This is a genomic window from Halorubrum coriense DSM 10284, assembly GCF_000337035.1.
GTDB classification, from domain to species: Archaea; Halobacteriota; Halobacteria; order Halobacteriales; family Haloferacaceae; genus Halorubrum; species Halorubrum coriense.
This window is the reverse complement of record NZ_AOJL01000049.1, coordinates 1-56383: the sequence shown is the minus strand read 5'-3', so window position 1 is coordinate 56383 and position 56383 is coordinate 1. Positions and strand designations below refer to the sequence as shown.

Sequence of the window (56383 nt, the reverse complement as noted above, 5' to 3'; positions counted from 1 at the left end):
GTCACCGAGCGGCGAGCGGCTTGACCCGGCGTTCGTCGCGGCCGACGAGGCGCTCGTCGCCTTGGAGCTCCGGATGGACGTGTTCAACGTCGACCGCGGCGAACACGCCAGTCGCGTCGCGCGCAAGGAGATCGGCAAGCGGCTCCAGAACATCCCGCTCAAGGTGCTCTCCGTTACGGAGATCGATCCCGACGAGAGCGGCCGCGGCGAGGAGTCCGCGTCGAGCGGCGACGAGTAACGGGCTCGCGCGACCCGGCGAACCCTACCGAGCGCCGCCGCTACCGCGGTGACGGTGGACGGAGAACGGTCGCGACGCTCTCGGTGTTCGGTGTGGTCGGCGAGGAGCGGCGCGCGATAGACGTCTCAGTCGGCCGTCGGGGCCAGCGGCTCCGATTCGGACGACTCCATCGGCTCAGTGATTCCCTCGGTCAGCTTGAAAACGGCCGCTTTGTGGTCGGTCTTCGACTTGTGAATCGATGTCGGTTTCACGCCCAGTTCCTCGTAGGCTTCGAGGTCGACGTCGTCGTCCCAGAACTCGCACTGTTTTCGTACCTCCGCGAGGAGACCGTGAAGATGGATGAGCTCCTGCTTCTTCATGAGTACCAGTCCTTTGCTACCGGAGGTTTATATTATTATCTTGAGTAACGTTACCACACTGTCCGCGTATTTCGCGAGTAGCGGGACCGAGAAGTCGTTTCTCGATAGATCGTTCGGGATCGTTTTCGCGTGTCAGCGGCTACGCGGCGGCTAACGGCCGCGGGCGACGGCCGTCTCTCCGCGGTCAGCGCGCGCGGTCGAAGAGTCGATCCGGTGGGGCGGTCGGTTCGACGCTCCCCGCGGGAGTCACTGGAACTGCTTGACCGCCTCGAGGTCGCGTTCCGTCCGCATGAACTCGGTCAGGCGTCGCGTCGCGTGACACGTCGGACAGCTGAAGTTCGACCGAAGATCCTGAAGGTCTGCGGGATTGTCCTGCCACTCCTTGCCGCACTCCGGACAGACGAGTCTGACGAACGCATCAACCATGTCACCGTGTACAGCCGGCCCCGTTAAAAACGTAGGTGGCGACCCGAGGCGGGGGAGAAGCGGACTGATTTCGGTCGGGTGCGGCGCGTCAGGCGCTCACCGACGCGCTCGCGTCGAGCAACTCCTTGTACCGGTTCCGGATCGTGACCTCCGAGACGTCGGCGACGCCGGAGACCTGACTCTGGGTCACCTTCTCGTTGGACAGCAGCGCCGCGGCGTAGACGGCCGCGGCGGCGAGTCCAACCGGGGACTTGCCGCTCGTGATCCCCTCGCTCGCGGCGTCGTCGAGCAGTTCGCGGGCGCGCCGTTCGGTCTCCTCCGAGAGGTCGAGCCGCGAGGCGAACCGCGGGACGTAGCTCGTCGGGTCCGCGGGCTGGACGCGCAGGCCCAACTCCCGGATGACGTAGCGGTACGTCCGGGTCAGTTCCATCTTCTCGACGCGGGAGACCGCGGTGAACTCGTCGAGGCTCCGGGGGTTCCCCACCTGGCGGGCGGCGGCGTACAGCGAGGCCGTCGCGACGCCCTCGATGGAGCGCCCCGGCAGGAGGTTCTCGCTCAGGGCGCGGCGGTAGATGACCGAGGCGGTCTCGCGGACGTTGTCGGGGAGGCCGAGGGCGCTCGCCATGCGGTCGATCTCGCCGAGGGCCTGCTTGAGGTTGCGCTCTTTGGAGTCGCGGGTGCGGAAGCGCTCGTTCCACGTCCGCAGCCGCTGCATGCGGCGTCGCTGGCGGCCGGACAGCGACTTGCCGTAGGCGTCTTTATCCTGCCAGCCGATGTTCGTCGAGAGCCCCTTGTCGTGCATCATGTTCGTCGTCGGGGCCCCGACCCGCGACTTGCTGTCGCGCTCGCCCGAGTTGAACGCGCGCCACTCCGGCCCGCGGTCGACGGAGTCCTCCTCGACGACGAGCCCGCAGTCCTCACAGACGGTCTCGCCGTGTTCCGTGTCGGTCGCGAGCCGTCCGTCGCACTCAGGACAGGTCGTGGTCCGCTCGGCCTCTGCGCGGGAGCACTCCTCGCTCGCCGACTCCTCCTCGTCTCGGCCTTGTACTCGCTCTCGTTCCGTCTCTGCGCCGCCGTAGGTGCGTGTCTCTGTCATTTGTTCCCCCGACGACTCTCGACGAAAAACACGAGATCGGTGTCGCCAGTTATTAACGTATAGTAATCGACGCAACTATATAAATATATCGCTCCTAATTACACTCTCTGAGAATGAAAACGGCCACAGAGCCGGACAATCGCCCGGCAGGCGGCCGAAGCGGATACGGCGCTCTCGCCTCGGTTCGCGGCGACGGAGCTTCGAGAAGGTATATACCTTTCTTTCACGAAACCGGCGTCGAGCGAGCCGACGCTCCGCCGGCTATCGGTCGCCGGTCGGGAGTGTCGCGCCGACGACGGGCCGAGGGCGGAGCGTTCGCGGTCGAGCGTGAACGACTCGCAGCGTCGGGAGCGGTTCCGAGTTGATCGTCGAGAACGCCGAGGCGGCCCCTCTCAGGGCCCGATCCGTGCGACGGTGACGCTACCGCGTCACGGGCGCGGCGACCGAGCCGATCGACTCCACCGTCGCGCGCACCTCGTCGCCCGGCTCGATCGCCGCCGCCCCGGGCGTCCCGGTGCTGAACAGGTCGCCGGGCGCGAGCGTCGCCACCTCGGAGTGGAACGACACGATCTCGGCGGGCGAGAACAGCATGTTCCGCACCTCGTTCTCGGCGGCGACCTCACCGTTCACCCGTGTCGCCACCGTCGCGTCCGCGAGGTCGGCCGGCCCGTCGGGGACCGCGATCGCCGGGCCGACGACGAGGAACGTGTCGTAGCTCTTCGCCCGCGTGAGGAAGCGGGGGTTCCGGCGGAGCACGTCCTCTGCGGTCATGTCGATCACCGGCAGGTAGCCCGCGACGACGTCGCTCGCCTCTTCGACCCCGACGGACCGACACTCCCGACCCATCACGACGGCCAGCTCCGCCTCCGCGGTCACGCGCTCGCTCTGCTCGGGCGGCGGGAGCCGGATCGGCCCGCCCGGACCGGTGAGCGCCGTCGCCGGCTTCATGAAGCTCGCCGGCTCCTCCGGACGCCGCTCGTCGAGGTCGCCGGCGTGGTCGGCGTAGTTGAGCCCGATCCCCCACAGCTTGCCGAACCGCTCCAGCGGCGGCCCGAAAGCGAGGTCCCCCGCCGGGACGCGATCGGCCGGAGCGTCGCCGACCGCCGGGAGGTCGCCGGCGGCGGCCGCGCCGAGCGCGTCGCGTACCGTCGCCGCCCCGGGGAGGGCGGCCCCCAGCGGGACGAAGCCGTCCTCGTCGCCGAGCAGCGGTCGCCCCGTCGCCGTGCGCGCGAGATATCTCATCCGGTCGGTCCTCCGTTCACGCTCCGGTCACTCATCGCGGTCGGTCCAGAAGTCGAACGACCGGCCGGGCGCGAACACGTCGAGCCCGACCGCCCGCTCGTCGCCGGTGTTCTCGACGCGATGCGGCTCGTTCGCCTCCAAGAGGACGGAGTCGTTCGGCTCCAGCGTGACTTCCTCCTCGTCGGTGACGACCGTCAGTTCCCCTTCGAGGCAGAGACACACCTGTTCGTTCTCGTGGTCGTGGAGCGGCGAGGAGTGGTCCGGCGGCTTCTCGAACCACTCGAACGAGAGGCGGTCGCTGCCCGCCATCGACACGCGTCGCCACCCGTCTTCGGGCTCGTACGTCTCCGCCTCGTCGAACGCGACCGCCCTCATAGGTTCGACCCGGTCGCGCCGCCGTCGATCGGCAGCGCGGTACCGTTGATGAACCCGGACTTCGGCGAGGAGAGGAACGCGACGGTGTCGCCGAGCTCCATCGGGTCGCCGATACGTTCGAGGGGGTTGCCGGCCCACTCCGCGAGTCCCTCCTCGTACGTGTCGTACTCGCCGCGGTCGACGGCGTCGTTCACGAGCTCCCGGATCCGGGACGTCTCGTGTGGCCCCGGCAACACGGCGTTCGCTCGGATCTCCGGCGCGAACTCCTTCGAGAGCGTCTTCTCCAGCCCGATGACGCTCATCCGGACCGAGTTGGACAACACGAGGCTGTCGAGCGCCTCCTTCACGCTCCGCGAGGTGATGTTCACGATGGTGCCGCCGTCGCCCTCGCGGAGGTGCGGCTCGGCCTCGCGCGCGAGGCGAACGACGCTCATCACGAGCAGTTCGTAGGCCGCCGCCCAGTCCTCGTCGTCGGTCTCCAGGAACGCCCCCGACGGCGGCCCACCGGCGCTCGTGACGAGGTGGTCGAGGCCGCCGAACTCTTCGACGGTCCGCTCGACGAGGGCCGTGATGTCGTCCGGCTCGGTGAGGTCGCCGGGCTGGGCGACGACCTCGCCCGCCGCGACCGCCCCGACCTCGGTCTTCGCCTCCGCCAGTCGGTCTTCGTCGCGGCCGTTGATCACCACGTCGACGCCCTCCCGGGCGAGCGCCTTCGCCGATGCCTTTCCGAGCCCGCTCGACGACGCCGTGACGAGCGCCGCGTTCCCGGCTATTTCGAGGTCCATGTGCGCAGGGTACACGGTTCGGACCGAAAACGTTTCCCTGGAGGCAAGGGCCCCGGCGTCCCGCCCCCGCGGTCCGCGGCGCGCGCGCGACGATGAGAACAGCCGGTCGCCCGGTCAGGCCTCGTCGAACGCCGCCGTCCCGTCGTCGAAGTCGAGCGTCGCCCGCCCGACGACCGTCGCGTCCGCGGGGAGGTCGGGGACGACGGTCTCCGACGCCCACAGCTCGTCGAGCTCCTGCGTGTTGCGGATCCAGAGCACCCGCGCCTCGTCGGAGTCGTCGCCCCCGAGCGCGGCGAGCGCGGTCCGGAGCGCGAACTCGTCGTCGGGGGCGACGACCGGGAGCTTCCCCTTCGCGAGCGAGCCGCTCGTGAGGACGTTCGCGTACGTCTTCGTCGCGTCCAACTGCTCGACCGCCGCGGTTCTGGTGAGGTCCGCCAGCCCGATCCCGGTGCCGTTCCCGTGCGTCGCGTCCGTGAGTCCGCGGACGTAGATCAGCTTCACCTTCGGCGTCTCCGGGTCCGGCGCGTTCAGCACCCGGTAGCGCCCGACGACGTTGGTGTCCATCCCGGCCCCGGATATCTCCTTACCGATCTCGTCGACGACGAGCAGGTCGACGTCGTCGACCGGCAGCGTCGGCATCTCCGCGTTCGCCCGGTCTAACAGTGCCGGCTCGCGGTCGAGAAACGCGTCGCCGGGGACGCCATCGACCGCGCAGAGCCGCTCGTCGGCGTTCTCGACGAGCGCGACCCCGCCAACCAGCCCCGCGGCCGCCGCGACGGGCTCCAGCGCCGCGGTGAGCGCCTCCACGTACCCCTCGGGTATCGCCGTCGAGTGGAACGCCTTCGCGCCGCGCTGTTTCCCCAACCCGACGACGGCCATCTTCGTCAGCCCGCTCTCTATCGGCCCGGTGAAGTTCGTGTGCGCCTTCACCCGGTTGACGACGAGCGTCGCGTCCGCCTCCAGCGCGGCCTCCGCCACGTGGACCGTCAGCTCGCCGTCGCCGACCGCCACGGCCTCCACCGGGCTCGTCGCCATCCGGGCGTCGACCGGCGCGCCGACGCGCTCCGCCGTGACGCCGAGTTCTTCGAGCACTTCCAGCTGGCCCGCCGGCGTCGCGCCCCCGTGACTCCCCATCGCCGGCACGACGACCGGGTCGAACCCGCGGTCGTCGAGCCCCGCGACGACGGCCGCGACGACCGAGCCGTACGCGTGGATCCCCCGCGACCCCGCCCCGACGGCGACGGTCGCGCCCGGGGGCAGCCCGTCGAAGTCGAGCCGGTCCAGTTCGTCGCGCGCGACCGCCGCCGGGTCGTCGAGCGCGTCGGTCGCGGGCTCCCGGCGGACCCGAACGAACTCCGGCATCGGGCGGGGGTCGATCAGCCCGTCGACGTCCTCGCGGTCCGGAAACTCCATGCCGGGCGGGTGGCGCGCCCGATACAAATACGTGCGCCCCGGAGCGTCACTCGTCGACCGCGACGCGCGCGAGCGCCCCCGCGAGCACCTCGGTCGCGGCCGCGCAGTCGTCCCAGTCGGTCCACTCGCGAGGGTTGTGCGAGATTCCGTCCCGAGACGGGGCGAACAGCAGCGACGCGTCCGTGGCGCGCGCGACCCGCATGGCGTCGTGGGCCGCCCCGGAGTGGAGGTCGATCGCCTCGCGCCCGACCGCGTCGGCCGCCTTGTGTGCGGCCCCACGGAGGCGGTCGCTCATCGGCGTCGGCGCGACGTCGAACGGCCGCTCGAACTCGGTCTCGACGCCCCGCTCGCGCTCCAGCCGCGCGAGCGAGTCGCGGGCGGCGTCGACGATCGCCTCCATCGACGCGGCCTCGACGTCGCGGACGTCCACCGCGGCCTCGACCCGACCGGGGACCACGTTCGTCGCGTTCGGCTCGACCGACAGCGACCCGACGGTGCCCACGGCCGAGGGCGACGACGACGCCACGACCTCGTTCGCGGCGGCCTCGACGTCCAACACGAACTCGCTCGCGGCCGCGAGCGCGTCGGTCCGCTCGTCCATCGGGGTCGCGCCCGCGTGGTTCGCCTCGCCCGCGATCGCCGCCTCGCAGTGGGTGATGCCGGTGATCGTCGTCACGACGCCGACCGCCGCGCCCGCCGCTTCGAGGACCGTGTCCTGCTCGATGTGGAGCTCGTAGAACGCCGCCCACGACGCGGGGTCGAGCGTCGTCGGCTCGCCGGCCTCGCCGGTCGGCGTGGCGGCGTCGACCGCGCTCCCCCCGCGGTAGCCGATCCGGTCGAGGGCCTCGCCGAGCGGATCGCCGTCCGCGTTCGACAGCCCGAGCGCGTCGTCGAGCGCCAGTTCGCCGGTCGCGACCGACGACCCCAACAGCCCGTTGCCGAAGGTGCCGCCCTCCTCCTCGGTGAAGCTGACGACGCCGACCGGCCGGTCCGGCTCGACCCCGGCGTCGCGCATCGCGCGGACCCCCTCCAGCGCGGCGTACACCCCGAGCGGGCCGTCGAAGATCCCGCCCTCCGGGACGCTGTCGAGGTGGCTCCCCGAGACGACCGGGGCCGCCCCGGGGTCGGCGCTCGCCGGCGTCCACGTCCCGAGGACGTTGCCGACGGCGTCGACGGTCACGTCGAGGCCGGCGTCGCGGAGGCGCTCGACCAGCCGGTCTCTGGCTCGACGGTTCGCCTCCGTCCCCGTTCGATTCGTTCGCGCGTGCGCGTCCGGGTCGTCAGTCTCGACGCGGCCGAACGCCGCGTTCGCCTCGATGTCCGCGCGGAGCCGGTCCGCGTCGACTGGGAGCGTCATACCTGAGCCGGGCGCTCCGCGATCAAAACGGTTCGGGCTCCGGCGGTCGCGTCGGCCCGGTCACCCGCCGCGCCGCGCGAGCCAGTAGCCGGCCGACCCCAGCCCGATTCCGGCCGCGAACGCGCGGCTCGCCGCCCTCCCGTCGATCGACCGCCCGGCCGCGACGCCGAGCGCCGACCACGCCAACGCGATCCCGAGGCTTCGCCCGGGGCCGCCGCGGAACCGCCGACAGCCCGCGGTCGCCCGCGCGTGCCGGTAGAGGTAGCCGACCGCGAACCCGGTCGCGAACGGTGCCGCCGGAACCCCCTCGCCGCCGGCCCGCGACAACGCGAGCAGCCCGACGCCCCAGAGACACTCGGTCGCGACACCGACCGCGCGCACGACGCCAACCATGCATACTGTTCGCATTCGTCACGAATAGCCGTTTCGCCGCGAGCGCACCCCGACCCCGAAGACACTTTGCGCGCGGCGTCGTGGTGTCAGCCGACATGTCCCCGTTGCTCCTCCAAGGCGCGGCGGCCGGTATCGCCCTCCTGATCAGCCTCGGCCTCCTCGTCGTCCACCTCGCGATGATCGTGTGGACGTACTCGGACGCGCAGAGCCGCAGCGACCACCCGCCGATCCTGTGGGCGCTCGTCGTGTTCTTCGCGCCGCTGCTCGGGATCCTGCTGTACCTCATCATCGGCCGCGACTCCTACTGAACCGCCGTCTCGCGCACCGTCGGTGACGGTCCTCCGGGACTGTTCCCGTCGGATCGCTCAGACGCCCCGCAGAACGCTCGTCGCCCCGACGCTCTCGGCGACGACCCACGCGACGAACAGCCCGTACGCCGCGAGCAGCGCGTACGACTCGCGCGCGTCGAGCGTGAGGCTCGTCCGGAGCGTCACGAAGAGGAGGACGGTCGCGGCAGTCAACACGCCGAGCATCGGCACCGCCGTCGAGAAGTTGACGGCGACCTCGCCGACGATCAGCACGCCGAGCGGGATCGCGACGAGCAGGTCGAAGGTGTTCGACCCCAGCACGTTCCCGAGGCTCGTCGCGCCGCGGTCCTCCCGCGCCGTCCGAACGCTGACGAGGGTGTCCGGCAGGCTCGTCGCGGCCGCGACGACGGTGACCCCGGCGAGGAACTCGGGGATCCCGAAGGTGACGCCGAGCGACTCCACCGACGCCACGAGGCGCTCGACGGTGACGACGATGATCGCGAGCCCGCCGCCGAGCCTCGCCCACTCGCGGCGGACGTCGACTCCGTCGCGCACGGGGTCGATCCGCGCGTCGTCGACGTCCTGGTACTGGATGAAGAGGTACAGGCCGTACAGCGCGAGCGGGATGACCGCGAGCGAGCGCGGCATGGTCCCGACGATCGGGTCCGTCGACACGGGGAAGTAGATCACCGCCAGCGCGAACGTCACGACCAGCGCGGAGACGGCGAGCATGTAGAACTGCGCCTCCTTGTACACGATCGCTCGGCTGGCCTCGAGGTCCTCGTCGCTCCCGAGCCCGGACGCCGCGGGGATCACGAGGACGTTGAAGATGGCCGACCCGACGAGCGCGCCCACGCCCATGTCGAAGACGCCCGTGACGGCGGTGACGAGGACGCTCACGAGTTCCGGGAAGCTCGACCCGACCGCGACGACGACCGACCCCTGAACCACCGCCGGGAGTCCGTAGTACCCGGAGAGGGTCTCGGCGGCCTCCTCCAACCAGCCGCTCCCGATCCAGATGAAGGCCGTCGCCGCGGCGATCACGAGGACGTGGAGGAGCGGCGAGTCGGGGAGGGCTCCCGTCACGGGGCTAGCGCACGTGTTTCCCGCCGAGTTCCCACAGCCGGTCCGCGACCGCGTCGTCGAGGTCGTCTCGGGCGACGCGCCACTCCCAGTTGCCGTCCAGCGTCCCGGGCTCGTTGAACCGCGACTCGGAGCCGAGCCCGAGCAGGTCTTGGACCGTCGTCACGGCGAGGATCGCGTCCGAACCCCACACCTCGTCGATGATCGCCCACTCGGACGGCTCGTCGGGGTCGCTCCCGACGTTGTACCGGAAGCAGTCGCGCTGCTCGGCCGGGAGGTCGGCGAAGTAGCCGGCCCACGTGTCGGTGTCGTGCGTCGAGGTGTAGCCGACGACGCCCTCGTCGTAGTGCATCGGCTGGTACTCGTTCCCCTCCGCGCACCAGTCGGCGTACTGCGGGACGCGCATCCCCGGGAAGCCGAACTCGGCCATCAGCCCGTCCATCGCGGGCTCCTCGAAGCCGAGGTCCTCGGCGATGAACGGGGTCTCACCGAGCTCGCGCTCGACCGCCTCGAACAGGTCGCGCCCCGGGCCGTCGCGCCACTCGCCGTCCGCGGGGTCGTCGCTGTCGGCGGGGATCGCCCAGTACTTCACGAACCCGAGGAAGTGGTCGAGCCGCGCCACGTCCGCGAGGTCGAACAGCCGGCGGAACCGATCGAGCCACCAGTCGTACCCCGACTCGGCGAGCCGCTCCCAGTCGTACAGCGGGTTCCCCCACCGCTGGCCGTCGTCGCCCGCGTTCGGCGGGACGCCCGCGACCGCGGTCGGGCGGTTCCCCTCGTCGAGCCGGAACGCCTCCGGGCTCGCCCACACGTCCGCGGAGTCGAGCGCGACGTATATCGGCACGTCGCCGACGATCGAGACGCCTTCGTCGGCCGCGACCGCGCGGAGGTCGCGCCACTGGCGGTCGAACGTCCACTGGACGAACGCGCGGAACCGGACCTCCGCGGCGTGCTCCTCGCGCGCCTCGGCCAGCGCGTCCGGGTCGCGCGTCCGCAGCGGCGCGGGCCACTCCGTCCACACGTCCTCCGGCCGGGCGTCCGAGAGCGCTCGGAACAGCGCGTAGTCGCCGAGCCACGGCTCGCGCTCGCGGAACGCGTCGAGCGCCGCGCGGTCGTCCTCGGTCGCCCGCTCCTCGAACCGCTCGAAGGCGGTCCGCAACAGCGGGAGCTTGTACTCCCGCACCGCGTCGTAGTCGACCCGGCCCGTTGGGAACTCGGGGACCGGACGCAGGTCGTCGGCGTCGAGCCAGCCGTCGTCGACGAGCCCCTCGGGGTCGACGAACAGCGGGTTGCCGGCGAACGCGGACGGCGACTGATACGGTGACTCCCCGGCCACGGAGAGCGTCGGCCCGATCGGACAGATCTGCCAGTGGTCGACGCCGGCGTCGCCGAGGAACGAGAGGAACTCGCGCGCGCCCTCGCCGAGGTCGCCGATCCCGTACGCCCCCGGCAGCGAGGTGACGTGACAGAAGACGGCGTCGGAGCGGTCGAATCGCATACGCCACCCTGTGCCCCCCACCGACTTCAAACGTTGCGTACGCCCCGGCCGCGTCCGGAGGGTCGAGGCCGTACGAGCCCCGGTCCGCCGACTCGCCGAGCGCGCCCGCGGGGCCGCTACTCTTCCGCGACCGACACCACCGCAACCTCGTCGACGCGGATCCGCTCGGTCCCGTCGGCGTCCTCGACGATACATCGTTCGCCGGTGACCAAGTCGCGCTCGCCGTGGTCGGCCTCGACCGCGACGCTCGCGTCCGCGGGCGCGAAGTTGAGGACGACGACGAGTTCCTCGTCGCCGTCGCGCCGCCGGAACGCGACCACGTCGTCGGGGTGGACGTCGCCGCTCGCGACGATCGGTCGCTCCGAGAGGTCGCCGCTCGCGACGTGGTAGTCGACCCGCGAGACGTCGCCGGCCGGCCCGAGCGCCGGGTGCTCCCGCCGCGTCGCGAGCAGGCGCTCGTAGCGGTCGCGGACGTCTCCGCGCGCGTGATCCCACGCGATCGCGTCCCGCCGGCCGCGCTGACCGATCTCCTGGCCGGCGTACACCATCGGCACGCCCGGCAGGGTCATGATCGCCGCGCCCGCGGCGGCCGCGGCGGCGTCGCCGCACTCGACGCGGTAGCGCGTCTCGTCGTGGTTCTCGATGTACTGGAGGAACTCCGCGTGGTCCGGGAACCCGATCTCGGCGCGCTGGTCGATCGCGTCGAGGACGCTCGCCGCCGGCTCCGCCCCGCGGCCGACCTGCCGGAGCTGGAAGTACAGCGTCGCGTCGAAGTGGACGTCGAACATCCCCTCGTGGAAGCCGGGGATGTACGGGATCGTCTCGTCCATCAGGAGGAACTCGCGGTCGATGTCCTTCACGCGGTCGCGCAGCTCGCGCCAGAACGAGTCCGGGACCGCCCACGCCATGTCGCAGCGGAACCCGTCGACCAGCGGCGCCCACTCGTCGACCACGTCGAGCAGGAACCGCCGCACGTCGAGGTTCGCGTGGTTCAGGTTCGCGATGAGCTCCCAGTCGAAGTAGGTGCCCGGCTCGCCCGACGCCTGCCACTCGTACCGGTCGCGGTACGGGGAGTCGGGGTTCCGGTAGGCGTCGCGGAACCACTCGTGGTCGCGCGCGGTGTGGTTGGCGACGAAGTCGAACAGCACGCGCATCCCGTGGTCGTGAGCGGTCTCGACGAGCGCCTCGAAGTCGGCGCGGTCGCCGAGGTCGTCGGCCGTGTCGAAGAAGTCGACGATGTTGTAGCCGTGCGGCTTCCCGTCGTGCCCGAGCACCGGCGTGAGCCAGAGCGTGTCGACGCCGAGGTCCGCGATCCGGGGGATCCGCTCCGCGATCGCGTCGAACGCCGCGCCCTCGTCGGCGTCCGCGAAGGTCCGGACGAATATCTCGTAGACGGAGGCCTCACGCGTCCACGCCGGCGGCTGGTTGAGTCGCACCGTCTCGAAGTCGGGCGCGCCCGGCGTCAGCGCGGCCTCGCCGCCGGCGTCGTCGGCCGCGGACGGGCCCCGCACGACGGCGGCCGCGTCCGCGACGCTCACTCGCGGGTCGCCGTCCGGGTCGTGCGCGACGGCGACGGCGTGAACCCGGAGGCGGTCCGGGACCGCGTCGAGCGGCACGCGGAGCTCGCGGCCGTCCTCGCTCACGCGCAGCGCGTCCCGCGGATTAGTGCGTCCCGTCTCGACGGCGCTGGCGACGTCGCGGTCGTCGACGACGAACGTCACCGAGAGGTCGTCGGCGTCGAGCGCGGACTCCGGGTTCGGCGTCGCGACCGCGGAGAACACCGCCGATCCGGTGCGCTCGCTCTCCGACTCGCCGCGCTCTTCGAACGCGACGCCCGCGTCCACTTCGACCCGCGGGCGAGCCACGCCCTCGCGTCGCTCTTGCGCGGCGTAGTCGATCGGCCCGTCGTCCGCGTCGCGGTCGCGTATCGCGGTTCCGCTCCCGCCGGACACGTCGATGCCCTCGTAGCTCGCGGGGAACGCGCGGACCGTGAGCAGGTGGTCGCCGTCCGGCGCGTCGAGTCCGAGCAGGTAGCGGCCGGGTACGTCGGGCGTGAACTCGGTCACGGCGTCGTCGCCGACGGTCGCCTCGCTGCCGGGCGGGGCGTCGGCGACGCGCCAGGCGTACGTCGCGTCCGGGTTCGGGTCTCTCGGCGCCAGTTCCGTCCGCTCGCCGGTCGCGAGGAAGCGTGGGGGTCCGGGGTGGTGCATGTGACGCCCATCGACGCCCGGGGCCTTCGTTGTTGCTCTTGTTTCGGCGGTCTTCGCCCCGCGAAGCGCCCGTTCGGATACCGGCCGCGGTCGTCAAGGCTTTTACTCCGGCAGGCGCAGACCGGGTATGCGATTGCGTACCGCCCTTACGGAGCACGAACGTCGGCGCGGGGAGCGCTACCCGGCGGAACACTCGATGACCGCCGGCGCGTTCACCGGCGACGACGGCCGACTGGTCCACGTGGGGCCGGACGGGACCGTCCACGACTGTTCGTACTCCCTCTCCGAAGTCGGCGGCGCGGACCGGCTCCGGATGGGGATCACCGCCGGGCGCGGCGTCCGCTGGTTCGACGACCTCGAGACGACCCGCCAACACTACGACGGCGACACACCGCTCGTCGAGACCGAGTACGACGCCGGCCGCTACACCATCCACCAGTTCGACCTCGTCGTGAGCGACACCCACCTGACCCACGTCGAACTCCGCGGGTCGCCCCCCGCCGACGCCGAACTCGTGGCCGCCTACGCGTTCTCGCCCGACATGGTCGAGGGCCGCGTCGGCAACATGGTCCACGACGGGGCCGGTCCCGACGACGGCGGCGTCGTCGAGGTGTACCACCGGACCGAACACGACTTCCTCACCGCCTCGACCGGCCTCTCGAACGCCCACGGCCAGCGGCTGCGGACGATCCCGGAACTGCTCGGCGAGGAGGACGACGGCTTCCCGCACCGCGGCGAGATCGACCGCCGCGAGGACTCGCGGCTCACCCCGGACGTCGTCGTCCGCGCCCCCTTCGAGCGCGACGGGCGCACGGAGCGCGTCACGCTCGCCGGGCGCGCCGTCGTCGACCGCCGCGCGGCCCGCGACACCGGCGACGACGCGAAGGACGCCCTCACGGACGGGACCGACCGCCAGCGCCGGATCGAGGCGGTGTCGAACATCGCCACCGCGTACCCCGACGCCGGCGACCTCCGCGAGGCCGCGGACGGGCGGGGTCCGAACGTCCCGACCGACGCCCCGCGCCGGTCGGTGATCGCGAGCGACCTCCGCGCGCTCGACCTGCTCACCGCGGAGTCCGGAGGTCGGATCGCCGCCCCAGAGTTCGACCCGTTCTACTCCACCTCCGGCGGCTACGGCTACACGTGGTTCCGGGACGAGGCGACCGTCTCGACGGCGCTGCTCGGCGCGAGCGACGAGCTCGGCCTCGACGCCGACGAGGAACTGCTCGCGGCAGCGAGCTTCTTCTGTCGGACGCAGGACGCCGACGGCTCGTGGCCCCACCGCGTGTGGGCCGACTCCGGGAAGGTCGCGCCCGGCTGGGCGAACGCCCGGATCGAGGGCGCGAACGCGACTCCGGGCCCGAACGACCAGCTCGACCAGCCCGCCACGGTCGTCGCGTTCCTCGCCGGCCTCCGCCGCGAGGCCGACCTCCCGGCGGAGTGGCGCGACCGGATCGACGAGACGATCGCCGACGCCGTCGACTTCCTCTTAGAGACCACCGAGGACGACGGGCTCCCCCGCCGCTGTCAGAACTGCTGGGAGAACGCGCTCGGCCGCTTCACCCACACCGGCGCGGAGTACCTCCGGGCGTTCGCCGCGGTGGCGCGCGCGCCGGTCGACGAGGCGCTCCGGGCCGACGCGGCGGCCGCCGCGGACGCGGCGCTCTCGGGGCTCGACGCCCGCTGGAACCCGGACACGGGGCGGTTCCTCCAGCGCGCGAGCGAGGAGGGCCGGGACGCCCGCGCCGACGCGAGCACCTTCGCGCTCGCGACCGCGACCGCCGAGTACGCGGCACTCCTCGACGACGCCGCCGACGACGGCGCGGCCGAGGGAGACGCAGCGGCCACCGACGGCTCCGGCTCCGCCGGCGTCGACCCCGTCGCGTCGAGCGAGTTCGACCGCTTCCTCGACCGCGTCAACACCCACGTCCGGCAGTCGATCGAGGCGCTCCGGCGCGAGACCGCCGCCGTGGAGGGGCTCGTCAGGTTCACCGGGGACGACTGGCGCACGGCCGAGCAGGGGGCCGCGAAGGTGTGGTCGATCGCGACCCTGTGGGGCGCGACCGCGGCGGCGACGCTCGCCGGCGTCGTCGAGGAGCGCGGCGGGGCGGCCGAGCCGCTGTTCGCCGACGCCCGCGACCTCTACGCGCTCTGCGGGCCGGACGGCCCCTTCGTCAACGAGGCGGGGCTGTTCGCGGAGCAGGTGTTCGACGACGGCGACCTCGACAGCGCGACCCCCATCGCGTGGTCCCACGCCCTCCGGATCGACGCCACGGTGACGCTCGCGAGCCACGGCGAGCTCCCCGTCCCGCACGACCGCGAGACCGGCCCCGAGGCGGCGCCGCACTGGACCACCGGCCGGAAGTTCGGCGTCGGCACGCCCGCCGACTACGAGGCCGACGAGCCCGTGCCGGTGTGGTTCACGCTCACCGAGGGGGCGCTCACCGAGGCGCGGTTCCCCCGGATCGACGTGATGAACGTCCGGACGGTCGACTTCCTCGTCGCCGACCCCGACTCCGACTACGCGATCCGGACCTTCGACGAGACGGGCCACGTCTCTACGACGGAGACGATCGAGCGGACGACGGAGCCGGCGGCCGACGACGCGCTCGCGTACGTCCAGACGATCCGCGAGACCGGCGACGGCCACGGCCACACGTGGACGCTCCGCGTCGAGTACGCGGTCGACACGGACGGCGCCGCGATCCTCGCCGACGTCCGGTTCGAGGGGAGCCGCGAGTACGACGTGTACGCCCTCGCCGACGTGACCATCGCCAACGTCGGCACGGACGACCGCGCCGAGCGGGCCGACGGCGACGCCGGGGCGCACCTGCTCGCGCGCAAGGACGACCCCGACCGCGAACCCGGCAAACTCGTCGACGCCGAGGGCGAGACGTTCGACACCGCGCTCGCCCTGGCGAGCGGCGGCGGGTTCGACTGGGCGAGCGCGCTCCCGGCCGGCGGCGAGGCGGCGGACGCGCTGTTCGGCGACGGCGAGCGCGTCGAGGAGTCGACCGAGGCGACCGGCAACGTCGTCCTCGCCGGCCTCGTCGGCAGCGGCGAGATCGTCATGGACACGGTCGCGCTCGGGTTCGCCGAGGCGTCGGACACCGCCGCCGCCCTCGGCGAGGCGGAGGGGGCGCTCTCGCGCGGCTTCGACGACGTCGCGGACGCGTACGCCGAGACGTGGCGCGCGTGGCTCGCGGACCGCGACCTCCCCGACTCGGTGACGGACGCGCCCGACCTCGCGTCGCAGTACCGGTTCGCGCTGATGACGTTGGCCGCCGTCGAGGACAAGGCCCAGGACGGTGCGGGGATAGCGAGCCCCTCCGTCCCTTGGGGCGAGACCGAGTACGCCGCGGAGAAGCGCGGCTACGGCTACAACTTCGTCTGGTCGCGCGACCTCTATCAGGTGTTCACGGCGCTGATCGAGATGGACGAACTCGAACGCGGCGCGGACGCGCTGGCGTACCTCTACAACACCCAGCAGGACGACGACGGGTTCCTCCCGCAGAACACCTACATCGACGGCCGGACCCGGTGGGGCGGCGAACAGATGGACAACATCGCGTTCCCCTCGGTGATGGCCTGGCAGCTGTACGAGCGCGGCGTGACGCTCGCCGACGCGGGCTACACCTACGACCAGGTCAGCCGCTCGCTCGACTACATCGCCGAGAACGGCCCCGAGACCGCCCAGGAGCGCTGGGAGGAGGAGGCCGGCTACTCCCCGTCGAGCATCGCCGCCGAGATCGCCGGGCTGGTCTGCGGCGCGGCGCTGGCGCTCGCGGAGGCCGACCGCCGCGAGGCGGACGGCTCGTCGACGGCCGCCGAGTCGCCCGACTCCCTCCGCGCCGACGCGCTCGCGTGGCTGGGGCTCGCGGACGACTGGACGGCGCGCGTCGAGGAGTGGACCGCCACCGCGACCGGGACGGACCGCCACGAGGAGACGCCGTACTACCTCCGGATCACGGCCGACGGCGACCCCGAGTCCGGGCGACCCCGGACCATCGCCAACGACGGGCCGACGTACGACGAGCGGGAGATCATCGACGGCGGGTTCCTCGAACTCGTCCGACTGGGGATCAAGCCGGCCGACGACCCCGTCGTCCGCAACTCCGTCTCCGTCGTCGACGACTCGATCCGAGTGGACACGCCGCACGGCGCGGCTTGGTACCGGTACGTCGGCGACGCGTACGGCGAGATCGCCGTCGGCGACCCCGGCGCGCCGTGGGCCGGCACCGGCGACGGCCGCGGCCGCCTCTGGCCCATCTTCACCGGCGAGCGCGGCGAGTACGAACTGCGCGCTCGCGCCGACGGCCCGGACGCCTTCGGCGGCACGGACGACGAGGCCCTCGAACCCGAGACTCTGCTGGAGACGATGGCCGGGTTCGGTAACTCCGGGCTGATGCTCCCGGAGCAGGTGTGGGACCGCGAACACCCGACGAAGTACGGCTGGGAGTTCGGCGAGGGTACCGGTGGGGCGACCCCCCTCGCGTGGTCGATGGCCGGCTTCGTCCGGCTGGCGCACGGCGTCGACGCGGGCGAACCCGTCGAGACGCCGACGGTCGTCCGCGACCGGTACGTCGAGCGCGACCGTCCCGCGGGACCGGAGCTGACCGCGACCGCCGAGTTCGTCGGGGATTCGGTCGCCGTCGCCGGCGAGACCGACGCCGCTCGCGTGGCCGTCCACACCCGGAAGACGTCGCGCCTCGTGACGCCCGACGCCGACGGCGCGTTCGAGGTCGACCTCGACGCCGCGACCGACGCCGACACCGTCGTGGTCGCGGCCGCGACCGACGAGGCGTTCGAGACCGCCGGCACGTCGGTCGAGCGGATCCGGCTGTAGCCCTCGCCAACTGAACTCCCGGCGGCCTCCCTCTTTTCGGGGGACTGGCCGTCTACCCGAGCGCGTTCACGTCGACGGTGCGGACCTCGCCGCCGACCTCGATATCGACCGTCGAGCGGACGCGCTCGCGCACGGTCTCGCGCCACGCCTCGACGTTCGCGGCGTGTCGCTCTCGGCGCGTCTCGAGGTCCGCGTCGGGGAGCTCGGCGGCCGTGTCGTCAACCTCGGGATACGGGGGGACCTCCGCGACGAGGTCCCGGGGGTCGACGTGGATCGGCCCGGGAGCGTCGGCGGGCGAACCGCCGCCGTCCTCGCCGGCCCCCCCGGCGTCGAGCGCGTGGAGGCGCGCCCGCATCCGCCCGGAGAACGGCGGCGTCGCGCGGAGGACGACCTCGCGGTCGCTCCGGAGCGTGGCTTCGAGCGCGTTCGCCACGTCCTCGCGGTGGACCGCGACCGACCGGATCCGGTCGGGGCCGGCCGCGTCGTCCGCCGGCTCCTCAGTCATCGTTCGCCGCCCACTCGGCGTCCGAGAGCGTTCGCTGGACCGCCTCCTCCCCGACCGCGCCGGCGAGGTGTTCGAAGCCGGCGCGGACCCCGCGGTCGCCGGCGTTCGCGACCAGCCGCGAGACGATGAACTCCGGCGTCGACTTCCCGACCGTCTCGAACCGCGGCTGGTAGTCGACGCGGAGCTCCAGGTCGTTCGTGAGCCCCTCCGCGAAGATCCCGTCGATCCGCGCGGCGTCCGGCAGCGGACTCAGGTCTTCGGCCAGGTGCGTGACGTAGACGCCCAGCGCGCCGCGGTCGACCGTGAGCGTCACCAGCCCGTTCAGCAGGTCGGCGGCGCGACCCGGCTCGGTGATCGCCTCGAACTCGTCGACGAGCATCAGCGTGCGGCCGTCCGCGACCAGCGGCGGGACGACCGACTTCAGCGTCGACTCCAGCACGCCGGCGTTGAACGAGGCGTGTCGGCGGTGGAAGACGATCCGATCGAACGTTCCGACCTCGGCCGCGTCGGCGGGCACGGGCAGCCCCATCGACGCGAGCAGCGCCACCGCGCAGAGCGTTTCGAGGAGGGTCGTCTTCCCGCCGGAGTTCGCCCCGGTAAGGACGCTCACGCGGTCGCCGGTCGGCGGCGCGTCAGCGCTCGCGACGCCGGACGCGTCCGCGAGCGAGTGCGAGCCGACGCCGTACGAGACCGGCTGGACGTCGCCGCCGAGGAAGGGATTCCGCGCGCCGCGCACCGCGATGCCGTCGTCGACGAGCGTCGGGCGGACGTGCCCGTTCTCGGCCGCGAACCGCCCGAGCGACAGCAGGAAGGCGGCGTCCGAGACCGCGGCCGCGGCGCGGGCGACGGTGGTGTCTCCGCCCCCGTTCGCTCCGTCCTCGTCGCCGTCGTCGTCACCGTTCGCGCCGCTCGGGTCGTCCCCCAAGCGCTCGCGGACGTCGGCCGCGACGGCGGCCTCGCGCTCGTCGACCGCCGATTCGAGTTCGACGACGAGGTCCCGCAGCGTCCCGGAGACGAAGTCCGCGGCGTCGAGCGCCTCGTCGGGCGCGGCAGACCGGACCGTGGCCGGCTCGACGCCCGTCTCGCGGGCGACGTGGTCGATCGTCGCCGACTCCAGCGCCTCGAAGTCGCGGAGGCTCCCGTCGCGGACCGATTCGAGCACGTCGAACGCGGAGTCCGCGAGGTCGCGCGCGGCCGACAGCCGCCCGCGAAGCCGGTCCAGGTCCGCGTCCGCGCCCGCGGCGATCTCGATGTCGTCGCCTTCGAGCCCGCCGGCGGGGTCGATCGACCCTCGCACGTCGGCGAGCGCGTCGGCCGCGTCGCGCAGTCGGCCCCCGTCCAGCGCGCCGACGTCGGCGAACGGTCCCGCCGTCAGCCCCGCCTCGCGGAGCGCGACGGCGGTCTCCACGGCGGCGAGATCGGATCCGTCCGCCTCGTCGTACGCGTCGAACGCCTCCGCGACGGCCTCCCGGTCCGATTCGTCGAGGTCGGCCCACGCGTCGCGGGCGGCGACGACCCGGTCCAGCCGCGCCTCGACGGCGTCGCGGTCGAGGAGCGGGGTCAACACCCGAATCCGGTCGGCCGCGTGCGCGGTCAGCGCCTCGCCCGCCGCCAGCGCGAGCAGGTCGTCGTACACGGAGCGCGCGTCGCTCGTCGCGAGGACGTCCATCCCGGCCTCCCCGCTCGCCCGGCGGAGGATGCGGGTCGCTCGGCCGCGGTGGAGCCCCGCGTCGACGAGCGCGCGGACGTCGGCCGACTCGATCGCCTCGACCGCCCGCTCGGTCCCGAGGGCCTCGGTGAGCCGCTCGCTCGTCTTCGGGCCGATCCCCCAGTAGTCCTCCAGTCGCATACCCCGTGGTGTCGCCCCGGCGTCTTGGCGCTTTCGTCGCCCGCGCCGCCGGCGGCGGCCGCGCGAGACGCCGCCGCGGGTCCGGTCCCCGCGTCTCCGTTTCCGCCACGACAGCGTTCATACCGTCCTGCCACCTACTCGCGGCCATGGGGACCGAGATCGCGGACGGCGTCTGGCGACTCGACTGCGGCGGAGTCAACGCGTACCTCGTCTCCGACGACGTGCCGACGCTCGTCGACGCCGGGACGCCGTGGGACGAGGACGCGATCCGCGACGGGCTCGACGACGCCGGCGTCGAGGTCTCGGAGATCGGTCGCGTCCTGCTCACCCACTACGACCTCGACCACGTCGGAACGCTGGCGGCGCTGGCCCCCGACCTCGACGCGCCGGTGTACGCGTACGGCTTCGACGCGCAACTGCTGCGGGGGGTGCGGTCGCCGCCGCTGCGGAACCACAAGGGGCTGATCCAGCGGCTCGGCGGCCTCGTCACCGACCTGCCCGACCTCGACGTCGTCGGCGTCCGCGACGGCGACGCGATCGGCTCGTTCGCGGCGTACCACACGCCCGGTCACACGCCGGGCCACCTCGCCTACGTCAGCGAGGAACTGGGCGTCGCGCTGCTGGGCGACCTCGTTTCGGAGTCGGACGGCGAGTTGAACGAGTCGGGCTGGATAATAAGCTACGACACGGCCGAGGTCGCCGCGAGCGTCCGGTCGCTCGCGGAGCGCGCCCCCGCGTTCGACGTCGCCTGCGTCGGGCACGGCGACCCGCTCACCGCCGACGGCGACGGCGAGCTTCGCCGACTGGCGGCGACGCTCTGAGGGGCTCCTAGCGCGACTGCCGGTAGATGAGGTTGCGCTGGATGTCGTTCGCGCCCTCGTAGATCACCGGGATGCGCACGTCGCGGTAGACGCGGGCGATCCGGCGGTCGGTGAGGTTCGACCGGCCGCCGTGGAGCTTCATCCCCTTCTCGGCGCAGTCGGTGGCGACCTCGGTGGACTTGGTCTTCGCCAGCGCGGCCCAGTAGCCGGCGTCCGTTCCGTTCGCGACCTTCTCGCAGGCGCGCCAGTTGAGCGCGCGCGCCGACTCGAAGCCGATCCGCATGTCCGAGACCGTGTGCTGGACGGCTTGAAAATCGTCGATGGTGCGGCCGAACGCCTCGCGCTCGTCGATGAACGCCTCCGCCTCCTCGATGGCCGCCGCCGCGAGGCCGAGCCCGTGGCCCCCGACGATGACGCGGCCGTGGTTGAAGAAGTCGGCGAGGGCGTAGAACCCGCCGCCCTCGCTGCCGACGACGTTCTCCTCGGGGACGAAGCAGTCCTCGAAGACGATGTGGCCCTGCTTGGACGCGCGCATCCCCATCTTCTCGGGGATGTGCTCGGCCTCGTAGCCGTCCGAGTCCGTCTCGACGATGAACAGCGTGTAGTTCGAGTAGCGGTCGTCGCCCTCGCCGGTCTTGGCGTAGACGGTGAGCCAGTCGGCCTCGACCGCGTTGCCGACCCAGTACTTCTCGCCGGTGAGCTCGTAGCCCCCCTCGACCTTCTCGGCCTTCGTCGTCATCCCTGCCAGGTCCGAGCCGGTCTGCGGCTCCGACACCGCGAGCCCCGAGAGCTGCTCGTTCTCGGCCACCGGCCGGAGGTACTTCTCCTTCTGCGCTTCCGTGCCGTAGTCTTCGACCATCTCGGCACCGAAGCTGGCGAGCTGGAGGGTGAGCGCGATGCCGGCGTCCGCGCGGTAGAACTCCTCCGCCATGGCGAGCACCTGCGCGAGGTCGAACCCCCTCCCGCCGTACTCCTCGCCGATGTCCTGGGCGACGAGGCCGGCGTCCATCCCCGCTTCGAGCACTTCCCACGGATACTCGCCGGTGTCGTAGTACGACTCGGCGTTCGGGGCGATGTACTCGTCGGCGAACTCGCGGGCCTCCTGTTTGACGTCTCGCGCGCGCTCCGGCACGATGCTGTCGTCGAACAACTCCATAACACCACTGTGGCCCCCGCCGACAAAACGTTCGTGGAACAACGAAGAACTTCGTGAGAGTTTACGAACCGTCGACCGCGTCCGCGCCGTTCCCACCGTCGCCGTCCGCGCCGTCCTCGTCGTCGGAACTCTCGGAGTCCGCGTCGCTCTCGGCGTCGACGACATCCGTGTCGGCCCCGGCGTCGGTGGAATTCGCGTCGCTCTCGGCGTCGCCGACATCCGTGTCGGACCCGGCGTCGGTGGAATTCGCGTCGCCCTCGGCGTCGACGGCGTCGGTGGTGGCGCTAACCGATTCCGACGCGACCTCGTCGGCGTCGGCGATCTCGACTTCGACGTCGCCGTCCTCGGCGGCGGCGCCGTTCGACTCCGACGGCGGCTCGGCCGGGTCGGCCGGCTCGAACCCGGCCGTCTCTAGGTCCGCGTCGAGGTTCTCGCGCGGGTCCGACCCGCGCTCGCGGAGGACGGCCCGCGCCGCCTCCCTGTCGACCGTCCCCGAGACCGTGCGCGGGAGTTCCGTCGCGTACGCGACCGTCTTCGGAATCTTGAACGCGGCCAGTCGCTCGCGAGCGAAGGCGACGAAGGCGGCCTCGTCGATGGGGGCGGGCCCGATGCCGCCGGACCCGACGACCGACGCTGCGGATTCGTCGACCGAGTTGCGCGCTCCGGGTTCGTCGTCTGCGGAGTCGGTCTCCGCGGAGCCGGCTTCCGGGACCGCGCCGTTTCCGGCTGGCCCGCCCGCCGACGGGAGCCGGTCGCCGACGGCGACGAGCGCCGCGACGCGCTCGCCCCACACGTCGTCGTCGAGCCCGACCACGGCCACGTCGTCGACCTCGGCGTACTCCCGGAGCACGTCCGCGACCTCTCCCGGTTCGACGTTCTCGCCGCCGCTGATGATCCGGTCGTCGACGCGGTTGAGCACGTGGAGGTAGCCGTCCTCGTCGAACCGCCCCACGTCGCCGGTGTGGAGTCCGTGCGGACCGAAGTCCGACCGGTCGAGCTCCGAAGCGTCGATCCCGTTCAGGTCGACGGCGTCGAGAGAAGACGCCTCGCCTTCGTCGACGGCGTCGCCGCCGTCGCCCGCCTCACCCGCCCCCGCGGCGAGGTATCCCGGCGTGATCGTCGGCCCGTCGACGACGATCTCGCCGGTCTCGTCCGGCGCTACCGGGTTGCCCCCGTCGTCGACGACCGTCACGTCGGTGCCGAACAGCGGCCGGCCGACCGTCCCGATCCGGTCCCTCGTCTGCCTCGGCGTCGCCGTCGTGATCTGCGAGGCGGCCTCGGTCATCCCGTAGGTCGGGTAGACGGGGATCGAGTAGTCGCGACACCGCTCCAGCAGCTCCGCCGGCGCCGGCGCGCCGCCGAGCAGCACCACCCGGAGCGAATCCGACAGCGTCCCGCGCCGGTCGAGCATCCGCTTGAGCATGGTCGGCACGAGCGAGACGCCGGTCACGTCGTACGCGTCGATGTCGTCGGCGGTGCCGCCCGCGTCGAACCCCTCGCGCAACACGAGCGTCGTCCCGTACAGCACCGAGCGGTACACCGGCGCGAGCCCGCCCATGTGGTGGAGCGACAGGGACACGAGCCATCGGTCGTCGGCCTCGACGCCGAGGCGGAACGCGGAGGCGACCGCCGAGCTGTACACGTTGCCCGCGGTCAGCGGGACGGGCTTGGGCTCGCCCGTCGTCCCCGAGGTGAACAGCACGCAGAGCGGGTCTTCGAACGACCACGCCGGGGGGTCGAGCGCCGCCGGGTCGACGTCGTGGACGCCGGTCACGTCCGCGCTCGTCGGGTCGTCGACGGAATAGACGGGGACGCCCTCGATCTGCGACGCCGCCTCGGTCGCGGTCGGCTCGGTCGGCTCCGCGCAGACGACGGCGTCGAGGTCGGTCCGGTCGATCCGCGCGGCGATCTCGCGCGCCGTCAGCTCCGTGCCGAGCGGCACGAACGTCGCCCCGATCCGCATCGTCGCGTGGACCAACCCGACGGTCCCCACGTACGGGGGCGTGAGCACGCCGATCCGGTCGCCCTCGCCGAGCCCGTGCGCCACGAGCCGCCCCGCCGTCTCGGCGACGAGGCGATCGAGGTCGGTGTAGCTCCACGCCTCGCCGTCCTCGGCGCGGACGAGGGCGGTCCCGTCCGGCGACGAGGCCACGCGGTGAGAGAGCCAGTCGCGCATCGGTGTCACCCGTGCCCGCCGAGGCCCGGCCGACTACTCATCCGTCGGCTGTCGCACGGTCAACACCGGCACGTCCGAGGTGCGGACGACGCGCTCCGTGACGCTCCCGAGCAGGTAGCGGTCGAGCCCCTTCCGGCCGTGGGTGCCCATCACGACGACGTCGATGTCGTGTTCGTCGACGTAGTTTTCGATCGAGCGGTACGCGGTACCGGACGTGACGCTGCCGACGCACTCGACGCCCGCGTCCGCGGCGGCGTCGGCCACGCGCCCCGTCGCCTCCTCGCCCTCGGATTCGAGCGCCTCGACCACGACCTCCGCGCCGGCCTCCAGCGTGGAGTACGCCGCGCCGTCGACCACGTAGAGCGCGTGGAGGCGGGCGTCGTACCGGTCGGCGAGGTCGATGGCGTGTTCGATCGCGGCGTCCGACGCCGGGCTGCCGTCGGTGGGAACGAGGATCTCTGAGTACATCTCACCCCGTGCTACAGCGGGTAGCGATTAAAAACCCGATCCAACCGCCCCGGGTCGCGGAACGGAACGCACTCCGGCGTCTCGACCGCGGAGCCGTCTAGCGGAACCCCATCGCTTCGATCTGCTCTTGATACCGGTTCCGGATGGTGACCTCGGTCACCTGTGCCACGTCGGCGACCTCGCGCTGTGTCTTCTTCTCGTTACAGAGCAGCGAGGCCGCGTAGATTGCGGCCGCCGCGAAGCCGGTGGGCGACTTCCCGGAGAGGAGCCCCTGCTCGGCGGAGACGTCGATGATCTCGGTCGCCTTCGACTGGACCTCCTCGGAGAGCTGGAGCGCCGACGCGAAGCGCGGGACGAACTGCTTGGGGTCGACCGGCTTCAGTTCCAGGCCGAGCTCCTGAGAGATGTACCGATACGTCCGGCCGATCTCCTTCTGCGGAACTCGCGACACGTCGGCAACCTCGTCAAGGCTGCGGGGGATCCCCTCCTGTCGACAGGCGGCGTACAGGGCGGCGGTGGAGACGCCCTCGATGGAGCGTCCGCGGATCAGATCCTCGTTGAGCGCGCGTCGATAGATCACCGACGCTACCTCTCGTACCGAGCGGGGAACGCCGAGCGCGCTCGCCATGCGGTCGATCTCCGAGAGCGCGAACTGGAGGTTGCGCTCGCCCGCGTCTTTCGTCCGGATCCGCTCTTGCCACTTGCGCAGACGGTGCATCTGCGACCGCTTCTCGGAGGAGAGCGACCGACCGTAGGCGTCCTTGTCCTTCCAGTCGATGGTCGTCGTCAGCCCCTTGTCGTGCATCGTCTCCGTGATCGGTGCGCCGACGCGCGACTTCGACTGCCGCTCGTTGTGGTTGAACGCGCGCCACTCCGGCCCGCGGTCGATGTTCCGCTCGTCCAAGACGAGCCCGCAGTCCTCACAAACCAGCTCTTGATCGGCGTCGGTGACGATGTTCTCCGAGTCACACTCCGGACAGGAGACCGTCGATTCGTCCGTTTCCTGCTCCGTGTCTCGCTCCTGTTGCCGTTGGCGACTCGGACGTTCCATTAAAAGGTTTGTGGTCAGTCGCACATTTAACTCTTGTCCACGCTAATCAATGACCCTGACAGAATCCCGGCCCTCCGAAGTACGGCACTACGGCGTACAGACCCGTTCTGCCGCCGCTTTGCGGATCGGCCCCGGGCCCCGGCGGTGGCCACTCGCGCGTCCACAGGCGACGCCGCGACGCACAAAACGTGACCGCGGTTCGAGGTCGGAATCTGTCGGCCGAACCGACGGATCCGCCGTCCGACAGGTCCCGCGGCGACGGGCGCGGTGGATCCCGTCGTTTTCGACGCGATTACCCAACGAACGCGCGTCTTCGCGATCCATGACCCGCGCGCTCGGCGATCCGGGTCCTTCCGTCGCGGCGGCCGCCCGACACGGTCCGGAGTTCGGAAGCGAGTCCGGCCCCGTATTACTACTAAACATCTATAAAGATTTTTGTATAACCTATACCAATAGGCGTGTATGAGCACGACCTCCTCGGCCGGCGTCGAACGCACGCTGCGCGGCTGTCGCCCCGCCGACGTCGAGCCCGTCGTCGTCGACGCGTCGGACCTCGAAAGCACCGCCCCCGACCACCTCCGCGACATCAAACAGGGGCTCGCGGCCCGCGGCTACCAGCCCGCGGCGGTCGCCGCCGAGGCGGCGTTCGACGCCGAGAGCACCCTCGAACGACAGCGCGAGGCCGACCGCCTGCGCGCGCTCGTCCGCGCCGCGTCGTTCCTCGGGGCCGGCCGGATCGAGGTCAGCGTCGACGGCGAGACGTCCGAGGCGGCCCGCACCGCGCTCGCGGCGCTCGCCGAGCGCGCCGACCGCGAGGGCGTCGAGTTCGTCCGCGTCGACGGCGCGGCCTGACCGATGGCGACGAAGCGGTCGCTCGCGACCAAGCTCGGCGTCGTCGCCGGTTTCGAGCGCCCGGATGCCGCCCTCGAACAGTACCCGACGCCGCCGGAGCTGGCCGCCCACGTCGTCCACCTCGCCGACCTCCACGGCGACGTCGACGGCCGGACCGTGATCGACCTCGGCACCGGCACCGGGATGCTCGCGCTGGCCGCCGCGCTGCGCGGCCCCGCCCGCGTCGTCGGCCTCGAACTCGACGACGACGCGCTGGCGACCGCCGGGGCCAACGAGCGCCGCGTCGCCGCCAGCGCGCCGGTCCACTGGGTCCGCGGCGACGCGACGCGCCCGCCGCTCGCCGTCGCCGAACCGGCGACCGTTGTGATGAACCCGCCGTTCGGCGCGCAGGACGGCAACCGGAACGCGGACCGCGCGTTCCTCGACGCCGCGAGTGACCTCGCCGACGTCTCCTACTCGATCCACAACGGTGGCAGCCGAGAGTTCGTCGAGGCGTTCGCCGCCGACGAGGACGGGGAAGTCACCCACGCCTTCGCGGCCGAGTTCCGGGTGGAGGCGCAGTTCGACCACCACACCGACGACGCGCGCGACATCGACACCGAAGTGTACCGGATCGAGTGGGCCTGAGCCCCGCCGTACCGCTCTCCCCTCCGCGATCCGGAGAACCCCGCACTACTGCCGCCCTTCGTACCGCTCCCGCTCCGCGACCCTGACACGCGTCTCGCCGCGCTCCGCGAACACGGTGTCCCCCTCGCGCACGAGCCTGAGCCCGCGGACCGTCACCGACTCGTTGGCGGCCGGGAGCGGTGCCGTGACGTTGTTGCCGCTCCCGCCGACCACCGTCAGCTCGAACCCGTCGGGCGTGGCCGCGACGACGACGTTGCGGCCGTCGATCCGCGGCTCGGCGCGCGCCGGGTCGCTGGTGAACAGCGTCCGCCTGCTCTCGTTGCGGATCGCGTCCACGCGGTACGCCGGGCCGCCGTTCGCGGCGACCCAGCCCACGCGCTGGACCCCGACGGTCTCCCGCCAGCCGGTCCCGCCAACGTCGACCGCGCGGTACCCCCAGAACGCGAGGTTCCCCTTCGAGACGGCGGTCGTCCATATCTCGCGGTCCGGGTTGCTGACGATCACCCCCGAGGTGTTGACCGACGTGGAGCGACCGAACGCCTCCACGTCGACCACGCTCACGAGCCGGTCCTCAACGTTCTCGGCGTATGTCACCTGATACCCCTCCACCTCTATCGGGTCGCCGGGGAGGTCCCCGTCGTCGACGGCGACGAGGTTCGGGACGATCCCCGGTCCGGCGACGGCCGCCAGCGCCGCGACGAGCAGGAGCGCCCCGACCGCCGCCGGCGTCGCGGACCGGATCCCGTCCCTGATCGTCTCGGGCTCCGGGACCGCCCGGCTCGGCCACAGGGGCTCGTCCCGCGAGACGGCGGCGACGGCGACGATCGCGGCCAGCAGGGCGAGCAGCCCGACGCCGACCGCGCGGTACAGCTCGTACCGCTCGTTCCCGAGGTACCAGTACACCGCCCACAGCCGGCGCGAGGCACCGAACAGCAGCAGCGCCCCGAAGACGACGAGCGCGGACCGCTCGGTCGGGGTCGCGGCGGACTCCCCCTTGTCCGCGGTCGCGACCGGGTGGCTGCTCCACCGCCCCCCGACTCCGTCCCCGTCGCGGCTCCCGTCGCTCCGCGCTCGGGCGCGACGCCGCAAGAGGCGGACGGCGACCAGCGCGCCGCCGATGAGCCCGAGCGCGTGCCCCTGGATCGCGATGTTCGCCCACCCCGGGACGCCGTAGGAGGGCGAGGCCTCCGCGAACGCCACCGGGACCCGGACGGCGTTGTAGAGGACGCCGACGAGCGTCGTCCCCGCCATGGCGACGAGCGCGGCGACGGGGCGCGAGACGAGCGCGAACCCCCAGTAGCCGAACACCACGAGCGAGAAGCCGACCACCGGCCCCAACGCGAACAGCGCCGAGAGGAGGCCGAACCCGACGGCGACCCCGGGGACGATCAGGAACGCCCGGACGTAGGGGTTCGCGCCCGGCGACTCGACTGCGGCGACGCGGCTCGGAATCCGCCCGACTCCTTCCGGGAGCCGCCGCAGACGAGCCGGGAGTCGCCGGAGGCGGACGGCGAGCCCCTTCCCGTCGTCGACGTCGCGCCCCTCGGGGAAGTGACCGTAGGCGTACTCCGCGAGGCCGCCCGCGACGAGCGCGGCGAGGAGGTTCCCCGTGACGTGCCCGCGGCTCGCGTGCGCGAAGCTGGACCAGAGGAGTCCCTCCGGATAGAAGTACGACCATGACCGGAACGGGATCACGACCGGCCGGTTCGGGTCGTCGACGCCGGACTGGACGAACAGGTACACCCCGATCACCCCGGCGATCACGAGGAGCGTTCCCCACGGGACGCCCCAGAGGAGCCGCGAGCGGAGCGCCCGCGTCCAGCCGCCCTCCCGGCGGTCGACGAGGGACACCGCGGCGAGCGCGAGAGCGACGCCGACGCCGCCGGCGGCGAGGTGAACGGCGTCGGACCCCAGCGCCTCCGCGATCATATCACACGGGACGGGGCCGCGCGCACATCAATACGGGGGTCAGGAGTAGCGGTGCGTCGGCGGCGGGGCCGCTCGGCGTCAGATCTTGTTCTCCGCGTCGTCGGCGAGCTCTTCCATCCGCTTGCCGACGCGGCCGGCGGGCGAGAACTCGTCCTCGCTCATCGCGTTCGCCAGCGCGTTGCCGAGGACGAACACCGCGTGCTTGTGCTCGCTCTTCGATTTGTGAACGTGCGAGGGGTCGACGTCGAGCTCGTCGTACGGATCGAACAGCGACCTGTCGACCGTCTCCTGCGCGCGGAAGTGCTCCATGATCGTCACCATCTGTTCGTGGAGTTCGAGCAGCTCGTCCTTGTGCATACCCACGGATACGGGATGTAGGCCCTTTAAGGGTTGTTGAGGGCGGTACGCACGGGTCCGCGCCGCGTCGGCCTCGCTCGGAGACGGTTTCGGTCAGAAGACGTACTCGTCTTCGTGGCCCATCATCCCCTCGTCTTCGAACCCGTTGGAGTCGTCGTCGTCTCGCGGGCCGCTCGTCTTGTACGCCTTGATGCCAGTAGATAGCAGCTCCTCGACCGCCTCCTCGCGGTTGAGGAACTCACCCTCCTCGACCATCTGGGCGATCTGCATCTCCAGATGCTCCGGCACGGTTATCTTCACTCGTGGCATTTGCTGTTCGGGTCTTGTGGGATGGCGTATATAAAATTGGCGTCGCGAATCCGCGTATATGAAAACTCGAGGCAATATCTCAAAATTTTATTTTTGTTTCACTGAACTCTCGTTGGAGTAATCAGAACGCCCTCGACACCGGTGCCCCGTCGCCGGCGCGGTCTCGGCCGAGGGCCTCTCGGCCGCGCGTGCCCTCCCCACCGGGAGCGACATTCATACGTCGGTCCGGGCCGAACGGCTGTCCATGAGCGAATCCGGCGTCGACGCGGCCGAGGACCTCACCGACCTCTACCGCGAGTACGGCGGCGACCGACTCCCTCCGGGCCAGCGCGAGACCGACGGCTTCCCCGTCCTCTCGAAGAGCGGGACGCCGTCGTGGGACCCGGAGGCGTTCGAGCTGGAGGTGTGGGGCGCTGTCGAGGAGCCGCTCTCCCTCTCGCTCGACGAGTTCCGCGACCTCCCGTCGGTCACCCAGCGACAGGACTTCCACTGCGTGACCGGCTGGAGCAAGTTCGACTGCGAGTTCACGGGCGTCGCGTTCGCCGACCTCGCCGAGCGCGCGGGCGTCCGCGCCGACGCGGAACACGTCATGTTCCACGCGCTCGACGGCTACACGACCGACCTCCCGCTTGACGAGTGTACGAAGCCGGGCGTCCAGCTCACCTACGGCTACGACGGCGAGGCCCTCCCGGCCGACCACGGCGGCCCGATCCGCGTCGTCACGCCGCACAAGTACGCGTACAAGGGCGCGAAGTGGGTCTCGGGCGTCGAGTTCCTCACCGAGTCGGAACTCGGCTACTGGGAGAAGCGGGGGTACAGCGACACGGCGAACCCCTGGAACGAGGAGCGCTACAGCTGACCGCCGCCCGCTCGCAGCCCGATTTCCCCCGCTCGCTCCGCCCCGATAGTCAGGATAAAGGGTCCCCGGCCCCGACTCGATACGTATGAAACGGGCGCGCTCCCGGTCGTCGCCGCCGCTGGTCAGCCGGACCACGGCGATCGACGAGCCGGCGTTCGCGGCGGCGTTCGACGCGCTTTCGGCCCCGCGCACGATCTGGAGCGCGCCCGACGACGCGCTGGTGATTGGCGGCGGCGCGGCGGCGACCCTGACCGCGTCGGGCGGCGACCGGTTCGCGTCGATCCGCCGCGCGACGACGGAGCTGTTCGAATCCGGCGACGTCCACGCGGGGACCGAGGCGGCGCGTCCCCGCGTCTTCGGCGGCTTCGCCTTCCACGAGGGGGCCTCCGACGGCGACCCGTGGGGGGCGTTCCCGGAGGCGCGGTTCGTCTTCCCCCGAGTCCAGCTGACGATCGCGGACAACGGCGCGTGGCTGACCGTCAACGCGGTGGGCCCGGACGCCGGCGTCGACGCCGTCGAGGACCGACTCGCTCGCGAGGTCGACCGGTTCGCCGACCTCGACGAGGGGACCGATAGCCGTTCCCCGCGCACCGCGGTCGACGGTCGGAGCGCCCGCCCGCCTCGGCCGGGGATCCGCGAGAGCCGCCGGACAACGAGCCGCGAGGCGTGGCGCGACAGCGTCGGTGCCGCGGTCGACAGGATCGCCGACGGCGACCTCCAGAAGGTCGTGTTGGCGCAGGCGCTGGAGGCGGACCTCGCGGCCGACTTCCCGCGGGCGGCCACGATCGAGCGCCTCGCGGAGAAGTACCCGGACTGCCACCGCTACTGGTTCGAGCCGGTCGCCGGGGAGGGCGCGTTCTTCGGAGCCACGCCCGAGCGACTGGTCTCGCTGCGGGGTCGAACGGTCGAGACCGACGCGCTCGCCGGGACGACCGGACGCGGCGAGACCCCGTCCGAGGACGAGTGGCTCGCGCAGGAGCTCCTCGACGACGAGAAGAACGTCCACGAACACGAGCTCGTCGCGGAGACGGTCCGCGACCAGCTGGAGCCGTTCGCGGCGTCCATCTCGGCGGGCGNCCGCCGCGTCCGGCGGCTCGCGACGGTCCAACACCTCCACACGCCGATTACCGCCGAGCTCGACGCGGACCGGCACGTCCTCGAACTCGTCGAGGCGCTCCACCCGACCCCCGCGGTCGGCGGCCTGCCGCCGGACCGCGCGCTGGCGACGATCCGAGAGACGGAGCCGTTCGACCGCGGCTGGTACGCCGCGCCGGTCGGCTGGATCGACGCCGCGGGTAACGGCGCGTTCGCGGTCGCCATCCGCTCGGCGGTCGCGACCCGCCGCCGCGCGACGCTGTTCGCGGGCGTCGGCATCGTCTCCGACTCCGACCCCGACCGCGAGTGGGACGAGGTCCAACTGAAGTACCGCCCGATCCTCGACGAGCTGGAGCGCGACGACGCGGCCGGATCGGCCGACCGCTAGCTCGCCTACTGGAACATCTTCAGCGGCTCGGCCTGCGAGCTCTCCTCGGTCGCCTGTCGCATCTGCTCGGCGAGCTGTCGCTTCGCGCTCCGGATCTCCGTCGCCTGCTCGACGAGTCCGTCGGTCGGCGTCTCGGTCCCGGCGATCGGGTCGATGCCGTCGAGGATGAGCGTCCGCGCCGCCTCGGGGTCGGGGAACTTCGGATCGGACTCCACGACGAGCCCGACCGCGTCGCGGTCGGCCTCCAACGCGGCCGCGAGCATCGCGCCCGTGGGCCCGGAGACGAGGCCGGACTCGGACGGCGCTTCCACCCCGGTGCGCGCGAGCGCCTCGCCGCCGTTCCCGGTCGCGATCCCGTACAGATCCGGGGGCGAGTCGTCCTTCTCGCGGCCGAGCCCCGACAGGAACACCGGGAAGAGGTCGGCGTCCTCGAACCACGAGTCGAGACACGCCGCGACCTCCGTCGCCGCCCCCGGTTTCACGGGCACGTCGCTGCGGAGCGCGACGAGGTCGTTCGCGGGGTCCGCGTAGAGCCGCACCGGGGTCGTCGCGGCCGCCTCCCCCTCCTGATAGACGGCCACGGGCGGCAGTCCGTCGCAGTGGACGTTCGCGTAGTGGGTCATCTCGTGGGCGTCGATCAGGTGGTCGGTCGCGATCTTGCCGACGAGGCCGACGCCGGGGAACCCCTCGATCAACGTCGGCTCGTCCAGCGAGACGCCGTCGTCGAGGACGGAAATGCGGGCCATGCGCGACCCTACGCCGGGGCCCGACCTAAAGGTGCGGCGCCCGCGGGCGCTCGCGTCCCGAAACGGTCTAACGGGCCGACCCGAAAGGGGAGCCATGAATCCGCTCGACCGATACGAGTCGCTCGTCGACGACGTCGACGCGTTCCGGGCGGCGTGCGACCGGCCCCTCCCCTCGGTCGTGCGCACGAACGGCATCGCGGCGACGCCGACCCGCGTCCGCGAGGCGTTCGACGAGTCGGGCGTCGCGTACGAGCCGGTCGGCTGGCACGACGGCCTCTTCCGGCTCCCCGACGGGAACCCCGGCGGCAACTGGCCGTACGTCCACGGCTGGACCCACGGCCAGGAGGAGGTGTCCGTGCTGCCGACGCTCGCGCTCGACCCGGAACCCGGCGAGCGCGTCTGGGACGCCTGCGCAGCGCCCGGCAGCAAGACGACCCAGATCGCGGACGCGATGGACGACGAGGGGACCGTCGTCGCCAACGACAACAACCTCGGTCGCCTCTCGGCGCTCCGGCACAACGCCGAGCGCCTCGGGATCACGAACGCGATCGTCACGAACCAGGACGCCCGCAACTTCTCGACGAAGCCGCTGGCGTTCGACGAGTTCGACCGCGCGCTGGTCGACGCGCCCTGTTCCTGCGAGGGCACGTGCCGGAAGAACCCGGACGTCTTAGACCAGTGGACGCTCGACCACGTCCACGCGGTCGCGGGCATCCAGAAGGGCGTCTTGGCGAGGGCCGTTCAGGCGACCCGCCCGGGCGGCGTCGTCGTCTACTCGACCTGTACGTTCGCGCCGGAGGAGAACGAGGCCGTCCTCGACCACGTCCTCGCGAACGAGGAGTGCGAACTGGTCGACTTCGACCTGCCCCTGGAGACCGACCCCGGCGTGACGGAGTGGGAAGGGGAGACGTACGACGAGTCGGTGACGCGCGCGCAGCGAGTCTACCCGCACCGCAACGACACGGGCGGCTTCTTCTGTGCGAAGCTGCGCGTGGGCGGAGAGGTCGGTGAGAGCGCGGACGACGGCGAGGTGGCCGCATGAGCGACGACGCTCCCACCAACGACGGCCAGCAGTTCGACCGGCTCCCCGAGACGCCCGCGGACCGCGAGGTCGAGGGGCGCGCGAACCGCGCCGAGGTCCTCGACTGGTTCGAGGAGCGGTTCGGGATCGGCGAGGAGGTCTTTCAGGGGTACTCCTTCTGGGAGAAGGGCGCCGGGAAGGTCTGGATCTTCAACGGCGAGGCGACCGACCCCAGCGAGGTCGAGGCGATCGGGATGACCTTCCTGCGCACGCGGCAGGAGCACTGGAAGCCGACCGGGCGGGCGGTCTCGCGGTTCGGCGCGCACGCGACGAAGAACGTCGTCGAACTGGACCCGGCGCAGGCGGCCCGGTTCGCGGCGGGCGACGACCAGGACCTCCCCGAGTGGGACGGCGACTGGGGGTACCTGATCGCGACCCACGAGGTTGCGGGCGAGTCGGTGCCTATCGGGGTCGGGCTGTACCTCTACGACGAACTGCGCTCGGTGGTTCCGAAGGGGAGCCAGGCGGACCTGCCGGTCGCGGAGTGAGGGGTCGTCGCCGCCGTCCGAAAAAAGTCAGTCGTCGGAGCGTCGCGTCTGGACGGCGCTCCGGAGATCTGTGCGGGTCAGATCGACGTGTCCTCCGGCGGTTTGGTCGCGAAGTTGCTGATACCGTACGCCGCGAGCAGCAGCAGTCCCAGCAGGATCGTGTACGACCGAACGCTGAGGCTTATCAGCGTCTCGTGGACGACCTGTCCCTCTCCCGACACCGGATGCGGCGCTCCCGCGACGATCTCCAGCAGCCCCATCCCGACCGTGCCGAGCAGCACGAGCGCGCCGCCGCCGTACAGTCCGACTCGTTCCATTGTAGTGAGTTGGCTCATGTGTTGTCACCTCGTTAACCGATCAAGTACCGCAGCCGCGGGTGGTCCCTGACGAACGACGTCTTCGCGAGGTAGGCGTCGACGCCGAGCACGCGCCCGGCCCCGAGCGTGGCTATCATCGCGAAGATCAACAGCCCGAGCAGGTCGCCGGTGATCACGCCGTGGGCCCAGCCCCCGGTCTCGCCGTTGATGAAGTAGAAGAACGTCATCAGGAACGCGCCGAAGAACGCGGCCAGCCGCGTCAGCGCGCCGACGATCAGTCCCAGCCCGATCAGGGTCTGCCCCAAGGGGACCATGATATTGGTAAATGACAGCAAGATCCCGTCGGAGAACAGCGTGACTATCGGGCCGAGGCTCGTCTGCGCCGCCGCGCCGCCGACGAACCAGCTCGCGTCGAACGGCCACGCGAGGAACTTGTCGAGTCCCGCGTGAAGGAACCACCAGCCGACGATCAGCCGCAACACGACGAGCCAGTAGGCGAAGCGCGACTCTTCGACCGGGAACGATACGTCTCTGCCCAGCAGCTGCGTTTGGATGTTCGTGACCATTGGACTACCCCGATTGCGAAAACGTTCGGTTACGATATATAAATCTACCTCCAATGTCAACCGCGAGTAATTCGCGAATCCCGGACTACTCCTTCCGTCGCACCGTCCCGCCGCCGAGCCCCTCCCACTCGACCCGGTAGCCGAGCGCCGAGAGGGTCGCGCTCGCGTCGTCGACGCCGTACTCGTCCAGCGTCGCCTCGACCGCGGACAGCGCCGCCCCGTCGTCGATCGCGTCGTCGATCCGCGCCAACACCGACGGCCTGACGAGCGTCCGGCCGACGAGCTCGTGGCTGGGAAACGGGCCGTCTTCCACCGCCGCCTCGCTCACGCCGTGTCGGTCGGCGAGTTCGCGCAGGGTGAGCACGTCGTCGTCCGGCTCGAAGGCGTCCGGGAGCGACTCGGCCGCGTCCGCGACGAACTCGGCCTCGTACTCGCGGAGCACGTCGATCACGTCCTTCACCCGAACCGCTCCGGTGTAGGTGACGACGCGGTGGCCGCGCGCGGCGATCTCCTCGCCGACGCCGAGGCTCTCGTCGACGGCGACGAGGAGGTCCACGTCCTCTACGTCGGCCAGCTGCCCGAGCTTCTTTGCCACGTACTCGGGGGTCCAGAAGCCCATCACCTCGAAGAACAGCCGGAAGTCCGCGTGGTCGTAGTCGAACGCGAAGTCCGGGATCATCACGCTCGCGCCGGTCTCGAGCGGCTCCGGCTCGCGGACGAGCGTCCAGTCGAGGTCGAGCCCGCGGAACCGACCGGCGAAGTCGGCCTCGACCCCGCTGTCGAAGTCGGGCTCCGCCACCGGCTCGACGTCCGGCACGGTCACGTCGCCGTCGGAGAGGCGCATGATGCGCTCGCGGCCGCGATCGTCGATCGTCGCCTCCAGCGACCACTCCGCGGACTCGGCCGCGGTCCTGAGCAGCCGAGCGAACGCGGTCCCGTACCGCCGGATCCGGGAGAACAGCGCGTCCGGACCGGTGACGACGAGCTCGCGCCCCTCCGGGGTCCGCGCCACCTCGTACATCAGCCGCAGACGCTTCACCGCCGAGACGAGCCGCTTCGGGTCGTTCGACCGCACTCGGACCTCGGTGGCGTCGAACAGGGCGGTCTGGGCCAAAGAGAGGTCGTACTGCGCCAGCAGGGACTCGGGATCCCAGCGCACGTCGGCGTCGACGAGGACCCGATTGACGTCGCGGTCGGCGTAGAGCGTCTCCGCCACGGCCGACGCGTCGATCCCGAGCGCGTCGGCCGCCCGGTCGATCGCGGTCTCCCGCTCCGCCTCGCTCGCGACGCCGACCGCCTCCGCGGCCTCGAACGCGGCCCGACGGACGCGACGCGGCGGGACCGCGGCGCGCGTCTCGAACTCGCACTCGCGCTCGACGAGCGCCGCGAGCCCGCGGACCAACTTGAAGTCCCCGTTCCGGGCGGCGGCGTCGGCCTCCAGGTCCGCCAGCGCGTCGTCGAGGTCGCCGCGGCGCTCGCCGACGTGCGACCCGAACGTCCCGAGGACGCGGGCCGCGAGCGGCCGGTGGTCGCGGCCGGTGAACTGCGGCCGGTAGCCGCCGCCCGCCCGGGAGACGCGCAGGAGGTCCTTCCGTAACACGGCCGCGGCTACGAGGGTGCCCGCCTAAAACCGGGCGGTTTCTCGGGTGCGACACGCTTAACCCCGGAACGTGCGGATCGACCCGTAATGAGTACCGACGCGGCGGGCGACGCCGAATCCGACGCCGCCGAGTCCGACGGCGACGGCCCCTCGGAGGCGTTCGTCCGCACCTGCGAGCGCCTCGTCGAGCGCATCCTCGACGGCGAGATCGAACGCGACGACCTCGAACGGGCCAAGCTCGACGCCTGCTCGGAGTTCGGCTCCCCGAAGGTGCCGAAGAACACCGCGATCCTCGACCACGCGCCCGCGGAGCACCGCGACGACGTGATCGAGGTGGTCCAGCGCAAGCCCGTCCGGACCGCGTCGGGCGTCTCCCCGATCGCGATCATGACCTCCCCGGAACTGTGCCCGCACGGGAAGTGCCTCTACTGCCCGGGCGGTCCGGCCTCCGAGTTCTCCTCCGCGCAGTCGTACACGGGCCACGAGCCCGCGGCGGCCCGCGGCGAGCAGAACGACTACGACCCGTACGGGCAGGTGACGCTCCGGCTCGAACAGCTCCGGAAGATCGGCCACCCCGTCGACAAGGCCGAGCTCATCCTGATGGGCGGGACGATGACCGCGCGCTCGCACGACTACCAGGAGTGGTTCGTGAAGCGCGCGCTCCAGGCGATGAACGACTACGACCTCGACAAAGAGCCGGAGCCGGCCGAGGGCGAGTCGTTCGCGCCCGCGCCCGAGGAGACCGAGTTCGAGTACCTCGAAGACGTGATCGCCGAAAACGAGACGAACCCGATCCGCAACATCGGCACGACCTTCGAGACGAAGCCCGACTGGTGTGACCCCGAGCAGATCGACCGGATGCTCGATCTGGGCGGCACGAAGGTGGAGGTCGGCGTCCAGACCACCTACGAGCGGATCAACCGCGAGATGCACCGCGGCCACGGCAACGAGGCGAGCCGGAACGCCAACCGCCGCCTGCGCGACGCCGCGTTCAAGGTGGGCTTCCACATGATGCCGGGCCAGCCGGGAATGACCCGGGAGATGTGTCTGGAGGACTTCCGGCAGCTGTTCGAGAACCCCGACTGGCGGCCCGACTACCTGAAGATCTACCCCACGCTCGTCGTCGAGGGAACCCGCGTGTACGACCGGTGGCGGCGCGACGACTTCGACCCGCTCACCAGCGAGGAGGCGGCCGACCTCGTCGCCGACGTGATGGACCACATCCCGAAGTACACGCGGCTCCAGCGCGTCCAGCGCGACATCCCCGCGGACTTCATCGACGCCGGCGTCCAGAAGTCGAACCTCCGCCAGCTCGCGGCGCAGCGCGCCGAGGAGAAGAGGATCGTCCAGCGGGACATCCGCGCCCGCGAGGTCGGACACAACGACGCCGACCCCGACCCGGACGACGTCGAACTCGACGTCACCACCTACGAGGCCGGCGGCGGCACGGAACACTTCCTCGCGTTCGAGGACCCCGTGCGCGACCTGCTCGTCGGCTTCTGTCGGCTGCGGTTCCCGTCGTTCGCCCCGGACCAGCCCGGCGCGGCCGGGACCGAGAGCGACCCGATCCGACCCGAACTCGAAGACGCCGCGCTGGTCCGCGAGCTCCACGTGTACGGCAACGAGGTCGGCATCGGCGGCGACGGCGACTGGCAGCACCAGGGGTACGGGACGAAGCTCCTCGAACGCGCCGAGGAACTCTCCCGCGAGGCCGGCTACGACAAGGTCGCGGTCATCTCGGGCATCGGCGCCCGCGAGTACTACCGCAACAAACTCGGCTACCGACAGGACGGACCGTACGTGTCGAAGCGGATCTGACCGGTTCCCGACCGGTGTCTCGCGACCGCTCGTCCGCACAACGACACGCCTTTTTCCGGCCCGCGAGTCTCTGTTTCGTATGGACCAGAAGCGGGAGCTGTCGAGCATCGACCTCGCCGCGCTCGTCACCGAACTGAATCGGTACGAGGGCGCGAAGGTCGACAAGGCGTACCTCTACGACGACGACCTGCTCCGGCTGAAGCTCCGCGACTTCGACCGCGGCCGCGTCGAACTCATGATCGAGGTGGGCGACGTGAAGCGCGCGCACGCCGCGGACCCGGACAACGTCGCGGACGCGCCAGGCCGCCCGCCGAACTTCGCGAAGATGCTCCGCAACCGGCTGTCCGGCGCGGACTTCGCGGGCGTCGAGCAGTACGAGTTCGACCGCATCCTCACCTTCGAGTTCGAGCGCGAGGACCAGAACACGACGCTCGTCGCCGAGCTGTTCGGCCAGGGGAACGTCGCCGCGCTCGACGAGACGGGCGAGGTGATCGGGGCGCTCTCGACGGTCCGCCTCAAGTCGCGCACCGTCGCGCCCGGCTCCCAGTACGAGTACCCGGCCTCTCGGCTCAACCCCCTCACCGTGAGCCGCGGCGGCTTCGACCGGCACATGCGCGAGTCGGACAGCGACGTGGTGCGGACGCTCGCCACGCAGCTGAACCTCGGCGGGCTCTACGCGGAGGAGGTGTGTACCCGCGCCGGCGTGGAGAAGGAGACGCCCATCGAGGAGGCGACGGACGACCAGCTCGGCGCGCTCCACGACGCGCTCTCCCGACTCGACGAGCGGCTCCGCTCGGGCGACATCGACCCCCGCGTGTACGAGGAGTCGGTCGACGGTGACGGAAGCGAGGACGACGGCGGCGACCCCCGCGTGGTCGACGTGACGCCCTTCCCGCTCGCGGAACACGAGGGCCTCCCGAGCGTCGGGTTCGACTCGTTCAACGCCGCGGTCGACGAGTACTTCTATCGGCTCGGAAACGAGGCCACCGACGACGGCGAGGCTCCGGCGGACGCGACGGCGTCCCGGCCGGACTTCGAGGCGGAGATCGCCAAACAGGAGCGGATCGTCGAACAGCAGCGCGGGGCGATCGAGGGGTTCGAGGAGCAGGCGCAGGCGGAGCGCGAGCGCGCGGAGTTGCTGTACGCGAACTACGACCTCGTCGACGAGGTGCTCTCGACGGTGCGCGAGGCCCGCGAGAACGAGGTGCCGTGGGACGAGATCGCGGCGACGCTCGACGCCGGCGCGGAGCGGGGCATCCCGGCCGCGGCGGCCGTCGTCGACGTCGACGGCGGCGAGGGGACGGTGACGGTCGCGCTCGACGACGAGGACGGCGGGTCCGTCCGCATCGACCTCGACGCGAGCGAGGGCGTGGAGGTCAACGCCGACCGGCTCTATCAGGAGGCGAAGCGCGTCGAGGAGAAGAAGGCGGGCGCGAAGGCGGCGATCGAGTCCACCCGCGAGGAGCTGGAGGCGGTCAACGAACGGAAAGCGGAGTGGGAGGAGCAGGAAGCGGCCGCCGACGAGAGCGCCGGAGCGGACGGCGACGGCGAGGACGGCGAGGACGGAGACGAGGCGTACGAGACGGACTGGCTCTCGCGCTCGTCGATCCCGATCCGCAGCCCGGACGACTGGTTCGAGCGGTTCCGGTGGTTCCGTACCTCGACCGGCTACCTCGTCATCGGCGGGCGCAACGCCGACCAGAACGAGGAGCTGGTGAAGAAGTACATGGGCAAACACGACCGGTTCTTCCACACGCAGGCGCACGGCGGACCGGTGACGATCCTCAAGGCGTCGGGGCCGTCCGAGTCGGCGGATCCGGTCGACTTCTCCGAGGAGACGCTGCGGGAGGCCGCGCAGTTCGCCGTCTCCTACTCGTCGGACTGGAAGGACGGCCGCGGCGCGGGCGACGCGTACATGGTCGAGCCCGATCAGGTGTCGAAGACCCCGGAAAGCGGCGAGTACATCGAGAAGGGGAGCTTCGTGATCCGCGGCGACCGCACGTACTTCGAGGACGTCCCCTGCCGGATCGCCGTCGGCGTCCAGTGCGAGCCGGTCACCCGCGCCATCGGCGGGCCGCCGTCGGCCATCGTCGACCGCGCGGCCGCGCACCTCACCTTCGAACCGGGGATGTACGCGCAGAACGACGCCGCGATGATGGCGTATCGGAACCTGAAAGAGCGGTTTGCCGACCAGTCGTTCGTGCGGAAGGTCGCGAGCGCGGACCGACTTCAGGAGTTCCTCCCCCCGGGCGGGTCGGACATCGTCGACTGAGGCTCTGTCGCGGTTCGCCGGCCCCGCCTCGTCGACTCGACGCCCGCCGTCCGCCCGAGCGCGACGTTTTCAAGCCTCGGCGACCGAGTGAGACCATGGCCTTCGAATCGCTGCCGGAGGGGTGGCGGGTGTGGAACGAGGAGCCGAGCGGCCGGGCGATCCTCGTCTACCGCCCCGACGTCTTCGGGAGCGGCGACCTCCCCGACGAGTGTCTGCCGACGATCTACCTGACGAACGGCTCTCGGAACGCGCGGCCCGGATCGGGCCAGTACGCGACCGAAGAGTGGCACGTCGTCCTCTTCTTGGAGCCCGAGATCGAGGCGGTCGCGGAGACGCACGAGAGCCGCGAGGCGGGCGCGGCCGGCGCGGTCGACGTCGCGGAGCGGTTCGCCGCCGGCGCGGTCGACTACCGGGGGGCGTATCAGGTCCCCCGGGAGGCGTACTTCGCGCGCCTCGACGAGTTCGTCGGCGGCGAGGAGCCGGCGTGAGTGCGGTCGGTCTGACCGCGTGCCGGTCGTCGGTCTGACCGTGTGACCGCGCGGCTGCGAGCGGTCAATATATCCACGATCACGGATAATTTAGAGCGAGAGGGGGAGCGATACGCCACGAACACGAGGATTTTTATCGCCGCCCGCCCCACCCTCGGGTACATGAACGCCGGTGGGGACCACGGCGGCGACGAACCGCGCGAGAAGTGCGGCGTCGTCGGCGTCTCGCTCGAGGACCGGGAGGCCGCGCGACCGCTGTACTACGCGCTGTACGCGCTCCAACACCGCGGCCAGGAGTCGGCCGGCATCGTCACGCACGACGGGTTCCAGCAGCACAGCCACGTCGAGCGCGGCCTCGTCGGCGACGCGTTCGACGAGGGCGACCTCGCGTCGCTGTCGGGCGGCACGGGCATCGGCCACGTGCGTTACCCGACCGCCGGCAGCCTCGACAAGAGCTGCGCGCAGCCCTTCTCGGTGTCGTTCAAGTCCGGCTCGCTCGGGCTCTCGCACAACGGCAACCTCGTCAACGCCGACGAGGTGCGCGAGGAGCTCGCGGCCGCGGGCCACGCGTTCACCTCCGACGGCGACACCGAGGTGATCGCCCACGACCTCGCGCGGAACCTCCTCGAAGAGGACCTCGTCCGGGCCGTCAAACACACGATGAACCGGATCCACGGCTCGTACTCGCTGGCGATCACCCACGACGACACCGTGCTGGGCGTCCGCGACCCGCTGGGGAACCGGCCGCTGTGTCTCGGGAAGATCGACGGCGGCTACGTCCTCGCCAGCGAGTCGGCCGCCATCGACACGCTCGACGGGGAGCTGATCCGCGACGTCCGTCCCGGCGAGCTCGTCGTCCTCGATCCCGACGGCACCGGCTACGACACGTATCAGCTGGTCGAACGCGACACGACCGCCCACTGCTTCTTCGAACACGTCTACTTCGCGCGCCCGGACTCCGTCATCGACGAGAGCCTCGTGTACGAGGTGCGACGCTCGCTCGGGCGGAAGCTCTGGGCGGAGTCCGGTGTCGAGTCCGACGTGGTCATGCCCGTCCCCGACTCCGGGCGCGCGTTCGCCTCGGGCTACGCGGACGCGGCGGGGGAGACCACGGCCGCCGGCGAGCCGCGGCCGGCGGACGACGAGGGCGTGGAGTTCGCCGAGGGCCTGATGAAGAACCGGTACGTCGGCCGGACGTTCATCATGCCGACCCAAGACGAGCGCGAGCGCGCCGTCCGGCTGAAGCTGAACCCGATCCGGTCGACGGTCGAGGGGAAGTCGGTGACCATCATCGACGACTCCATCGTCCGCGGGACCACCTCGACCCAGCTCGTCGACCTAGTCCGCGAGGCGGGGGCGGAGGAGGTCCACCTCCGGATCGGCGCGCCGCCCATCCTCGCGCCCTGCTACTTCGGCATCGACATGGCCACCCGCGAGGAGCTGATCGCGGCCGACGCCTCGACCGAGGAGATCCGCGAGGAGGTCGGCGCGGACTCGCTGTCGTACCTCTCCATCGACGCCGTCGCGGACGCGGTCGGCGAGAGCCGCGCCGACCTGTGTCTCGGCTGCGTCACCGGCGAGTACCCCTTCGACGTCGAGGGCGAGGCGACCGACCGCGACGTCGACGCGCCGATTTCGGACCCGACGCCCGCGGACGACTGAGGCGGCGGTCCCGGGCGCGACCCCGCACGCGTTCGACCACGGTCCGACCGCTCGGGACGTATCGGGGGCTTAAATACACTCACGGTCAGACGTGCGAGCATGACACGGAACGCCGACGCCGCAGAGGACCGCGCCGCGTCGATGAGCCGCCGCGGGTTCTTCCGCGCCGGGGCCGCCGGGGCGGCGGTCGCCGCGGGGGTCACCGCCGGAGCCGGGACCGCGGCCGCCCAGTACGGCGGCTGGCTGGACGACGTGAGCAACTACGACGGCACGCACGACTACCGCGGGCAGGACGAGGTCACCGTCTCGGTCGGCGCGGGCGAGAACGGCCTCCGCTTCGGGCCCGCCGCGATCCTCGTCGACCCGGGCGCGACCGTGGTCTGGGAGTGGACCGGACAGGGCGGCGGCCACAACGTCGTCGCGAACGACGGCACCTTCGACAGCGGGGAACCGGTCGGCGAGGAGGGGGCGACCTTCGAGTACACCTTCGAGGACGCCGCCGACGGCGACGCGTTCAACTACCTCTGTGAACCCCACGAGGCGGTCGGGATGAAGGGCGTCGTCGCGGTCGGCTCCGTCGACGACGACCTCGTCGACCCGCAGGCCGAGGGCGGCGACGGCGAGAGCGGCGACGGCGAGAGCGGCGGCCCGGCCGGCTACGGCGACTGGTTCGAGGACGTCGGCAACTACGAGGGCACGCGAGACCTCCGCGGACAGAGCGAGGTCACCGTCTCGGTCGGCGCGGGCGAGAACGGTCTCCTGTTCGACCCGCCGGCGATCCTCGTCGACCCGGGGACGACCGTGGTCTGGGAGTGGACCGGACAGGGCGGCGGCCACAACGTCGTCGAGGAGAACGACGTCTTCTCCAGCGGGGAGCCCGCGGCCGAGGAGGGGACGACCTTCGAGTACACGTTCGCGGACGCGGGCGACGGCGACGTGTTCCGGTACGTCTGCGAGCCGCACCAGAGCGTCGGGATGAAGGGCGCGGTCGCGGTCGGCTCCGTCGACGACGACCTGATCGGCGGCGATTCGGGCGGCTCGGGTGGCGGGCTCTCCGCGGGCGACATCGGCATGCTGGCGCTCGGGTTCGGCTTCGCCGGCGCGCTGCTCGTCCCGCTGTTCTACGCGGCTCACCAGAAGGCCGAGCGGAACGATCCGAACGCGTAGTCGGTCTCTCTCTTTCGTCGGTCGCTGTCGTCGGTCGCGCTCGTCCGTCTTCGGTCGGCCCCTCGGTCAGTAGATGTGGTATAAGAGCAGGTAGACGCCGATCCCCATCGTGAACGAGATCAGCCAGAGGACGGCACCGACGAACCCGACCTGCGAGTGCCGCGTCTGGTAGAGGTCCGCGTACGGGCGGGTCGCGGCCAGGAACAGCGCGTGGAAAACGAACGGCACGCAGACGATCGCGAGCAGGATATGGACCGCGAGGAACGGGAGGTAGACGTACGAGTAGACGACCTCCGGCCCGGGGAACTCGGTCGTGCCGACGAGGATCAGCCGGTAGAGGTACGCGCCGAGGAACGCGGTGAACAGCGCGAACGAGGTCACCATGAAGTTCCGGTGTCGCTCGATGTTCCCGCGGGAGATCTCCCGCCAGCCGAGCAGGATGGTCGCGATGGCGGTCGCGGAGACGGCGGCGTTGAAGTGCGGGATCGCGGCGAGGACGGCGTCGCTCGCGCGCGGGATCAGCGAGCTCGGGATCACGCCGCCCACCGCGCCGAAGACGAGCGCGAGCGCGACGACGGAGGCGACGGCGGTCAACACGGAGACGTTCTCGCGGGCCCAGTCGGACATGGTCGGACGGAGGGACGCGACTCCCAAACCCGTGCCGGTTGCGGTCGACGCGTTCCGGTCGCGGTCGCCGAGTCGCGGCGGCGCGCCGCCGCCCGGAGGTCTGCGAAACCCCGGCACGGCTCCCTCGAATGGAAGGGCTTTTAATTGGGGACAGGATACGTGGAGACGCGACAGAACACCGCGAGCGTGGGTAGCCAAGCCAGGCCAACGGCGCAGCGTTGAGGGCGCTGTCCTGTAGAGGTCCGCCGGTTCAAATCCGGTCCCACGCATCGCACGGCGGCACACCCGCCACACGATGCACGGTGTTGTCTCTACGACAGCACCCACGCATAATTCCTACCGACCGCTACTCGACGAGCGACGGCTTCGTCTCCCCGCCGATCTCTACGCTGTCGCGGCCGCCGTGTCCGTCGCCGCGACGTTTTCGGTCCATACCGAGACCATGCGGCCGCGTCGAACGTCCCACACACCGCTCTCACGGCGAATCGAGAGAGTCCGCAGAGTGACCCGGCCTCCCTCTGAGTACGCGGACGCCTCTGGCAGGCTCCACCCGAGGTGCCCAGCGGATCGTACGGCTGGGCCGTCGAGACACAACTCGGGGTCGACGGCCGCGCGGCTCGCGGTCGACCGGGTGTTTCAGACGGAAAGATATCCGAGGGATACGACCTCAGTAGGGTCGGTATTACTAACGTACACCTCGTTATCAGTGGAATTCACAGGATGTCGGCACAGCGCTGCTCGGTCGCCTGCCCGGGCGTCTTCGACGACTACGAGTTCGCCGTCTGTCTCACCCACGACGTCGACCGGGTTTATAAAACGTACCAGTCGCTGTACTACGCGGCCGCGGAGCGGCGACTGTACCATCTCAAGACGCTCCTCTCGGGGACCGAACCCTACTGGCAGTTCGCTGAGATCATGGCGCTCGAGGACCGTCTCGGGGTCCGCTCGTCGTTTTATTTCCTGAACGAGAAGCACCTGCTCACGGATAAGTCTCCCACTACGTGGCTCCGACCCACGGACTGGATCCGGTACACGGGCCACTACGAAATCGGAGATCCGGCGATCGTCGACGCGATCCGCGCGCTCGACGAGGGCGGGTGGGAGGTCGGTCTCCACGGCTCCTACGACTCGTACGCTGACCCCGAGCGATTGGCTTGGGAGAAACAGGAACTCGAAGGCGTCCTCGGACATCAGGTCACTGGCGGCCGGCAGCACTTCCTCAACTTGGACGGGCCGGAGACGTGGCGACATCACCGCGACGTCGGACTGCGATACGACGCGAGCTTCGGCTCCAGTTCGACGGTCGGCTTCGATACGCCGGCCCCCGTCGCTGGAACCGGAGCCGAACAGTCGGCCACCACGGTTCCCGAACGTGTCGGAGCCGGCGTGTTCCGTCCGTTCGACGACGACTTCCTCGTGTTCCCCCTCACGGTTATGGAGGCGCCGCTCGTCGAAGAGGCGGGGAGTGTCGACGCTGCGTGGAGCAAGCTTCGGCAACTGCTCGCCGACGCGCGCCGTCGACAGGCAGTCGTCACGGCCCTCTGGCATCCGCGGCTGTTCAACGAGACCGAGTTCCCCGGATACCGCCGGTTGTACGAACGGCTGATCACCGAAGCGAAATCGCTCGGTGCGTGGGTGGGTCCCGTCGAAGAGGCGTACCACGAACTCGTCGATCACCCGGGGTGTACCGGCGCGTGACCAGCACGAAGCTTCGGGTGTATGCCAACGCCGCGCTTCATTACGGGTTAGAAAGAAACTGGGACCGGACGGTCACGCCGGCCTCGGCCGACCGATTCGAGCGGATCGTCTCGGACTTCGCCGACTACGAGACGGTGTTCGTCCACGCCGGACTGAGCGACGTCAAGCAGGCGTTCCAGTGCGATCCGTACGATTTTCTCCTTCGGGTTCTGGACGAGAACTTCGAGAACATTCTCGTGCCCGGATTCACACCGGCGTTCCGGGACTCGGCCGTCTATCACAAGGAACATTCACGCCCGGCGTTCGGCGCGTTCTCTCGGCTGTTCCTCGACGACGCAGAGTACCGGACCGACGACGCGATCCACTCCATCCTCGTCAAGGGAGACTACCGTTTCGACGACTGCGATCATCACGATTCCTTCTCCGAAGCCGGCTGCTGGGCGAGTCTCGACCGGGACGACGTGCTCATCCTCAACGTCGGTACCGACTGGATCGTGAGCACGCAACACCACTTTCTCGAACGTCACTTCGACGTGCCGTACGTTAGCTCCGCGACTCACGACGGAGTCCTGTTCGACGGCTCGGGCGATCACGAGCAGATCACACAGGTGAACTACGAGTACACGATGCCGATGAAACGAAACTCGTTAGCTATTCAGACGTACCTGGCGGAGACCGGCGCCCTGACGAAACACGACCTCCAAGGGTTGAACGTAATGGCGATCTCGGCCCGCGACCTGCGAGAAGGTCTCGCTCCCGCGGTCGACCGCGATCCGTATTTCATGGTCGCCTGTTCGACTGAGACGCTCCGGGCCGACAGCCTGCCCTCCGCGTGTAAGAAGTCACTGTATAACATTATGGGATAGCCGATTTCTACCCTACAGAGCAGCCTCGTGATCGAACCTCCCGCTGACATACAACTGTGAACCAATCCCCGAACACGCCAGCGAATCGGGTCGCCGGAGACGCTGGCAGAGACGATCGGTTGAACCGCCATCGGCGTTTCTCGACGCTCGCGGCCACGCTAAACTACTCGCGGGAGCGGAGCTATGCCGGGTACGACTACTCCGACGGGCTGAGTAGTGAGATCCTCGAACGGTTGCCTGTCAGTAATAAGTGGGTCGACATCCTGTTTCAGGAATCGGCGAAACGCGCTCCGATTAACATCCGTCCGGCACTGTTGATCCCCCGCCGTCGGAGCTTCAAGGGGACGGCCCTATTCGTCCTCGCCAACGTCGGAGCCTACGAACTCACCGGTCGCTCCGAGTATCTGGACGAGGCCTCCGAACTGCTCGACTGGCTACTCGCGCGGCGACGGGAGTCCCCGTTCGGTTGGGGGCATAACCACGACGTACAGATGCTCGAAGAAAAGACGCCGCGTAACACCCCGAGCATCGTTACGAACTGTTACGCGATGAGGGCCGTCTTTCGAACCGCGTCGCACACCGACGCTCCCGGATACGAACTGGTCCGCGACCGGATGCCGGGGTTCGTCACGGACGACTTGGACTACACCAGCGCGGATCCCGGCAGTAGGATCAAGTACCGGCCCACCGCCGGCGAAGACTCGTACGTTCTCAACGCGAACGCGCTCGGGGCGAGGGTGCTGCTCGACCTCTACGGCGAGGTCGGCGATCGGTCGTTCCGTGACCGTGCCGAAGAGATCCTCGACTACGTCGCTGCGCGACAACACCGCCTCGGCGGCTGGAAATACACGGATCCGCCGTCCGCTTCGCACCTGTCCATGGACAGCCACCACAACGGGTTCATCGTCGAGTCGTTTCTGCGATACAACGACCTCACCGACTCGCACCGTTACGCCGAGACGCTGGACGCCGGCCTTCGATTTTATAAGAACGTGCTGTTCGAACCTGACGGGACGCCGAACTGGGACGAATCGAGCAGCTACCCGAAGGACATCCACGCGGTCGCGCAAGGGATATTGACGTTCACTATGGCCGACGACGTCGAGTTCGCGGAGCAGATCGTCTCGTGGGCGCTTGACAATCTCTACGCCGGTTCGGGACAGTTCTACTACCGCCAAGAGCGGTTTTACACCCGCTCCTACACGTTGATGCGATGGTGCCAAGCGTGGATGGCGTACGCGCTCTCCGAGTTCTGTCTCGCGAAGGAAGACGCCCGCGAGCGGTCATAGCTCCGTCGCACGGCCCTGCTCGCAGTCGACTGCGCAGTTCCGGTGCGGTCCGGCGGGGCGGACGCGGACGCTCAGCAGACGCCGGCCCCCGCGACCAACATCACGTAACACGAGATAACGAGGGAGACCACGTTCGAGCGCTCTCAACCGAGCATCGGGGAGGCGTTCGCCTGAAAAGCGGCTATGCGCCCGGTCACAAGTTCGGATAGGGACCCCGACGAACCCGAGTGAATGCCGCCGGGCGTCACGGTCAGGAACCCGCCACCGCCCCGCCACGGTTCGGGGACGCTATCACTCGTCCCGTACGGCCGTCGTCGACCGTCCCGCTCAACCGCCAGTGAACGTCGAACGTCCTCCGTATTCGCCACGTCAGCACTGAGGTCTTCAGGGACCCGACGGCCCGGATACTCTCGGTGTGCGTATGATTCGACGTCCACGACGGTCGATCGAGGCCCGCGCGAACTACCACCCTTTTAGTCGCGCGCCGTCGGAGTGTGGCGTAATGAGTACGGACGCGACCCCCGAGTACGACTACGAGGAACTGGGGCTCGTCGCCGGGCTGGAGATCCACCAGCAGCTCGACACGGAGACGAAGCTGTTCTGTGACTCTCCGACCGTCGAGCGCGACCCCGACGAGTCCGACCGGTCGATCAGCCGACAGCTCCACCCGACGAAGAGCGAACTGGGCGAGCTCGACGACGCCGCGATGGAGGAGAGCCGCGTCGACCGCGAGTTCACCTACCTCGCGTACGACACGACCTGCCTCGTCGAGGAGGACGACGAGCCGCCCCGCCGCGTCGATAGCGAGGCGCTCGCCGTGGCGCTCCAGATCGCCGACCTGCTCGACCTCTCCGTCGTCGATCAGGCGCACGTCATGCGGAAGCTCGTCATCGACGGCTCGAACACCTCCGGCTTCCAGCGCTCGATCCTCCTCGGTCAGGACGGCGAGATAGAGACCGACGCAGGCTCGGTGTCGGTCGTCGACCTCATGCTCGAAGAGGAGTCGGCGAAGCGCGTCGAGGAGACCGACGACGGCGTCGTCTACTCGCTCGACCGGCTCGGCGTCCCCCTCGTCGAGATCGGCACGGGCCCGGACATCCGCAGCCCCGAGGGCGCGCGGCGGGCGGCCGAGCGGATCGGGATGCTGCTGCGCTCGACCGGCGCGGTCAAGCGCGGCCTCGGCACCATCCGCCAGGACGTGAACGTCTCCATCGCCGACGGCGCGCGCGTCGAGGTGAAGGGGGTTCAGGACCTCCAGGGGATCGAGGATATCGTCCGCGGCGAGGTGGGCCGACAGGCCGAACTCCTAGAGATCCGGGACGAGCTCCGCGAGCGCGACGCGAGCGTCGGCGACGTGACGGACGCGACCGACGTGTTCGCCGACACCGAGTCCGGCGTCATCCGCGGCGCGCTCGACTCGGGCGGGAAGGTCACCGCGGTCCCGCTGTTCGGGTTCGACGGCCTCGTCGGCCGCGAGCTCCAGCCCGACCGCCGGCTCGGCACGGAGCTGTCGGACCACGCGAAGCGCCACGGCGCGGGCGGCATCTTCCACACGGACGAGCTGCCGGCGTACGGCGTCACCGGGGCGGAGGTCGAGGCGCTGCGCGACGCGGTCGGCGCGGGCGAGGGCGACGCGGTCGCCATCGTCGCGGCCGACCCCGAGACCGCCGACCTCGCGATCGAGGCGGCCGCGGAGCGCGCCGAGACCGCCATCGAGGGCGTCCCGGAGGAGACCCGCGGCGCGAACGACGACGGGACCACTCGCTACCTCCGACCGCTCCCGGGCGCGGCGCGCATGTACCCCGAGACGGACGTGCCGCCGGTCGAGCCGGACCCGTCGGACGTCGAGACGCCGGAACTGCTCGACGAGAAGGCGGCGCGGTACGCCGAGGAGTTCGGCCTCGACGCCGGGCTCGCCGAGCAGGTCGCGTTCGGCCAGCGGTTCCCGCTGTTCGAGGCGGCGGTCGAGCGCGGCGCCGACCCCACCTTCGCGGCGTCGACGCTGGAGTCGACGACGACGGAGATCCGGCGCGACGGTGCGCCCGTCGAGAACCTCACCGACGACCACTTCCTCGCGCTCTTCGACCTCGTCGAGGCTGGCGACCTCGCGAAGGAGGGCGTCCCCGAGGTGCTGACGACCCTCGCCGAGGACCCCGCCCTCTCGGCGGGCGAGGCCGTCGAGGAGGCGGGCCTCTCGGGCGTGAGCGAGGCCGAAGTCCGCGAGGCGGTCGTCGAGGTCGTCGAGCGCAACGCCGACCAGATCGAGGCCGAGGGGATGGGCGCGTTCTCCGGGCTGATGGGCGAGGCCATGGGCGCGCTCCGCGGGAAGGCCGACGGGGAGGTCGTCTCCGACGCGCTGCGCGAGGAGATCGGCAAGCGGTCGTAACGCGCTCCCCGCGTTCCGCACCGGTTAGGCCCCCTCTTTACGTGGCGCGAGTCCGTTGTCCGAATCGAGGGACACCTGATGGCAGACACGTCTGTGGTCGACCCGTCGGACGATCCGTCCGCGCCGGACCCCGGCTCCGACCCGGCCGAGAACCAGACGACCAGCGACCGCGTCTCGGAGGTGACGAACCGCTTCGTCCACGGCGTCGAACTCGCCGCCGCGGCGCTGTTCGCGCTCCTGTTCGGCATCGGCGTCGTCGACCTCGCGATCCAGATCGCGGAGTCCGTCCCGACGGGGGAGATCACGGACCCGAACGTCGTCATCGGCTTCATCGAGACCGGGCTGCTGCTGCTCATCATCGTCGAAGTGTACCAGACGGTCGTCGCGTACATCGAACAGAGCGACACTCGCCGGATCGTGCGGCTGGTGATCTACACCGGCGTCATCGCGATGGTCCGGAAGGTGATCATCTTCCGCACCACCGAGTACCCCACGACGCAGGACGCGCTGTTCGCCGCCGTCTCCTACGGCACCGTGATGCTCGGGCTCGTGTTGCTGTTGTACGTCGAGCGCTCGGTCGGCGTCTCGCTGGAGTAGGCCTCCGCGACGCGGTCGTCACCCCACTCGGCGTGTCGAGGTCGCGCCTTCGACCGCGAGAGTCGCTTCCCGACACCCGGGACACCCGACGCTTTTGTCAGTCGGTGTGGAAATCTGACCCATGCGAGAGCCGTTCGACCCGGGGTTCGACTTCGACCGCGGGACGGTCGCGGTGATCACCGCGACCACCGTCCTCCTGTGCGCGACCGTGTTGTTCGTGCTCGACCGCCCGGCGTGGATGCTCCCCGTCGCCCTCACCGCCGGCGGACTCGCGGCCGCGCTCGGCGGGTTCTACGACGCGAGCGCGAACAACGCCCTCCTCGGGGTGGCGCTCGCGACGGTCCCGCTGTACCCGCTCGTGTTCGTCTACCGGATCGGAGGCGTTCCGACGCCGAGCACCGACCCCGACCTGCTGTTCGCGACCGCCGTCTACTCGATGGGGGACATGATCGGCTACGCGCCCATGATGGCGGTGTTCGGCTACCTCGGTGCCACCGCCGTCGACCGGGCCCGCCGTCGCTTCGGGCCCCCGGTCGGCTACCGCGACGGCAGCGACGCCCGGCGGATAACCGGACTCGACGACGAGACGCGCTGACCGGTCGGCGCGTCCGATCAGTCCGTCAGCTCCTCGATCAGCGTGTCGAGGTCGTACGTCGCCGGCGCTCGCGACTCGTCGCGCAACGCGGCGATGGTGAACGTCGAGTTCGTGCGCTCGACGTCCGGAATCGCCTCGAAGTCGCTTATCAGTCGCTCGACGGTGTCCGACGAGGAGAGCCGCGCGAGGACGACGAAGTCCGTCTCGCCCATGGTGAAGAACGCCTCCGTGACGCCTTCCACCGCCAGTAGCTCGTCGGCGAACTCCTCGTAGGGACCCTCGTAGCTCGCCAGCACCTCGACGATGACGGTGACACCGAGCCCGAGCGCCTCGTGGTCGAGGTCGTACAGGTCGTTCTCGATCACGCCGTCCTCGCGGAGGTTGTTCAGGCGGTAGTGGATCGTCGACACCGGAATGCCCGTCTCCTCGTGGAGCCGTTCCGGGCTCCCGGTCCCCAGATCGGAGATGGCCTTCAACAGCCGCACGTCGCGCTCGTCCATACCCCCGGATCGCCCCCCGATCGGTTGTATATGTCGACCGACAGGCTTGGAGTCCGCTCTAAGATGTCGGCGCGGTTCGGGACCTGAATCGGATCTGATTCGTATGTCTGATTCTTCATCCCGAACTGCGAGCGATCCGAGAGTATCATTTAACTATCTCTGCGTATTTCGAATCGACAGCAAGTGAATCTCAGAGACCTCCTCTCTACTCCGGAAGCGATCGTCGCCGCGTTCCTGCTGCTCGCGACGCTGTGGGGCACGTCCTTCGTCGCCATCGAGGCCGGCCTCCACTACTTTCCGCCGCTCCTGTTCGCCGGCGTCAGGTACGTCGTCGCCGGCGCGGTCGTGCTGGGCTACGCCGCGGTCGCCGCGGACCGGTGGCTCCCGCGCGACCGCGACGAGTGGCTCGGCGTCGCCGTCGCGGGCACGTTCGTGATCGCGGCGTACCACGGGCTCCTCTACCTCGGCGAGATCCGGATCTCCGGCGCGGTCGCCGCGGTCGTCGTGAGCCTCGCCCCGGTGTTGACCGCGGTCTTCGCGGCCGCGCTCCTCCCGAACGAGCGCCTCGGCCCCGTCGAGATCGGCGGCTTCGCGCTCGGGCTCCTCGGTGTGGTCGTGATCGCCGACCCGGCCGCCGCCGGACTCGGCAGCGCGGCCGTCGTCGGCGTCGCGCTCGCGTTCGTCGCCACCGTCGCCTTCTCGCTGGGTGCCGTCCTCCTCCGCCCGCTCCGCACCGACCTCCCGGTCGCCGCGCTCCAGGGCTGGGCGATGGTGATCGGGGCCGGCCAACTGCTGGTCGCCGCCGTCGCGCTCGGCGAGTCGCCCGCCGCGATCGTCTGGAACCAGACGGCGATCGCGTCGCTCGCGTACCTGACGCTGCTCTCCGGCGTGGTCGCGTTCCTCCTGTACTTCGCGCTGCTCGACGCCGTGGGCCCGTCGCAGCTCCACCTCGTCGGCTACGCGGAGCCCGTGGTCGCCGCGGTCGGGAGCTGGGCCCTGCTCGGGCACCTCGTCGACGCCGAGGCGCTGATCGGGTTCGTCGCGATCCTCGCCGGCTTCCTCGTCTTGGAACGCGAGGAGATCGCCGACTACGTCGACCTCGACCGCCTGCTCGGGTGAGGCTCGCCGGCGGACCGGCTCGCGTCGACGCGGGGGGACGACCCGGAGTCGTGAACGGTTCTCACTCGACGTCCCGGCTCAGCCCCGCGCGGAGGTCCCGGCCGAAGTAGTGCCCGACGAGCGCGAGCGCGAGGCCGACCCCGCCGCCGACCGCGACGAGCGGGAGCCCCCACTGCGACAGGTAGTCGATCCCGATGGGGAGGAAGCCGACGCCGAGGACGCTCGTCACCGCGCTCGTCGCGCCCGCGGCGGCCCCGGCGACCCCCGTCTCGACGTACCGGCGCGCCGACAGCACGAGGCCGAGGAGGAACGCGGCGAGGAAGACGCCGCCGGCGGTCCCGACCGTCCCCCCGATGAGCGGGATCAGGCTCCCGACGAACACGCCGACCGCGACCGTGACGAGCGCGAGGCCGAACGCCTTCGCCGAGAACCACCGCCCCGAGACGCCGACCCGGCCGGCGTCTCCGGAACCGGCCTCGCTCCCCGCCGTCGGCTCGGGGCTCGCGACGCCGCCGGCGTCGGCGTCCGACTCGCCCTCGCCGCCCGCCAGGTCGTCGTCGAGGAGGTCGTCGAGGTCGTCCATCGGGTCGCTCTCGGACGACTCGCGTTCCTTGGAGGGTTGCATACCGGAGGGTTCGGGCCCGCGGACTTGGCTTTTGCGCCGTTTATCGTCGCGCGGTCGCGTGTGACGCGCTACCGTTCGCCGTTTCACCGGAAACGAGGTGTGCCCGGTACGCGGTCGCGGGCGCTACTCGTCGTCGCTCGGTCGCCGCCGGCCCCACACGCGCTTGTCGACGAGCGCGACCGTCATCGGGCGGTCGACCGATATCTGACAGGAGAGCCGCGGGTAGCCGAACCGGTCGGCGAGGCGGTCGTGCCAGTGGTCGGCCGCCGGCCCCTCCCGGACGCGGACGCCGCAGGTGGCACAGAGCCCCCGTCCGCCGCAGTTGAGTCGGCGCGTCGCGGCGGCGTACGGCGAGAGGCCGGCGTCGAGCATGACCCGCCGGAGGTTACGACCGCGCTCGACGGCCAGCTCGACGCGCTCGTCGCCGTCGACGACGACGAGCGGCACCGTCTCGTCGGTTCCCCCGTCTGCTCGCCCGCCGTCGTCGTCGCGATCGCCTCCGGTCATCGGCGACCCTTCGCGCGCCGGGCACAAAGCGTCCCGGACCCGGAACGGCTTTCGGCCCGGGCGGCGGATCGGACGGTATGGACACGCGGCGCGCGCTGCTCGACGCCCTCGCCGCCGACGACGGCCCCGTCTCCGGGCCCGCCCTCGCCGAGTCGCTCGGCGTCTCGCGGGCGGCCGTCTGGAAGGCCGTCGAGGGGCTCCGCGAGGACGGGTTCGCGGTCGAGTCGACGCCCGAGGGGTACGCCGCCCCCGAAGATCCGGCGTACTCCGGGCCGGGAATCGCGTTCGGGCTCGACGCCCCCTACTCCGTGGAGTACCGCGACCGGATCGCGTCGACGAACGAGCGGGCCCGCGAGCTCGCGACGGAGGGGGCCGCCGACGTCGCCGTGGTCGCCGACGAGCAGACCGGCAGCCGGGGTCGTCTCGACCGCGAGTGGGTCGCGCCGAGCGGCGGCGTCTGGCTGTCGGTCCTGACGCGTCCCGACGTGCCGACCGCGCGCGCCCCGCTCTTCACCCTCGCGGCCGCGGTGGCGACGACCGACGCGGCCCGCGAGGCCGGCGTGGACGCGCGGATCAAGTGGCCGAACGACGTGCTCGTCGAGGGCGACGGTGGCGACTCGGAGGAGGCCGATCCGGACGCGACCGGGCGCGGCGGCCGAAAGCTGGCCGGGATCCTCACGGAGATGGAGGGCGAGGCCGACCGCGTCGGCTGGCTCGTCGTCGGCGTCGGCGTGAACGCGAACCTCGACCCCGAGGCGTTGCCCGCGGGCGCGACGTCGCTGTCGGCGGAGCGCGGCGAACCGGTCGACCGGCGGCGGTTCGCCGCGACGCTGCTCGAACGCTACGCCGAGCTGACCGCCTCGCCCGAGGCGCTCGACGCGGTCCTCCCCGCGTGGCGCGAACGGGCCGCCACGCTCGGGCGGCGCGTCCGGGTCGACACCGCCGACGGGGTCGTGGAGGGCACCGCGGTCGACGTCGCGGAGCCGGGCGCGCTCGTGGTCGACACCGACGAGGGGCGGCGGCGCGTCCACGCGGGCGACTGCGAGCACCTCCGCGACGCGGCGTGAGTCGGTCGCTCCGGTACGACCCGGCCCGGCCCGCTACCCGGTCTCGGTCGCATCCGATACCGAGCCGTCGGCTTCGGCTCCGGGGGCGGTCGCCGACTCGTCCGCCTCGGTCCCGCGGGCGGTCGCCGACTCCGCGGCGCTCGCGACCTCGCCGTCGTCGCCGATCCGGACGGTCAACACCGGGACCGACGAGCCTGTCTCTTATACACATCTCTGAGCGGGCTGGCAAGG

General features: G+C 70.9%; 53 protein-coding genes and 1 tRNA gene (1 of these 54 cut by a window edge). 24 read left to right on the top strand and 30 right to left on the bottom strand.

Features of this window, described 5'->3' with window-relative positions; all coding sequences use genetic code 11:
* Positions 1-238: the 3' portion of a DUF555 domain-containing protein gene (locus tag C464_RS12150; RefSeq protein ID WP_006114004.1), read on the top strand. 146 nt of this gene lie to the left of the window's left edge; the window shows 238 of its 384 coding nt (coding positions 147-384); the start codon falls outside the window, past its left edge; its stop codon occupies positions 236-238.
* A gap of 125 nt (positions 239-363) precedes the next feature.
* Here C464_RS12150 and C464_RS12145 read toward each other — a convergent pair whose 3' ends face one another.
* The 9 genes from C464_RS12145 to C464_RS12105 all read right to left on the bottom strand — a co-directional run bounded on the left by C464_RS12145 (position 364) and on the right by C464_RS12105 (position 7684).
* The gene (locus C464_RS12145) at positions 364-597 is read right to left on the bottom strand and encodes a UPF0058 family protein (RefSeq protein ID WP_004598519.1); all 234 of its coding nucleotides are present in this window, start codon (positions 595-597) and stop codon (positions 364-366) included.
* A gap of 246 nt (positions 598-843) precedes the next feature.
* Entirely contained in the window at positions 844-1023 is a 180-nt protein-coding gene (locus C464_RS12140) for a DUF7836 family putative zinc-binding protein (RefSeq protein ID WP_006114003.1), read from the bottom strand.
* A gap of 88 nt (positions 1024-1111) precedes the next feature.
* Positions 1112-2119 (bottom strand): transcription initiation factor IIB, encoded by a 1008-nt coding sequence (locus tag C464_RS12135; RefSeq protein ID WP_006114002.1) that lies wholly within the window; start codon positions 2117-2119, stop codon positions 1112-1114.
* Positions 2120-2539: 420 nt separating this feature from the next.
* Positions 2540-3361, bottom strand: a complete 822-nt coding sequence (locus C464_RS12130) for a fumarylacetoacetate hydrolase family protein (RefSeq protein ID WP_006114001.1) — start codon at positions 3359-3361, stop codon at positions 2540-2542.
* A 27-nt stretch (positions 3362-3388) separates the two neighbouring features.
* Positions 3389-3736: a cupin domain-containing protein gene (locus C464_RS12125; protein ID WP_006114000.1), complete on the bottom strand. Its 348-nt coding sequence runs from the start codon at positions 3734-3736 to the stop codon at positions 3389-3391.
* On the bottom strand, positions 3733-4521 hold the full coding sequence (locus C464_RS12120; RefSeq protein WP_006113999.1) for an SDR family oxidoreductase: 789 nt from the start codon (positions 4519-4521) through the stop codon (positions 3733-3735). The genes C464_RS12125 and C464_RS12120 overlap by 4 nt, the downstream gene beginning before the upstream one ends.
* A gap of 114 nt (positions 4522-4635) precedes the next feature.
* Positions 4636-5934, bottom strand: coding sequence for a DUF362 domain-containing protein (locus C464_RS12115; protein WP_006113998.1), 1299 nt, complete (start codon positions 5932-5934; stop codon positions 4636-4638).
* A 46-nt stretch (positions 5935-5980) separates the two neighbouring features.
* Positions 5981-7291 (bottom strand): Zn-dependent hydrolase, encoded by a 1311-nt coding sequence (locus C464_RS12110; protein WP_006113997.1) that lies wholly within the window; start codon positions 7289-7291, stop codon positions 5981-5983.
* A 60-nt stretch (positions 7292-7351) separates the two neighbouring features.
* On the bottom strand, positions 7352-7684 hold the full coding sequence (locus C464_RS12105) for a hypothetical protein (RefSeq protein WP_006113995.1): 333 nt from the start codon (positions 7682-7684) through the stop codon (positions 7352-7354).
* A 95-nt stretch (positions 7685-7779) separates the two neighbouring features.
* Here C464_RS12105 and C464_RS12100 point away from each other — a divergent pair, with 95 nt between their 5' ends.
* The gene (locus C464_RS12100) at positions 7780-7992 is read left to right on the top strand and encodes a PLDc N-terminal domain-containing protein (protein WP_006113994.1); all 213 of its coding nucleotides are present in this window, start codon (positions 7780-7782) and stop codon (positions 7990-7992) included.
* 57 nt (positions 7993-8049) lie between these two features.
* Here C464_RS12100 and C464_RS12095 read toward each other — a convergent pair whose 3' ends face one another.
* The 3 genes from C464_RS12095 to malA all read right to left on the bottom strand — a co-directional run bounded on the left by C464_RS12095 (position 8050) and on the right by malA (position 12783).
* Positions 8050-9078, bottom strand: a complete 1029-nt coding sequence (locus tag C464_RS12095) for a sodium:calcium antiporter (protein WP_006113993.1) — start codon at positions 9076-9078, stop codon at positions 8050-8052.
* A 4-nt stretch (positions 9079-9082) separates the two neighbouring features.
* Positions 9083-10573, bottom strand: coding sequence for a 4-alpha-glucanotransferase (malQ, locus tag C464_RS12090; RefSeq protein ID WP_006113991.1), 1491 nt, complete (start codon positions 10571-10573; stop codon positions 9083-9085).
* A gap of 116 nt (positions 10574-10689) precedes the next feature.
* Positions 10690-12783, bottom strand: coding sequence for an alpha-amylase MalA (malA, locus tag C464_RS12085; protein WP_006113989.1), 2094 nt, complete (start codon positions 12781-12783; stop codon positions 10690-10692).
* Between the two features lie 127 nt (positions 12784-12910).
* Between malA and C464_RS12080 the strand changes: the two genes are divergently transcribed.
* Positions 12911-17629 carry a glycoside hydrolase family 15 protein gene (locus tag C464_RS12080; RefSeq protein ID WP_193366018.1) on the top strand — a complete coding sequence of 1573 codons (4719 nt, stop codon included), beginning with the start codon at positions 12911-12913 and terminating at the stop codon, positions 17627-17629.
* A gap of 52 nt (positions 17630-17681) precedes the next feature.
* Here the strand turns inward: C464_RS12080 and C464_RS12075 are convergent, their stop codons facing one another.
* Together C464_RS12075 and C464_RS12070 are read right to left on the bottom strand one after the other, a co-directional pair.
* Positions 17682-18134, bottom strand: a complete 453-nt coding sequence (locus tag C464_RS12075; protein ID WP_006113987.1) for a hypothetical protein — start codon at positions 18132-18134, stop codon at positions 17682-17684.
* Positions 18127-19983 (bottom strand): MutS-related protein, encoded by a 1857-nt coding sequence (locus C464_RS12070; protein ID WP_006113986.1) that lies wholly within the window; start codon positions 19981-19983, stop codon positions 18127-18129. The genes C464_RS12075 and C464_RS12070 overlap by 8 nt, the downstream gene beginning before the upstream one ends.
* Before the next feature lie 146 nt (positions 19984-20129).
* Here C464_RS12070 and C464_RS12065 point away from each other — a divergent pair, with 146 nt between their 5' ends.
* Positions 20130-20804, top strand: coding sequence for an MBL fold metallo-hydrolase (locus tag C464_RS12065; RefSeq protein WP_006113985.1), 675 nt, complete (start codon positions 20130-20132; stop codon positions 20802-20804).
* Between the two features lie 7 nt (positions 20805-20811).
* On the opposite strand, the gene C464_RS12060 is transcribed toward C464_RS12065, so the two are convergent.
* From C464_RS12060 to C464_RS12045, 4 genes are all read right to left on the bottom strand, one after another.
* The gene (locus C464_RS12060; protein WP_006113984.1) at positions 20812-21960 is read right to left on the bottom strand and encodes an acyl-CoA dehydrogenase family protein; all 1149 of its coding nucleotides are present in this window, start codon (positions 21958-21960) and stop codon (positions 20812-20814) included.
* 61 nt (positions 21961-22021) lie between these two features.
* Positions 22022-24136, bottom strand: a complete 2115-nt coding sequence (locus C464_RS12055; protein ID WP_006113983.1) for a class I adenylate-forming enzyme family protein — start codon at positions 24134-24136, stop codon at positions 22022-22024.
* A 33-nt stretch (positions 24137-24169) separates the two neighbouring features.
* Complete coding sequence (locus C464_RS12050; protein ID WP_006113982.1) at positions 24170-24604, bottom strand: universal stress protein; 435 nt, start codon at positions 24602-24604, stop codon at positions 24170-24172.
* Between the two features lie 97 nt (positions 24605-24701).
* A complete protein-coding gene (locus C464_RS12045; RefSeq protein WP_006113981.1) occupies positions 24702-25655 on the bottom strand; it encodes a transcription initiation factor IIB in 954 nt (317 codons plus the stop codon).
* A gap of 462 nt (positions 25656-26117) precedes the next feature.
* On the opposite strand from C464_RS12045, the gene C464_RS12040 reads away from it, so the two are divergent.
* On the top strand, positions 26118-26507 hold the full coding sequence (locus C464_RS12040) for a hypothetical protein (protein ID WP_006113980.1): 390 nt from the start codon (positions 26118-26120) through the stop codon (positions 26505-26507).
* Between the two features lie 3 nt (positions 26508-26510).
* On the top strand, positions 26511-27134 hold the full coding sequence (locus tag C464_RS12035; protein ID WP_006113979.1) for an METTL5 family protein: 624 nt from the start codon (positions 26511-26513) through the stop codon (positions 27132-27134).
* Between the two features lie 45 nt (positions 27135-27179).
* On the opposite strand, the gene C464_RS12030 is transcribed toward C464_RS12035, so the two are convergent.
* The 3 genes from C464_RS12030 to C464_RS12020 form a co-directional block, all read right to left on the bottom strand.
* On the bottom strand, positions 27180-29063 hold the full coding sequence (locus tag C464_RS12030) for a hypothetical protein (RefSeq protein ID WP_006113977.1): 1884 nt from the start codon (positions 29061-29063) through the stop codon (positions 27180-27182).
* Between the two features lie 78 nt (positions 29064-29141).
* On the bottom strand, positions 29142-29420 hold the full coding sequence (locus C464_RS12025) for a UPF0058 family protein (RefSeq protein WP_006113976.1): 279 nt from the start codon (positions 29418-29420) through the stop codon (positions 29142-29144).
* A gap of 93 nt (positions 29421-29513) precedes the next feature.
* A complete protein-coding gene (locus C464_RS12020; RefSeq protein WP_004598554.1) occupies positions 29514-29729 on the bottom strand; it encodes a ribbon-helix-helix domain-containing protein in 216 nt (71 codons plus the stop codon).
* Positions 29730-29973: 244 nt separating this feature from the next.
* Here C464_RS12020 and C464_RS12015 point away from each other — a divergent pair, with 244 nt between their 5' ends.
* Both C464_RS12015 and C464_RS12010 read left to right on the top strand, forming a co-directional pair.
* The gene (locus C464_RS12015) at positions 29974-30588 is read left to right on the top strand and encodes a sulfite oxidase-like oxidoreductase (RefSeq protein ID WP_006113974.1); all 615 of its coding nucleotides are present in this window, start codon (positions 29974-29976) and stop codon (positions 30586-30588) included.
* An 85-nt stretch (positions 30589-30673) separates the two neighbouring features.
* Positions 30674-32071: an isochorismate synthase gene (locus tag C464_RS12010; RefSeq protein WP_006113973.1), complete on the top strand. Its 1398-nt coding sequence runs from the start codon at positions 30674-30676 to the stop codon at positions 32069-32071.
* A 5-nt stretch (positions 32072-32076) separates the two neighbouring features.
* Here the strand turns inward: C464_RS12010 and C464_RS12005 are convergent, their stop codons facing one another.
* Entirely contained in the window at positions 32077-32817 is a 741-nt protein-coding gene (locus tag C464_RS12005; RefSeq protein ID WP_006113972.1) for a proteasome assembly chaperone family protein, read from the bottom strand.
* A gap of 94 nt (positions 32818-32911) precedes the next feature.
* Here C464_RS12005 and C464_RS12000 point away from each other — a divergent pair, with 94 nt between their 5' ends.
* Both C464_RS12000 and C464_RS11995 read left to right on the top strand, forming a co-directional pair.
* Positions 32912-33859 carry an RsmB/NOP family class I SAM-dependent RNA methyltransferase gene (locus C464_RS12000; protein ID WP_006113971.1) on the top strand — a complete coding sequence of 316 codons (948 nt, stop codon included), beginning with the start codon at positions 32912-32914 and terminating at the stop codon, positions 33857-33859.
* Positions 33856-34386 carry a DUF7122 family protein gene (locus C464_RS11995; RefSeq protein WP_006113970.1) on the top strand — a complete coding sequence of 177 codons (531 nt, stop codon included), beginning with the start codon at positions 33856-33858 and terminating at the stop codon, positions 34384-34386. The genes C464_RS12000 and C464_RS11995 overlap by 4 nt, the downstream gene beginning before the upstream one ends.
* Before the next feature lie 77 nt (positions 34387-34463).
* Here the strand turns inward: C464_RS11995 and C464_RS11990 are convergent, their stop codons facing one another.
* The 3 genes from C464_RS11990 to C464_RS11980 form a co-directional block, all read right to left on the bottom strand.
* A complete protein-coding gene (locus C464_RS11990) occupies positions 34464-34721 on the bottom strand; it encodes a hypothetical protein (protein WP_239640229.1) in 258 nt (85 codons plus the stop codon).
* 14 nt (positions 34722-34735) lie between these two features.
* Positions 34736-35269 carry a DoxX family protein gene (locus C464_RS11985; protein WP_006113968.1) on the bottom strand — a complete coding sequence of 178 codons (534 nt, stop codon included), beginning with the start codon at positions 35267-35269 and terminating at the stop codon, positions 34736-34738.
* 85 nt (positions 35270-35354) lie between these two features.
* Complete coding sequence (locus tag C464_RS11980) at positions 35355-36869, bottom strand: DUF790 family protein (RefSeq protein ID WP_006113967.1); 1515 nt, start codon at positions 36867-36869, stop codon at positions 35355-35357.
* Positions 36870-36956: 87 nt separating this feature from the next.
* On the opposite strand from C464_RS11980, the gene C464_RS11975 reads away from it, so the two are divergent.
* The 5 genes from C464_RS11975 (at position 36957) to C464_RS11955 (ending at position 44276) form a co-directional block, all read left to right on the top strand.
* A complete protein-coding gene (locus C464_RS11975) occupies positions 36957-38687 on the top strand; it encodes a tRNA uridine(34) 5-carboxymethylaminomethyl modification radical SAM/GNAT enzyme Elp3 (RefSeq protein WP_006113966.1) in 1731 nt (576 codons plus the stop codon).
* Positions 38688-38766: 79 nt separating this feature from the next.
* Complete coding sequence (gene rqcH / locus C464_RS11970) at positions 38767-40959, top strand: ribosome rescue protein RqcH (RefSeq protein ID WP_006113965.1); 2193 nt, start codon at positions 38767-38769, stop codon at positions 40957-40959.
* A 95-nt stretch (positions 40960-41054) separates the two neighbouring features.
* Positions 41055-41447 carry a DUF5820 family protein gene (locus tag C464_RS11965; RefSeq protein ID WP_006113964.1) on the top strand — a complete coding sequence of 131 codons (393 nt, stop codon included), beginning with the start codon at positions 41055-41057 and terminating at the stop codon, positions 41445-41447.
* A 162-nt stretch (positions 41448-41609) separates the two neighbouring features.
* A complete protein-coding gene (gene purF, locus C464_RS11960) occupies positions 41610-43109 on the top strand; it encodes an amidophosphoribosyltransferase (protein ID WP_006113963.1) in 1500 nt (499 codons plus the stop codon).
* A 99-nt stretch (positions 43110-43208) separates the two neighbouring features.
* A complete protein-coding gene (locus C464_RS11955; protein ID WP_006113962.1) occupies positions 43209-44276 on the top strand; it encodes a halocyanin domain-containing protein in 1068 nt (355 codons plus the stop codon).
* Between the two features lie 66 nt (positions 44277-44342).
* Here C464_RS11955 and C464_RS11950 read toward each other — a convergent pair whose 3' ends face one another.
* Positions 44343-44903: a DUF420 domain-containing protein gene (locus C464_RS11950; RefSeq protein WP_006113961.1), complete on the bottom strand. Its 561-nt coding sequence runs from the start codon at positions 44901-44903 to the stop codon at positions 44343-44345.
* Between the two features lie 184 nt (positions 44904-45087).
* Here C464_RS11950 and C464_RS11945 point away from each other — a divergent pair.
* The 7 genes from C464_RS11945 (at position 45088) to C464_RS11915 (ending at position 52334) form a co-directional block, all read left to right on the top strand.
* Positions 45088-45172, top strand: a tRNA-Leu gene (locus tag C464_RS11945).
* Positions 45173-45623: 451 nt separating this feature from the next.
* A complete protein-coding gene (locus tag C464_RS11940; RefSeq protein ID WP_006113960.1) occupies positions 45624-46601 on the top strand; it encodes a polysaccharide deacetylase family protein in 978 nt (325 codons plus the stop codon).
* The gene (locus C464_RS11935; RefSeq protein ID WP_049911114.1) at positions 46598-47467 is read left to right on the top strand and encodes an AAC(3) family N-acetyltransferase; all 870 of its coding nucleotides are present in this window, start codon (positions 46598-46600) and stop codon (positions 47465-47467) included. The genes C464_RS11940 and C464_RS11935 overlap by 4 nt, the downstream gene beginning before the upstream one ends.
* Before the next feature lie 314 nt (positions 47468-47781).
* Positions 47782-48756, top strand: a complete 975-nt coding sequence (locus tag C464_RS11930) for a glycoside hydrolase family protein (RefSeq protein ID WP_204365996.1) — start codon at positions 47782-47784, stop codon at positions 48754-48756.
* 502 nt (positions 48757-49258) lie between these two features.
* Positions 49259-51142 (top strand): Glu-tRNA(Gln) amidotransferase subunit GatE, encoded by a 1884-nt coding sequence (gene gatE / locus C464_RS11925; protein ID WP_006113957.1) that lies wholly within the window; start codon positions 49259-49261, stop codon positions 51140-51142.
* A gap of 78 nt (positions 51143-51220) precedes the next feature.
* A complete protein-coding gene (locus C464_RS11920; protein ID WP_006113956.1) occupies positions 51221-51739 on the top strand; it encodes a phosphate-starvation-inducible PsiE family protein in 519 nt (172 codons plus the stop codon).
* Positions 51740-51860: 121 nt separating this feature from the next.
* Positions 51861-52334, top strand: coding sequence for a hypothetical protein (locus tag C464_RS11915; RefSeq protein WP_006113955.1), 474 nt, complete (start codon positions 51861-51863; stop codon positions 52332-52334).
* A gap of 17 nt (positions 52335-52351) precedes the next feature.
* Here C464_RS11915 and C464_RS11910 read toward each other — a convergent pair whose 3' ends face one another.
* Positions 52352-52834, bottom strand: a complete 483-nt coding sequence (locus C464_RS11910) for an Lrp/AsnC family transcriptional regulator (RefSeq protein WP_006113954.1) — start codon at positions 52832-52834, stop codon at positions 52352-52354.
* Positions 52835-53017: 183 nt separating this feature from the next.
* Here C464_RS11910 and C464_RS11905 point away from each other — a divergent pair, with 183 nt between their 5' ends.
* Positions 53018-53953 (top strand): DMT family transporter, encoded by a 936-nt coding sequence (locus tag C464_RS11905; RefSeq protein ID WP_006113953.1) that lies wholly within the window; start codon positions 53018-53020, stop codon positions 53951-53953.
* Between the two features lie 61 nt (positions 53954-54014).
* Here C464_RS11905 and C464_RS11900 read toward each other — a convergent pair whose 3' ends face one another.
* Entirely contained in the window at positions 54015-54578 is a 564-nt protein-coding gene (locus C464_RS11900) for a hypothetical protein (protein WP_006113952.1), read from the bottom strand.
* A 123-nt stretch (positions 54579-54701) separates the two neighbouring features.
* Positions 54702-55085: a 2Fe-2S iron-sulfur cluster-binding protein gene (locus C464_RS11895; protein WP_006113951.1), complete on the bottom strand. Its 384-nt coding sequence runs from the start codon at positions 55083-55085 to the stop codon at positions 54702-54704.
* A gap of 77 nt (positions 55086-55162) precedes the next feature.
* On the opposite strand from C464_RS11895, the gene C464_RS11890 reads away from it, so the two are divergent.
* Complete coding sequence (locus C464_RS11890; RefSeq protein WP_006113950.1) at positions 55163-56152, top strand: biotin--[acetyl-CoA-carboxylase] ligase; 990 nt, start codon at positions 55163-55165, stop codon at positions 56150-56152.
* Positions 56153-56185: 33 nt separating this feature from the next.
* Here C464_RS11890 and C464_RS17495 read toward each other — a convergent pair whose 3' ends face one another.
* Positions 56186-56329, bottom strand: coding sequence for a hypothetical protein (locus tag C464_RS17495; protein WP_239640228.1), 144 nt, complete (start codon positions 56327-56329; stop codon positions 56186-56188).
* Between the last annotated feature and the right edge of the window lie 54 nt (positions 56330-56383).

Excerpts from the sequence above, each read along its gene's own strand:
- C464_RS12055 (WP_006113983.1), bottom strand. The coding sequence starts at position 24,136 with ATGCGCGACTGGCTCTCTCACCGCGTGGCCTCGTCGCCGGACGGGACC.
- C464_RS12030 (WP_006113977.1), bottom strand. The coding sequence starts at position 29,063 with ATGATCGCGGAGGCGCTGGGGTCCGACGCCGTTCACCTCGCCGCCGGC.
- C464_RS11965 (WP_006113964.1), top strand. The coding sequence starts at position 41,055 with ATGGCCTTCGAATCGCTGCCGGAGGGGTGGCGGGTGTGGAACGAGGAG.
- C464_RS12125 (WP_006114000.1), bottom strand. The coding sequence starts at position 3,736 with ATGAGGGCGGTCGCGTTCGACGAGGCGGAGACGTACGAGCCCGAAGAC.
- C464_RS11915 (WP_006113955.1), top strand. The coding sequence starts at position 51,861 with ATGCGAGAGCCGTTCGACCCGGGGTTCGACTTCGACCGCGGGACGGTC.
- malA (WP_006113989.1), bottom strand. The coding sequence starts at position 12,783 with ATGCACCACCCCGGACCCCCACGCTTCCTCGCGACCGGCGAGCGGACG.
- C464_RS11900 (WP_006113952.1), bottom strand. The coding sequence starts at position 54,578 with ATGCAACCCTCCAAGGAACGCGAGTCGTCCGAGAGCGACCCGATGGAC.
- C464_RS12120 (WP_006113999.1), bottom strand. The coding sequence starts at position 4,521 with ATGGACCTCGAAATAGCCGGGAACGCGGCGCTCGTCACGGCGTCGTCG.
- C464_RS12110 (WP_006113997.1), bottom strand. The coding sequence starts at position 7,291 with ATGACGCTCCCAGTCGACGCGGACCGGCTCCGCGCGGACATCGAGGCG.
- C464_RS12045 (WP_006113981.1), bottom strand. The coding sequence starts at position 25,655 with ATGGAACGTCCGAGTCGCCAACGGCAACAGGAGCGAGACACGGAGCAG.
- C464_RS12130 (WP_006114001.1), bottom strand. The coding sequence starts at position 3,361 with ATGAGATATCTCGCGCGCACGGCGACGGGGCGACCGCTGCTCGGCGAC.
- C464_RS12015 (WP_006113974.1), top strand. The coding sequence starts at position 29,974 with ATGAGCGAATCCGGCGTCGACGCGGCCGAGGACCTCACCGACCTCTAC.
- rqcH (WP_006113965.1), top strand. The coding sequence starts at position 38,767 with ATGGACCAGAAGCGGGAGCTGTCGAGCATCGACCTCGCCGCGCTCGTC.
- gatE (WP_006113957.1), top strand. The coding sequence starts at position 49,259 with ATGAGTACGGACGCGACCCCCGAGTACGACTACGAGGAACTGGGGCTC.
- purF (WP_006113963.1), top strand. The coding sequence starts at position 41,610 with ATGAACGCCGGTGGGGACCACGGCGGCGACGAACCGCGCGAGAAGTGC.
- C464_RS11955 (WP_006113962.1), top strand. The coding sequence starts at position 43,209 with ATGACACGGAACGCCGACGCCGCAGAGGACCGCGCCGCGTCGATGAGC.
- C464_RS12005 (WP_006113972.1), bottom strand. The coding sequence starts at position 32,817 with ATGGCCCGCATTTCCGTCCTCGACGACGGCGTCTCGCTGGACGAGCCG.
- C464_RS11995 (WP_006113970.1), top strand. The coding sequence starts at position 33,856 with ATGAGCGACGACGCTCCCACCAACGACGGCCAGCAGTTCGACCGGCTC.
- C464_RS12000 (WP_006113971.1), top strand. The coding sequence starts at position 32,912 with ATGAATCCGCTCGACCGATACGAGTCGCTCGTCGACGACGTCGACGCG.
- C464_RS11910 (WP_006113954.1), bottom strand. The coding sequence starts at position 52,834 with ATGGACGAGCGCGACGTGCGGCTGTTGAAGGCCATCTCCGATCTGGGG.
- C464_RS12080 (WP_193366018.1), top strand. The coding sequence starts at position 12,911 with ATGCGATTGCGTACCGCCCTTACGGAGCACGAACGTCGGCGCGGGGAG.
- C464_RS12025 (WP_006113976.1), bottom strand. The coding sequence starts at position 29,420 with ATGCACAAGGACGAGCTGCTCGAACTCCACGAACAGATGGTGACGATC.
- C464_RS11895 (WP_006113951.1), bottom strand. The coding sequence starts at position 55,085 with ATGACCGGAGGCGATCGCGACGACGACGGCGGGCGAGCAGACGGGGGA.
- C464_RS12060 (WP_006113984.1), bottom strand. The coding sequence starts at position 21,960 with ATGGAGTTGTTCGACGACAGCATCGTGCCGGAGCGCGCGCGAGACGTC.
- C464_RS11990 (WP_239640229.1), bottom strand. The coding sequence starts at position 34,721 with ATGAGCCAACTCACTACAATGGAACGAGTCGGACTGTACGGCGGCGGC.
- C464_RS11985 (WP_006113968.1), bottom strand. The coding sequence starts at position 35,269 with ATGGTCACGAACATCCAAACGCAGCTGCTGGGCAGAGACGTATCGTTC.
- C464_RS12140 (WP_006114003.1), bottom strand. The coding sequence starts at position 1,023 with ATGGTTGATGCGTTCGTCAGACTCGTCTGTCCGGAGTGCGGCAAGGAG.
- C464_RS12105 (WP_006113995.1), bottom strand. The coding sequence starts at position 7,684 with ATGGTTGGCGTCGTGCGCGCGGTCGGTGTCGCGACCGAGTGTCTCTGG.
- C464_RS11940 (WP_006113960.1), top strand. The coding sequence starts at position 45,624 with ATGTCGGCACAGCGCTGCTCGGTCGCCTGCCCGGGCGTCTTCGACGAC.
- C464_RS12135 (WP_006114002.1), bottom strand. The coding sequence starts at position 2,119 with ATGACAGAGACACGCACCTACGGCGGCGCAGAGACGGAACGAGAGCGA.
- C464_RS12065 (WP_006113985.1), top strand. The coding sequence starts at position 20,130 with ATGGGGACCGAGATCGCGGACGGCGTCTGGCGACTCGACTGCGGCGGA.
- C464_RS12070 (WP_006113986.1), bottom strand. The coding sequence starts at position 19,983 with ATGCGACTGGAGGACTACTGGGGGATCGGCCCGAAGACGAGCGAGCGG.
- C464_RS11890 (WP_006113950.1), top strand. The coding sequence starts at position 55,163 with ATGGACACGCGGCGCGCGCTGCTCGACGCCCTCGCCGCCGACGACGGC.
- C464_RS12100 (WP_006113994.1), top strand. The coding sequence starts at position 7,780 with ATGTCCCCGTTGCTCCTCCAAGGCGCGGCGGCCGGTATCGCCCTCCTG.
- malQ (WP_006113991.1), bottom strand. The coding sequence starts at position 10,573 with ATGCGATTCGACCGCTCCGACGCCGTCTTCTGTCACGTCACCTCGCTG.
- C464_RS12115 (WP_006113998.1), bottom strand. The coding sequence starts at position 5,934 with ATGGAGTTTCCGGACCGCGAGGACGTCGACGGGCTGATCGACCCCCGC.
- C464_RS12145 (WP_004598519.1), bottom strand. The coding sequence starts at position 597 with ATGAAGAAGCAGGAGCTCATCCATCTTCACGGTCTCCTCGCGGAGGTA.
- C464_RS12075 (WP_006113987.1), bottom strand. The coding sequence starts at position 18,134 with ATGACTGAGGAGCCGGCGGACGACGCGGCCGGCCCCGACCGGATCCGG.
- C464_RS11920 (WP_006113956.1), top strand. The coding sequence starts at position 51,221 with ATGGCAGACACGTCTGTGGTCGACCCGTCGGACGATCCGTCCGCGCCG.
- C464_RS12050 (WP_006113982.1), bottom strand. The coding sequence starts at position 24,604 with ATGTACTCAGAGATCCTCGTTCCCACCGACGGCAGCCCGGCGTCGGAC.
- C464_RS12035 (WP_006113979.1), top strand. The coding sequence starts at position 26,511 with ATGGCGACGAAGCGGTCGCTCGCGACCAAGCTCGGCGTCGTCGCCGGT.
- C464_RS11950 (WP_006113961.1), bottom strand. The coding sequence starts at position 44,903 with ATGTCCGACTGGGCCCGCGAGAACGTCTCCGTGTTGACCGCCGTCGCC.
- C464_RS12020 (WP_004598554.1), bottom strand. The coding sequence starts at position 29,729 with ATGCCACGAGTGAAGATAACCGTGCCGGAGCATCTGGAGATGCAGATC.
- C464_RS11975 (WP_006113966.1), top strand. The coding sequence starts at position 36,957 with ATGAGTACCGACGCGGCGGGCGACGCCGAATCCGACGCCGCCGAGTCC.
- C464_RS12040 (WP_006113980.1), top strand. The coding sequence starts at position 26,118 with ATGAGCACGACCTCCTCGGCCGGCGTCGAACGCACGCTGCGCGGCTGT.